At 72.3% G+C, this 55,982-nt stretch carries 58 protein-coding genes (2 of these 58 only partly in view); 34 read left to right on the top strand and 24 right to left on the bottom strand.

Annotated elements, in window-relative coordinates; translation table 11 throughout:
• The 10 genes from prcA to K329_RS30850 all read left to right on the top strand — a co-directional run.
• Window positions 1–582, top strand: the 3' portion of a protein-coding gene (gene prcA, locus K329_RS0111150; RefSeq protein WP_028473103.1) for a proteasome subunit alpha. It extends 312 nt beyond the left edge of the window; 582 of the gene's 894 nt are visible here — the last part of the coding sequence; its start codon lies off the left edge, out of view; it ends in the stop codon at window positions 580–582.
• A gap of 124 nt (window positions 583–706) precedes the next feature.
• On the top strand, window positions 707–2,068 hold the full coding sequence (pafA, locus tag K329_RS0111145; RefSeq protein ID WP_028473102.1) for a Pup--protein ligase: 1,362 nt from the start codon (window positions 707–709) through the stop codon (window positions 2,066–2,068).
• A 103-nt stretch (window positions 2,069–2,171) separates the two neighbouring features.
• Window positions 2,172–3,377, top strand: coding sequence for an FKBP-type peptidyl-prolyl cis-trans isomerase (locus tag K329_RS0111140; RefSeq protein WP_028473101.1), 1,206 nt, complete (start codon window positions 2,172–2,174; stop codon window positions 3,375–3,377).
• 18 nt (window positions 3,378–3,395) lie between these two features.
• On the top strand, window positions 3,396–4,385 hold the full coding sequence (locus K329_RS0111135; RefSeq protein ID WP_028473100.1) for a helix-turn-helix transcriptional regulator: 990 nt from the start codon (window positions 3,396–3,398) through the stop codon (window positions 4,383–4,385).
• Window positions 4,382–5,374, top strand: coding sequence for a helix-turn-helix transcriptional regulator (locus tag K329_RS0111130; RefSeq protein WP_043643024.1), 993 nt, complete (start codon window positions 4,382–4,384; stop codon window positions 5,372–5,374). Before K329_RS0111135 ends, K329_RS0111130 begins: the two co-directional genes overlap by 4 nt.
• 47 nt (window positions 5,375–5,421) lie before the next feature.
• Window positions 5,422–5,736, top strand: a complete 315-nt coding sequence (gene tatA, locus K329_RS29535) for a Sec-independent protein translocase subunit TatA (RefSeq protein ID WP_052336763.1) — start codon at window positions 5,422–5,424, stop codon at window positions 5,734–5,736.
• 19 nt (window positions 5,737–5,755) lie between these two features.
• A complete protein-coding gene (gene tatC, locus K329_RS0111120) occupies window positions 5,756–6,592 on the top strand; it encodes a twin-arginine translocase subunit TatC (protein WP_028473097.1) in 837 nt (278 codons plus the stop codon).
• A 25-nt stretch (window positions 6,593–6,617) separates the two neighbouring features.
• On the top strand, window positions 6,618–7,496 hold the full coding sequence (locus K329_RS0111115; protein WP_028473096.1) for a diacylglycerol/lipid kinase family protein: 879 nt from the start codon (window positions 6,618–6,620) through the stop codon (window positions 7,494–7,496).
• A complete protein-coding gene (locus tag K329_RS0111110) occupies window positions 7,493–10,339 on the top strand; it encodes a DEAD/DEAH box helicase (RefSeq protein ID WP_043643023.1) in 2,847 nt (948 codons plus the stop codon). Before K329_RS0111115 ends, K329_RS0111110 begins: the two co-directional genes overlap by 4 nt.
• Window positions 10,340–10,560: 221 nt before the next feature.
• Window positions 10,561–10,926, top strand: coding sequence for a GNAT family N-acetyltransferase (locus K329_RS30850; protein ID WP_157571680.1), 366 nt, complete (start codon window positions 10,561–10,563; stop codon window positions 10,924–10,926).
• A 39-nt stretch (window positions 10,927–10,965) separates the two neighbouring features.
• Here K329_RS30850 and K329_RS0111100 read toward each other — a convergent pair whose 3' ends face one another.
• Together K329_RS0111100 and K329_RS0111095 are read right to left on the bottom strand one after the other, a co-directional pair.
• Window positions 10,966–11,643, bottom strand: a complete 678-nt coding sequence (locus K329_RS0111100; RefSeq protein WP_028473094.1) for an SDR family oxidoreductase — start codon at window positions 11,641–11,643, stop codon at window positions 10,966–10,968.
• Window positions 11,644–11,740: 97 nt separating this feature from the next.
• A complete protein-coding gene (locus K329_RS0111095; protein WP_043643022.1) occupies window positions 11,741–12,676 on the bottom strand; it encodes a 5'-3' exonuclease in 936 nt (311 codons plus the stop codon).
• Between the two features lie 36 nt (window positions 12,677–12,712).
• On the opposite strand from K329_RS0111095, the gene K329_RS0111090 reads away from it, so the two are divergent.
• The gene (locus tag K329_RS0111090) at window positions 12,713–13,150 is read left to right on the top strand and encodes an Lrp/AsnC family transcriptional regulator (RefSeq protein WP_028473092.1); all 438 of its coding nucleotides are present in this window, start codon (window positions 12,713–12,715) and stop codon (window positions 13,148–13,150) included.
• A gap of 81 nt (window positions 13,151–13,231) precedes the next feature.
• Here K329_RS0111090 and K329_RS0111085 read toward each other — a convergent pair whose 3' ends face one another.
• A complete protein-coding gene (locus K329_RS0111085) occupies window positions 13,232–14,206 on the bottom strand; it encodes a type IV toxin-antitoxin system AbiEi family antitoxin domain-containing protein (protein WP_084541210.1) in 975 nt (324 codons plus the stop codon).
• A 217-nt stretch (window positions 14,207–14,423) separates the two neighbouring features.
• A complete protein-coding gene (locus K329_RS0111080) occupies window positions 14,424–15,887 on the bottom strand; it encodes a KamA family radical SAM protein (protein ID WP_043643020.1) in 1,464 nt (487 codons plus the stop codon).
• Between the two features lie 137 nt (window positions 15,888–16,024).
• Between K329_RS0111080 and kdd the strand changes: the two genes are divergently transcribed.
• The 7 genes from kdd to K329_RS0111045 all read left to right on the top strand — a co-directional run bounded on the left by kdd (window position 16,025) and on the right by K329_RS0111045 (window position 23,493).
• On the top strand, window positions 16,025–17,128 hold the full coding sequence (gene kdd, locus K329_RS26210) for an L-erythro-3,5-diaminohexanoate dehydrogenase (protein ID WP_052336761.1): 1,104 nt from the start codon (window positions 16,025–16,027) through the stop codon (window positions 17,126–17,128).
• On the top strand, window positions 17,125–18,708 hold the full coding sequence (gene kamD / locus K329_RS0111070; RefSeq protein ID WP_028473089.1) for a lysine 5,6-aminomutase subunit alpha: 1,584 nt from the start codon (window positions 17,125–17,127) through the stop codon (window positions 18,706–18,708). Before kdd ends, kamD begins: the two co-directional genes overlap by 4 nt.
• Window positions 18,705–19,505, top strand: coding sequence for a lysine 5,6-aminomutase subunit beta (gene kamE / locus K329_RS0111065; RefSeq protein ID WP_052336759.1), 801 nt, complete (start codon window positions 18,705–18,707; stop codon window positions 19,503–19,505). The genes kamD and kamE overlap by 4 nt, the downstream gene beginning before the upstream one ends.
• Complete coding sequence (gene kal, locus K329_RS0111060; protein ID WP_245596522.1) at window positions 19,502–19,939, top strand: 3-aminobutyryl-CoA ammonia lyase; 438 nt, start codon at window positions 19,502–19,504, stop codon at window positions 19,937–19,939. The genes kamE and kal overlap by 4 nt, the downstream gene beginning before the upstream one ends.
• Before the next feature lie 521 nt (window positions 19,940–20,460).
• Entirely contained in the window at window positions 20,461–22,053 is a 1,593-nt protein-coding gene (gene lnt / locus K329_RS26205; RefSeq protein ID WP_052336757.1) for an apolipoprotein N-acyltransferase, read from the top strand.
• A complete protein-coding gene (locus tag K329_RS0111050) occupies window positions 22,050–22,808 on the top strand; it encodes a polyprenol monophosphomannose synthase (protein ID WP_028473086.1) in 759 nt (252 codons plus the stop codon). The genes lnt and K329_RS0111050 overlap by 4 nt, the downstream gene beginning before the upstream one ends.
• Window positions 22,809–22,872: 64 nt before the next feature.
• On the top strand, window positions 22,873–23,493 hold the full coding sequence (locus tag K329_RS0111045; protein WP_052336755.1) for an FxsA family protein: 621 nt from the start codon (window positions 22,873–22,875) through the stop codon (window positions 23,491–23,493).
• Between the two features lie 75 nt (window positions 23,494–23,568).
• On the opposite strand, the gene K329_RS0111040 is transcribed toward K329_RS0111045, so the two are convergent.
• The 3 genes from K329_RS0111040 to K329_RS0111030 form a co-directional block, all read right to left on the bottom strand.
• Complete coding sequence (locus K329_RS0111040; protein ID WP_028473084.1) at window positions 23,569–23,937, bottom strand: RNA polymerase-binding protein RbpA; 369 nt, start codon at window positions 23,935–23,937, stop codon at window positions 23,569–23,571.
• Window positions 23,938–24,021: 84 nt separating this feature from the next.
• Window positions 24,022–25,410, bottom strand: coding sequence for an MFS transporter (locus tag K329_RS26200; RefSeq protein ID WP_043643017.1), 1,389 nt, complete (start codon window positions 25,408–25,410; stop codon window positions 24,022–24,024).
• Complete coding sequence (locus K329_RS0111030) at window positions 25,407–26,237, bottom strand: glycerophosphodiester phosphodiesterase family protein (protein ID WP_043643207.1); 831 nt, start codon at window positions 26,235–26,237, stop codon at window positions 25,407–25,409. The genes K329_RS26200 and K329_RS0111030 overlap by 4 nt, the downstream gene beginning before the upstream one ends.
• 98 nt (window positions 26,238–26,335) lie before the next feature.
• On the opposite strand from K329_RS0111030, the gene K329_RS0111025 reads away from it, so the two are divergent.
• Window positions 26,336–26,752: a hypothetical protein gene (locus tag K329_RS0111025; RefSeq protein WP_028473082.1), complete on the top strand. Its 417-nt coding sequence runs from the start codon at window positions 26,336–26,338 to the stop codon at window positions 26,750–26,752.
• Between the two features lie 61 nt (window positions 26,753–26,813).
• Here K329_RS0111025 and K329_RS0111020 read toward each other — a convergent pair whose 3' ends face one another.
• Window positions 26,814–28,352: a UDP-N-acetylglucosamine 1-carboxyvinyltransferase gene (locus K329_RS0111020; protein WP_043643011.1), complete on the bottom strand. Its 1,539-nt coding sequence runs from the start codon at window positions 28,350–28,352 to the stop codon at window positions 26,814–26,816.
• A 95-nt stretch (window positions 28,353–28,447) separates the two neighbouring features.
• Here K329_RS0111020 and K329_RS0111015 point away from each other — a divergent pair, with 95 nt between their 5' ends.
• On the top strand, window positions 28,448–29,464 hold the full coding sequence (locus K329_RS0111015; RefSeq protein WP_028473080.1) for a zinc-dependent alcohol dehydrogenase family protein: 1,017 nt from the start codon (window positions 28,448–28,450) through the stop codon (window positions 29,462–29,464).
• A complete protein-coding gene (locus tag K329_RS0111010; RefSeq protein ID WP_245596521.1) occupies window positions 29,461–31,266 on the top strand; it encodes an alkaline phosphatase D family protein in 1,806 nt (601 codons plus the stop codon). Before K329_RS0111015 ends, K329_RS0111010 begins: the two co-directional genes overlap by 4 nt.
• A 42-nt stretch (window positions 31,267–31,308) precedes the next feature.
• Here K329_RS0111010 and K329_RS0111005 read toward each other — a convergent pair whose 3' ends face one another.
• The 3 genes from K329_RS0111005 to K329_RS0110995 are packed head-to-tail and all read right to left on the bottom strand — an operon-like array spanning window position 31,309 to window position 33,964.
• The gene (locus K329_RS0111005) at window positions 31,309–31,995 is read right to left on the bottom strand and encodes a methionine ABC transporter permease (protein WP_043643009.1); all 687 of its coding nucleotides are present in this window, start codon (window positions 31,993–31,995) and stop codon (window positions 31,309–31,311) included.
• Window positions 31,995–33,023 (bottom strand): methionine ABC transporter ATP-binding protein, encoded by a 1,029-nt coding sequence (locus tag K329_RS0111000; protein WP_028473077.1) that lies wholly within the window; start codon window positions 33,021–33,023, stop codon window positions 31,995–31,997. Before K329_RS0111000 ends, K329_RS0111005 begins: the two co-directional genes overlap by 1 nt.
• Window positions 33,023–33,964: a MetQ/NlpA family ABC transporter substrate-binding protein gene (locus K329_RS0110995; RefSeq protein WP_052336753.1), complete on the bottom strand. Its 942-nt coding sequence runs from the start codon at window positions 33,962–33,964 to the stop codon at window positions 33,023–33,025. Before K329_RS0110995 ends, K329_RS0111000 begins: the two co-directional genes overlap by 1 nt.
• 186 nt (window positions 33,965–34,150) lie before the next feature.
• Here K329_RS0110995 and K329_RS0110990 point away from each other — a divergent pair, with 186 nt between their 5' ends.
• The gene (locus tag K329_RS0110990) at window positions 34,151–34,642 is read left to right on the top strand and encodes a phosphoribosyltransferase (RefSeq protein ID WP_028473075.1); all 492 of its coding nucleotides are present in this window, start codon (window positions 34,151–34,153) and stop codon (window positions 34,640–34,642) included.
• The gene (locus tag K329_RS0110985) at window positions 34,639–35,235 is read left to right on the top strand and encodes a DinB family protein (RefSeq protein WP_052336750.1); all 597 of its coding nucleotides are present in this window, start codon (window positions 34,639–34,641) and stop codon (window positions 35,233–35,235) included. Before K329_RS0110990 ends, K329_RS0110985 begins: the two co-directional genes overlap by 4 nt.
• A gap of 6 nt (window positions 35,236–35,241) precedes the next feature.
• On the opposite strand, the gene K329_RS0110980 is transcribed toward K329_RS0110985, so the two are convergent.
• The 8 genes from K329_RS0110980 to K329_RS0110945 all read right to left on the bottom strand — a co-directional run bounded on the left by K329_RS0110980 (window position 35,242) and on the right by K329_RS0110945 (window position 41,361).
• Window positions 35,242–35,676, bottom strand: a complete 435-nt coding sequence (locus K329_RS0110980) for a DoxX family protein (protein ID WP_028473073.1) — start codon at window positions 35,674–35,676, stop codon at window positions 35,242–35,244.
• A 40-nt stretch (window positions 35,677–35,716) separates the two neighbouring features.
• Window positions 35,717–36,724, bottom strand: a complete 1,008-nt coding sequence (locus K329_RS0110975) for a CNNM domain-containing protein (RefSeq protein ID WP_028473072.1) — start codon at window positions 36,722–36,724, stop codon at window positions 35,717–35,719.
• On the bottom strand, window positions 36,724–38,187 hold the full coding sequence (locus K329_RS26195) for a hemolysin family protein (RefSeq protein WP_052336748.1): 1,464 nt from the start codon (window positions 38,185–38,187) through the stop codon (window positions 36,724–36,726). Before K329_RS26195 ends, K329_RS0110975 begins: the two co-directional genes overlap by 1 nt.
• A gap of 234 nt (window positions 38,188–38,421) precedes the next feature.
• Window positions 38,422–39,066, bottom strand: a complete 645-nt coding sequence (locus K329_RS0110965) for a TetR/AcrR family transcriptional regulator (protein WP_028473071.1) — start codon at window positions 39,064–39,066, stop codon at window positions 38,422–38,424.
• Between the two features lie 181 nt (window positions 39,067–39,247).
• Complete coding sequence (locus tag K329_RS0110960; RefSeq protein WP_028473070.1) at window positions 39,248–39,529, bottom strand: hypothetical protein; 282 nt, start codon at window positions 39,527–39,529, stop codon at window positions 39,248–39,250.
• A gap of 1 nt (window position 39,530) precedes the next feature.
• Window positions 39,531–40,340, bottom strand: a complete 810-nt coding sequence (gene yidC / locus K329_RS0110955; RefSeq protein ID WP_028473069.1) for a membrane protein insertase YidC — start codon at window positions 40,338–40,340, stop codon at window positions 39,531–39,533.
• 54 nt (window positions 40,341–40,394) lie between these two features.
• Window positions 40,395–40,706 (bottom strand): hypothetical protein, encoded by a 312-nt coding sequence (locus K329_RS0110950; protein ID WP_028473068.1) that lies wholly within the window; start codon window positions 40,704–40,706, stop codon window positions 40,395–40,397.
• A 46-nt stretch (window positions 40,707–40,752) separates the two neighbouring features.
• On the bottom strand, window positions 40,753–41,361 hold the full coding sequence (locus K329_RS0110945) for a hypothetical protein (protein ID WP_028473067.1): 609 nt from the start codon (window positions 41,359–41,361) through the stop codon (window positions 40,753–40,755).
• A gap of 231 nt (window positions 41,362–41,592) precedes the next feature.
• Here K329_RS0110945 and K329_RS0110940 point away from each other — a divergent pair, with 231 nt between their 5' ends.
• From K329_RS0110940 to K329_RS30840, 6 genes are all read left to right on the top strand, one after another.
• A complete protein-coding gene (locus tag K329_RS0110940; protein ID WP_052336746.1) occupies window positions 41,593–42,204 on the top strand; it encodes a DUF3885 domain-containing protein in 612 nt (203 codons plus the stop codon).
• Between the two features lie 178 nt (window positions 42,205–42,382).
• On the top strand, window positions 42,383–42,832 hold the full coding sequence (locus tag K329_RS0110935; RefSeq protein ID WP_028473065.1) for a helix-turn-helix transcriptional regulator: 450 nt from the start codon (window positions 42,383–42,385) through the stop codon (window positions 42,830–42,832).
• A gap of 5 nt (window positions 42,833–42,837) precedes the next feature.
• The gene (locus K329_RS0110930) at window positions 42,838–43,248 is read left to right on the top strand and encodes a VOC family protein (protein WP_028473064.1); all 411 of its coding nucleotides are present in this window, start codon (window positions 42,838–42,840) and stop codon (window positions 43,246–43,248) included.
• 9 nt (window positions 43,249–43,257) lie between these two features.
• Entirely contained in the window at window positions 43,258–45,651 is a 2,394-nt protein-coding gene (locus tag K329_RS0110925; RefSeq protein ID WP_028473063.1) for an ATP-binding cassette domain-containing protein, read from the top strand.
• Window positions 45,648–46,304, top strand: coding sequence for a hypothetical protein (locus tag K329_RS30845; protein ID WP_028473062.1), 657 nt, complete (start codon window positions 45,648–45,650; stop codon window positions 46,302–46,304). The genes K329_RS0110925 and K329_RS30845 overlap by 4 nt, the downstream gene beginning before the upstream one ends.
• Window positions 46,301–46,861 carry a DUF4303 domain-containing protein gene (locus K329_RS30840; RefSeq protein ID WP_028473061.1) on the top strand — a complete coding sequence of 187 codons (561 nt, stop codon included), beginning with the start codon at window positions 46,301–46,303 and terminating at the stop codon, window positions 46,859–46,861. The genes K329_RS30845 and K329_RS30840 overlap by 4 nt, the downstream gene beginning before the upstream one ends.
• Before the next feature lie 27 nt (window positions 46,862–46,888).
• On the opposite strand, the gene K329_RS31250 is transcribed toward K329_RS30840, so the two are convergent.
• Both K329_RS31250 and K329_RS0110905 read right to left on the bottom strand, forming a co-directional pair.
• Window positions 46,889–47,314, bottom strand: a complete 426-nt coding sequence (locus K329_RS31250; RefSeq protein WP_028473060.1) for an SRPBCC family protein — start codon at window positions 47,312–47,314, stop codon at window positions 46,889–46,891.
• 23 nt (window positions 47,315–47,337) lie between these two features.
• Window positions 47,338–47,970 carry a TetR/AcrR family transcriptional regulator gene (locus K329_RS0110905; RefSeq protein WP_028473059.1) on the bottom strand — a complete coding sequence of 211 codons (633 nt, stop codon included), beginning with the start codon at window positions 47,968–47,970 and terminating at the stop codon, window positions 47,338–47,340.
• 56 nt (window positions 47,971–48,026) lie between these two features.
• Between K329_RS0110905 and K329_RS0110900 the strand changes: the two genes are divergently transcribed.
• The gene (locus K329_RS0110900; protein WP_028473058.1) at window positions 48,027–49,394 is read left to right on the top strand and encodes a cytochrome P450; all 1,368 of its coding nucleotides are present in this window, start codon (window positions 48,027–48,029) and stop codon (window positions 49,392–49,394) included.
• A gap of 17 nt (window positions 49,395–49,411) precedes the next feature.
• Here K329_RS0110900 and mraY read toward each other — a convergent pair whose 3' ends face one another.
• Window positions 49,412–50,497, bottom strand: coding sequence for a phospho-N-acetylmuramoyl-pentapeptide-transferase (mraY, locus tag K329_RS0110895; protein ID WP_028473057.1), 1,086 nt, complete (start codon window positions 50,495–50,497; stop codon window positions 49,412–49,414).
• 165 nt (window positions 50,498–50,662) lie between these two features.
• Here mraY and K329_RS0110890 point away from each other — a divergent pair, with 165 nt between their 5' ends.
• The 3 genes from K329_RS0110890 (at window position 50,663) to K329_RS0110880 (ending at window position 53,222) form a co-directional block, all read left to right on the top strand.
• On the top strand, window positions 50,663–51,007 hold the full coding sequence (locus K329_RS0110890) for a tautomerase family protein (RefSeq protein WP_028473056.1): 345 nt from the start codon (window positions 50,663–50,665) through the stop codon (window positions 51,005–51,007).
• A 67-nt stretch (window positions 51,008–51,074) separates the two neighbouring features.
• Complete coding sequence (locus K329_RS0110885; protein WP_028473055.1) at window positions 51,075–51,578, top strand: hypothetical protein; 504 nt, start codon at window positions 51,075–51,077, stop codon at window positions 51,576–51,578.
• A gap of 78 nt (window positions 51,579–51,656) precedes the next feature.
• Window positions 51,657–53,222, top strand: coding sequence for a peptide chain release factor 3 (locus tag K329_RS0110880; protein ID WP_028473054.1), 1,566 nt, complete (start codon window positions 51,657–51,659; stop codon window positions 53,220–53,222).
• A 343-nt stretch (window positions 53,223–53,565) separates the two neighbouring features.
• Here K329_RS0110880 and K329_RS30830 read toward each other — a convergent pair whose 3' ends face one another.
• Window positions 53,566–53,883 (bottom strand): hypothetical protein, encoded by a 318-nt coding sequence (locus tag K329_RS30830; protein WP_157571679.1) that lies wholly within the window; start codon window positions 53,881–53,883, stop codon window positions 53,566–53,568.
• A 546-nt stretch (window positions 53,884–54,429) separates the two neighbouring features.
• Here K329_RS30830 and K329_RS0110875 point away from each other — a divergent pair.
• A complete protein-coding gene (locus K329_RS0110875) occupies window positions 54,430–54,801 on the top strand; it encodes a DUF2256 domain-containing protein (RefSeq protein ID WP_028473053.1) in 372 nt (123 codons plus the stop codon).
• Window positions 54,802–55,493: 692 nt separating this feature from the next.
• Here K329_RS0110875 and K329_RS0110870 read toward each other — a convergent pair.
• A protein-coding gene (locus K329_RS0110870) for a PAS domain-containing sensor histidine kinase (protein ID WP_169721587.1) crosses the window boundary here: on the bottom strand, window positions 55,494–55,982 show its 3' end. The gene runs 744 nt beyond the window's last position; 489 of the gene's 1,233 nt are visible here — the last part of the coding sequence; its start codon lies beyond the right edge, outside the window — the gene reads right to left on this strand; the stop codon is at window positions 55,494–55,496.

The following is a 55,982-nucleotide window of genomic DNA, read 5'->3' as shown; positions in this document are numbered from 1 at the left end:
CAGACCCTCGGTGCGATCTTCTCCTCGGGCGGGGAGAAGCCGTACGAGGTCGAGATCTTCGTCGCGGAGATCGGGGAGACGTCGGCCGGCGACCAGATCTACCGGCTCACGTACGACGGCCAGGTCTTCGACGAGCAGAAGTACGCCGTCATGGGCGGCGCCGCCGACGTCGTCGGCTCCTACCTCGAGGAGCACTACGTCGCCGGGGCCGACCTGACGGGCGCCCTGCGGCTCGCGGTCGCCGCGCTGGGCCACACCAAGGACGAGCGGGGCGAGGAGGCCGACCGCAGCATCGGCGTCGAGCAGCTCGAGGTGGCCGTGCTCGACCGCTCCCGGGTGCAGCCGCGCAAGTTCCGCCGGCTGCGCGCGCCGCAGCTCGCCGAGCTGCTCGGCGCGCCCGAGCCCGCGGCCGACCCGGCGTCGCCGCCGGCTGCGGACGACAGCCCGGAGACGGCGGAGGTGCCGCCGTTCGAGCCCCCGGAGGCCGGCCCGGAGAACCCGCTGGCCGACCCGCCGACGGGCCCGACGCCTCCGGCGGACGGTCCTCCGGCCGGCGACCAGCGGCCACCGATCGCGCCCTGAGCGCGGGCCGGGAGACCGGCGCCCCACGAGCCCGACCACGAGTGAGCCCGGACCGCACGTTGCGGTTCGGGCTCACTTCGGTGTGTGCCCTCCCGCGTGCCCAGGTGAGACGTAGTGTGCGTTCATGGACCGGCGTATCTTCGGCATCGAGAACGAGTACGGCGTCACGTGCACGTTCCGCGGGCAGCGGCGGCTGAGCCCCGACGAGGTGGCGCGCTACCTCTTCCGCCGCGTGGTCTCCTGGGGCCGCAGCAGCAACGTCTTCCTCCGCAACGGGGCCCGCCTCTACCTCGACGTGGGGAGCCACCCGGAGTACGCGACGCCCGAGTGCGACGACATCGCCGAGCTCGTGGCCCACGACAAGGCGGGCGAGCGCGTCCTCGAGGGCCTGCTGATCGACGCCGAGCAGCGGCTCCACGACGAGGGCATCGCCGGCGACATCTACCTCTTCAAGAACAACACCGACTCGGCCGGCAACTCCTACGGCTGCCACGAGAACTACCTCGTGGGGCGGGCCGGCGAGTTCAGCCGCCTCGCCGACATCCTCATCCCCTTCCTGGTGACCCGGCAGATCGTCGTGGGCGCCGGCAAGATCACGCAGACGCCGCGGGGCGCGGCGTACTCGGTGAGCCAGCGGGCCGAGCACATCTGGGAGGGCGTCTCCAGCGCGACGACGCGCAGCCGACCCATCATCAACACCCGCGACGAGCCCCACGCCGACGCCGAGAAGTACCGGCGCCTCCACGTGATCGTCGGCGACTCGAACATGAGCGAGACCACGACGCTGCTGAAGGTGGCGAGCTGCGACCTCGTGCTGCGGATGATCGAGGAGGGCGTCGTGATGCGCGACCTCACGATGGAGAACCCGATCCGGGCGATCCGCGAGATCTCGCACGACGTGACCGGCCGTCGCAAGGTGCGCCTGGCCAACGGCCGCGAGGCCAGCGCCCTCGACATCCAGAACGAGTACCTCACGAAGGCCCGCGACTTCGTCGACCGCCGCCAGATCTCCACGCCCGTCATCGAGCAGGCGCTCGACCTCTGGGAGCGGGGCCTCAAGGCCGTCGAGTCCGACGACCTCGGGCTCGTCGACACCGAGATCGACTGGGTCATCAAGTGGAAGCTCATCGACGCCTACCGGGCGAAGCACGGCCTGTCGATGAGCCACCCGCGGGTCGCCCAGCTCGACCTGGCCTACCACGACATCCGCCGCGACCGCGGGCTCTTCTACCTGCTGCAGAAGCGCGGCCAGACGGCGCGCGTCACCACCGACCTCAAGACCTTCGAGGCCAAGTCGGTGCCGCCGCAGACCACCCGGGCCCGCCTGCGCGGCGAGTTCATCCGCAAGGCCCAGGAGCGCCGCCGCGACTTCACCGTCGACTGGGTGCACCTCAAGCTCAACGACCAGGCCCAGCGCACGGTGCTCTGCAAGGACCCGTTCCGGGCGTACGACGAGCGGGTGCAGCGCCTCATCGACGGCATGTGACCCGACCGGTCGGCACGTCGCCGGGGTGGCGACCGTGACGCGGGGACGCGCTCGGTAGGGTGACCGCGCCCCAGTCGTGGATCGTGGAAGTTGGTGTTCTGTCGTGCGCTCTGCTCCGCAGCGTCCGGGTCGACGCTCGTCGGCCCTCCTGCTCGCCGCCGTCCTGCCCCTCGCGGGCCTGGCCGCGTGCGGCTCCGACGACGACAGCGGTGCGGGTGCCGACTCGCTGACGGTCTCCGGGACGTTCGGCCAGGAGCCCGAGGTCGAGTTCGACGGCCAGATCGACCCCGACGGGTTCGACTCGACCGTCGCCATCGAGGGTGACGGCGCCGAGATCGAGGAGGACGACGTCGCCCTGATCAGCGTCTGGGTCGGCAACGGCTTCACCGAGTCGAAGGCGTACGACACGTTCGCGAGCGGCCCCGGCGTCTTCCGCATCACCACGGCGGCCCCGTCGCCGACGGAGGCGCAGGTCCTGCAGCAGGGCCCGTTCGCCGGCGTCGTCGACCCGCAGACCTTCGCCCTCCCCACCTCGATCGTCGAGAGCCTGGTCGGCAAGAAGGCCGGCTCCCGCGTCGTGGTGGCGAGCGACTCCGACGACGCGTTCGGCGCGCTCGGCCAGCCGGGCATCGGCATCGGCAACAAGGACGGCGTCGTCTTCGTCGTCGACGTGCTCGCCACGGCGCTGGACGGGCCCGAGGGCACCGACGTCGAGGCCCCCGCGGGCACCCCGGCCCTCATCGAGGAGGGCGCCGCCGTCACCGGCTTCGACTTCACCGACGCCACGCCGCCCACCGACGAGCTGCAGGTCATCCCGCTCGTGGAGGGTGACGGTCCGGTCGTCGAGGAGGGTGCCACCCTCATCGCGAACTACCTCGGTCAGGTCTTCGAGGGCGAGGCCCCGTTCGACGAGTCCTACTCCGGCGGCCTGCCCCGCTCGTTCGTGGTCGGCGGCCCGCTGGCCGGCGTCATCGAGGGCTGGAACCAGAGCCTCGTCGGTCTCAAGGCCGGCAGCCGCGTGGTGCTCGTGATCCCGCCGGAGCTGGGGTACGGCGCCGAGGGCAACGAGGGCGCGGGCATCACGGGCACCGACACCCTCTACTTCGTGGTCGACGTGCTCGGCTCCGTCGTCGTGCCCGAGCCGCTCCCGGTCGAGGAGCCCACCACCGAGCCCACCGACCCGACCGCCACCGACCCGGCCGCCACGGACCCGGCGGCGACCGAGCCGGCCGACCCGAGCGCCACGGATCCCGCCGCGACCGAGCCGGTCGACCCCTCGGCCGAGCCCTCCGTCGCGCCCACCGAGTGACGACGGACTGACCTCCCCGTGCCCCTGCCGAAGAGCGAGCGCCTGCTGAAGCTGCTCATCATGCTTCTCGTGCAGCGGCACTACGTCCCGAAGGAGCGCATCCGCGAGGTGCTCTACGCGGACTCCACCGACGAGGCGTTCGAGCGGATGTTCGAGCGCGACAAGGAGGAGCTCCGCAGCCTCGGCGTGCCGCTCGAGGTCGGCCAGCGCGACCCGCTGTTCGACGACGAGCCCGGCTACCGCGTGCAGCCCGGCGAGTTCGCGCTGCCCGACCTGGTGCTCGAGCCAGACGAGGCCGCCGTGCTCGGCGTCGCCACGAAGGTGTGGGAGAGCGCCCGCATGGCCGACGCGACCCGGGAGGGCCTCCGCAAGCTGGCCGCGGCCGGCGTGCCCGTCGACCTGCTCGGCGGCGACGAGGCCCTCGGCGGGGTCGCGCAGCCGCGCCTGGCGTCGGTGGAGCCGACGTTCGACCAGTTCTTCGCCGCGGTGCAGGAGCGGCGTGACGTGCGCTTCGACTACCGGGGCTCGAAGGACGCCACGCCGGTCCGACGCCACCTCCAGCCGTGGGGCATCGCCCGCTACGCCGGCCGCTGGTACGTCGTGGGGTTCGACCTCGACCGCGACGCCGAGCGGGTCTTCCGGCTCTCCCGGGTGGTCGGTGACGAGATCACCGCCGGGGAGCGGGACTCGTACGAGCCCCCGGAGGGCGTCGACATCGGCGAGGTGGCCCGCCGTCTCGCCCCGCCGCCGCCGGCGGGGGAGCAGGCCGTCCTGCTCGTACGGCGCGGGTCGGGCTTCGCGCTGCGGCGCGACGCCGCGGAGGTCGAGATCGGCGTCGACGGCCCGGACGACGCGTCCGACTGGGACCGCGTCGTGCTCGACCGCTCCGACACGACCGTCGCCGAGCTGGTGCTGAGCCACGGCCCCGACGTCGTCGTCCTCTCCCCGTCGTCCCTGCGCGACACCGTGGTCGCGCGGCTGCGCCGTCTCGTCGAGGTCGGCGCATGAGCCCCGCCCCCCACGTGCCGCACGCCCAGCTGCAGGTGGCCCGCCTGCTGGCGCTGGTGCCGTACCTGCACTCGCGCGGCGCCGTGCACCTCGAGGAGGCCGCCCGCGACCTCGGCGTGCCGCCGGCGCAGATCGTGAAGGACCTGCGGGTGCTGCTCATGTGCGGCCTGCCGGGCGGCTACCCCGACGACCTCATCGACGTCGACCTCGACGCCCTGCTCGACGCCGACGGCGACCGGGTGATCCGGGTGTCGAACGCCGACTACCTCGACCGCCCGCTGCGGCTCACGCCGACGGAGGCGTCCGCGCTCGTCGTCGCGCTCCGCTCCGTGCGCTCCGGGTCGGGCGAGGAGACCCGGGCGGTCGTCGACCGGACGCTCGCGAAGCTCGAGGGCGTGCTGGGGCGGGGGGCGGCGGTCGTCGAGCCGGGCCTCGACGCCCCGGAGGAGGACGCGGCCGACCCCACGGTGCTGACGATCCTCGAGCGGGGCGTCGCCGAGGGCCGCCAGGTGCGGCTCACCTACCACGTGCACGCTCGCGACGAGGTCTCCGCACGCACCGTCGACCCGCGGGGCGTCGCCGAGGAGGGCGGACGGCTCTACCTCGACGCCTGGTGCCACGCGGCCGAGGCGCCGCGGCTGTTCCGGGTCGACCGCATCCACGACGCCGAGCTGCTCGAGACGCCGGTCGTGACGGCGCCCGAGCCGGTCCGCGACCTCTCGACCGAGCTCTTCGTGCCGCCGCCCTCGAGCGTGCTGGTGACGTTGCGCCTGGGCGCCGAGGCACGCTGGTTCCCGGAGTACTACCCGGTGGAGGAGACGCGGACGGCGGCCGACGGGTCGCTCGAGGTGGACCTGCACGTGGCCGACCGGCGCTGGCTCGAGCGGCTGCTGCTCCGTCTGGCGCCCGCGGCGCACGTCGTACGACCACGGGAGTTCACCGAGGCGTTGACAGCACGTGCACAGGCGACCCTCAGCCTCTACGAGTGAGGACGCGTACGATGGACGAGACCGCGACCGAGGAGATGTGAGGAACCATGACTGAAGCTCTCGTGGCAATGCCCGGTGGCTGGGAGCTCGTGCTGATCGTGCTCGTGATCATCCTGCTGTTCGGGGCGCGCAAGCTGCCCGAGCTGGCGCGGGGCACCGGTCAGGCGCTCCGGATCTTCAAGTCCGAGACCAAGGGCCTGACGGACGACGACGACGACAAGGCGGCCGGCACCACCGGCACCAACGCCGCCGGTACGACGGGCGACACGGCCGGCACGACCGCGCGCCCGAGCCTCGAGGCCCGTCAGGTCGAGGACGGTGCTGCGCTCCGCGACGAGCGGCGCGACACCACCAACGGCTGAGCGGCGCGACCGAAGCCCCGTGAGCGTCAAGGGACTACTCCGCCTCTTCTCCACCCAGCCCCAGCACGCCGTCGGTGCCGACGGACGGATGGCGCTGTCCGACCACCTGCGTGAGCTGCGCGCCCGCGTGCTGCGCATCATCGTCATCTGGATCGTGGCGCTGATCGTGGCGCTCTTCTTCTTCGACGAGATCTTCGACCTCGTCCTGATGCCCTACACCGACGCCCAGGAGAAGCTGGGCGCGGACGTCACGCAGGCGACCATCGCCGGCGCCGGTGGTCCGCTGATCCTCTACCTCAAGGTGTGCGGGCTCGCGGCCCTGGTGCTGACCAGCCCGTTGTGGCTGAGCCAGATCTGGGGCTTCATCGTGCCCGGCCTGCACTCGCACGAGCGCAAGTGGAGCCGCGTGTTCGCGGCTGTCGCCGGCCCGCTCTTCCTCAGCGGCGTCGCAGTGGGCTACCTGACCCTGCCGAAGGGTCTCGAGATCCTCATCGGGTTCACCCCGGCCGACCTCACCAACCTCGTCGAGTTCGGCGACTACCTGACGTTCCTCGTGCGCACGCTGCTGGTCTTCGGCGTCGCCTTCGAGATCCCGGTGTTCCTGATCCTGCTCAACCTCGCGGGCGTGCTGCCGGGCAAGATCATCGGGCAGTACCGACCGTGGTTCATCATCGGCATCTTCCTCTTCGCCGCCATCGCCACGCCCTCGACCGACCCGTTCACGATGCTCTTTCTGGCCGTCCCGATGTGCATCCTCGTCGCGATCTCCGAGGTGATCACCCGCTTCCTCGACCGCCGCAAGGCGGCCGCGTCGCCGTACGCGGGGCTCTCGGACGACGAGCCCTCGCCGATCTGAGGCCCGCCCCGGCTACCGTGGGCCCGTGCCCGACGCCCCGCGCCCGATCGCGCTGCTGACGCATCCCGGTGCGGGTCGGGGCCGCGGTGCGCGCGCCCGTGCGGTGGCCCTGCCCCGGCTCCGCGACGCGGGTCTCGAGGTGCTCGACCTCGTCGGCGGGACGGCGGAGGAGGCCGCCGGGCTCGCCCGTGAGGCGGTCGCGGCCGGGGTGCGCTCCCTGGTCGCCTGCGGCGGCGACGGTACCGTGCACCTCGCCCTGCAGCAGGTGGCCGGCACCGGCGTGGCCCTGGGCGTGGTGCCCGCGGGCACCGGCAACGACCTGGCCCGCGAGCTGGGTCTGCCGACGGACCCGGCCGGTGCCGCCGACCGGATCGTGGCCGACCGCCGCCGTACCCTCGACCTCGGTCGGGTGGGCGACGTGTGGTTCGCGACCGTCCTGGCGTGCGGGTTCGACGCCCTCGTCGCAGAGCGCGCGGACCGGATGACCTGGCCGCGCGGCGCCGCCCGGTACGTCGTCGCGACCGCGGTGGAGCTGCGCCGGCTGACCCCCCGTCACTACACGCTTGCGTTGGACGGCAGGGTGGAGCACGTGGAAGCCGTGCTCGCCGCCGTCGGCAACACCTCGTCGTTCGGCGGGGGACTGCGCATCACCGAGGGGGCCGTGCCCGACGACGGCCTGCTCGACGTCGTGGTGGTGAGGACGCTGTCGCGCACCGGCCTGGTGCGCGCGTTCCCCGGTCTCTACCGGGGCACCCACACGCAGCACCCGCAGTACGAGCACCACCGCGTGCGATCGGTGACGGTCGCGGCGGCGGGGATCACGGCGTACGCGGACGGCGAGCCGATCGGCCCGCTGCCGCTGACGGTCACGGCGGCGCCCGGTGCGCTGACGGTCGTCGCATGAGCGAGACGGAGAGGTACGACGTGGAGGAGCAGGGCTCGCCCGCTTCGCGGTACGCCGCCTTCAGGGCGGCGCAGCAGCACCCGGTGTTCCACGAGTTCACAGGGCACTACGAGTTCGGGCTCGACGACTTCCAGGTGCGCGCCTGCCACGAGCTCGAGGACGGCCGTGGCGTGCTCGTGGCCGCCCCGACGGGCTCGGGCAAGACGATCGTCGGCGAGTTCGCCGTTCACCTGGCGCTGAGCCAGGGCCGCAAGTGCTTCTACACGACCCCCATCAAGGCGCTGTCGAACCAGAAGTTCCACGACCTCGTGGAGCGCTACGGCGCCGACCAGGTCGGGCTGCTCACCGGTGACAACGCGGTCAACGGCGACGCCCCGATCGTCGTGATGACGACCGAGGTCCTGCGCAACATGCTGTACGCCGGCTCGCGCACCCTCGTCGACCTCGGCTACGTGGTGATGGACGAGGTGCACTACCTCGCCGACCGCATGCGGGGCGCGGTGTGGGAGGAGGTGATCATCCACCTGCCCGAGTCGGTGGCCATCGCCTCGCTCTCCGCGACCGTCTCGAACGCGGAGGAGTTCGGCGAGTGGCTCGCCACCGTGCGGGGCGACACGACGACCATCGTGGAGGAGCGTCGGCCGGTGCCGCTGTTCCAGCACGTGATGGTCGGCCGCACGCTGCACGACCTGTTCGCGGACTCGGAGGTCGACGCGGCCGCCGGCTTCGTCACCGAGGGCGCGAAGGTCAACCCCCACCTCCTGCGCATCGCCCGCGACGACTGGGCCAGCTCGCGCATGCGTGACCGTCGTACGCCGAAGGGGCAGCGCCGCGGTGGGCCCGGCGGTGGGCCGGGCGGCGGCCGCAACGTCGGCAACGGTCGCCGGATGTGGCTGCCGAGCCGGGTCGACGTGCTCGACCGGCTCGAGCGGGAGGGCCTCCTGCCGGCCATCACCTTCATCTTCAGCCGGGCCGGGTGCGACGCGGCGGTCCAGCAGTGCCTCGACGCCGACCTGCGCCTGACGACGGGCGAGGAGCGGGACGAGATCCGGGAGTTCGTCGAGGAGCGCTGCGGCCACCTGCCCGCCGAGGACCGGCACGTGCTCGGCTACCACGACTTCCTCGAGGGCCTCACGCGCGGCGTCGCGGCCCACCACGCCGGCATGCTGCCGACGTTCAAGGAGTGCGTCGAGGAGCTGTTCCAGCGGGGCCTGTGCCGCGCGGTGTTCGCCACCGAGACGCTCGCGCTCGGCATCAACATGCCGGCGCGCACGGTGGTGCTTGAGAAGCTCACGAAGTGGAACGGCGAGACCCACGCCGACATCACCCCGGGCGAGTACACCCAGCTCACCGGTCGCGCCGGGCGCCGGGGGCTCGACGTCGAGGGCCACGCGGTGGTGCTCTGGCAGCAGGGCACCAACCCGACCGACCTGGCCGGGCTCGCCTCGACGCGCACCTATCCGCTCCGCTCGTCGTTCCGGCCGTCGTACAACATGGCCGTCAACCTCGTGCACCAGTTCGGCCGCGAGCGCTCGCGCCAGCTGCTGGAGAGCTCGTTCGCCCAGTTCCAGGCCGACAAGGCCGTGGTCGGGCTCGCCCGCCAGCTGCGCAAGAGCGACGACGCCCTGGCCGGCTACGCGGAGGCGGCGACCTGCCACCTCGGGGACTTCATGGAGTACTCCGCGCTGCGCCGTCGCATCTCCGAGGTCGAGAAGGAGGCGGCCCGCTCCCGCCGCCACGACCGGCGCGCCGAGGTGATCGGTGCCCTGGCCCGGCTCAAGGTCGGCGACGTGATCATGGTGCCGGCGGGCAAGTTCGCCGGGTACGCCGTGGTGGTGGACCCGGGTCTCGACCGCGACGAGCCGCGTCCGTACGTCGTCACCGCCGACCGGCAGGCGCGTCGCCTCGGGCTGCTCGACTTCCCCGAGCCGGTGGCCGCGCTCAGCCGGGTGCGGGTGCCGAAGTCGTTCGACGGCCGCAACCCGCAGGCCCGCCGCGACCTGGCCTCGACGCTGCGCAACCAGACCCACGGCTTCGCGCCGCCGCCGCCCGGACGTCGCGGCGAGGGCGGACGCGGTGGCGGGGACGCCGGGGCCGTCGACGGACCGGGCGGCGAGGTCGCCCGCCTCCGCGCCAAGATGAAGAGCCACCCGTGCCACCGGTGTCCCGACCGGGAGGACCACGCGCGGTGGGCCGACCGCTGGCACAAGCTGGACCGCGACGCGGCGACGCTGCGCAAGCGGATCGAGTCGCGCACCAACACGATCGCCCGCCAGTTCGACCGGGTGAGCGAGGTGCTGGTGCGGCTCGACTACCTCGACGGCGAGGAGGTCACCGCACGCGGGCGCCGGCTCATGCGCCTCTACTCCGACCTCGACCTCGTGGCCGCGGAGGCCCTGCGCCACGGCACGTGGAGCGGCCTCGACGCCGCCGAGCTCGCCTCGGCGCTCTCGGTGCTGGTCTTCGAGGCCCGCCGGGCCGAGGACGGACGCAGCCCCCGGCTGCCGCTGGGCCCGGTGCGCGACGCGATCGCCGAGACCCACCGGCTGTGGGCGGAGCTCTCCGAGCTCGAGAAGGAGCACCGGCTCGACCAGCTGCGCGAGCCCGACGCGGGCTTCTCGTGGTCGGCCTACCGGTGGGCGAAGGGCGAGGAGCTCGACGACGTGCTGCGCGACACCGGCATGTCGGCCGGCGACTTCGTCCGGTGCGTCAAGCAGCTGCTCGACGTCACCGACCAGGTGGCCGACGCCTGCGACGACCCGGTGCTGCGTCGTACGGCGCGCGAGGCCGCCGGCCTCATGCGTCGCGGGATCGTGGCCTACAGCTCGGTCGGCGGGGTGTGAGGCGCGTCCGATGAGCGGGCCGGAGGTGGTGCTGCGTCCGTGGACGCTGGCCGACGCGCCGGCCGTGCTGGCGATGTTCGCGGCCTCCGACGACCTGGGCACGCAGTACCCGTGGCCGGTGCGCGACCTCGCCGACGCGGCGGCCTGCGTCGAGCGGATGCTCGTCTGGCAGCCCGACCCGGCGGCGGGGGAGCGCTACCACCTGGCGATCACCGTCGACGGTGGGGGAGCCGGTCGGGAACGTCGGCCTGAGCGGGGTCTCGCGCACGCACGACACGGCGTGGGTGTCCTACCTGGTCTCGGGCTCGGCGCGGGGCCGCGGGCTCGTACGACGCTCGCTCGCCGCCGCCGTGACCTGGGCGTTCGACGACCTGGGGCTGTTCCGGCTCGAGCTCGGCCACCGGCTCAACAACCCGGCGTCGGGGGCGGTCGCGGAGGCCGTCGGCTTCGTGCCCGAGGGCGTCGAGCGGCAGAAGCTGCGCTACGGCAACGAGCGGTACGACGTGCGCACGATGGCCCTGCTCGCGACGGACCCCCGGCCGGTGCTCCGGCCGGGGGAGTCGCGCGCGGTGGTGCGGGCCGGCTGAGAGCCGGTCACCGGGGCCCGGGTGGGGGGCGGCGTGGGGTCAGAGAGCGGGACGACCCGCGGCGACCGCGTTCGCGATGGCCTCCGCCGTCGGCGTGCTCCCGCCGACGAGCTCCCACTGGTGGCCGATGGTGCCGGCGTCGTCGAGCGACGCCGCGACCACGGTGGCGACGTCGGCGCGGCTGACCTCACCGCGCTCGACCTGGGGCGCGAGGGTGACGCGGCCGGTGGCCGGGTCGTCGGTGAGGGCGCCCGGACGGATGATCGTCCAGTCGAGGCCCGAGGAGCGGACGGCCTTGTCGGCGTCGCGCTTCGCCGCGACGTACGCCTTCCAGACCGGCTCGGCGTCGTCGGGCACGGGCTCGTCGACCCCGATGGCCGAGATCTGCACGAAGCGGCGGATGCCGGCCTCGCGCGCGCCCGCGATGGAGCCGAGCGAGCCGCCGAGGTCGACGGTGCGCTTGCGCTCGATCTTGCCGTCCGGGCCGCCGCCGGCCGCGAAGACGACGGCGTCCGCGCCGGCGAACGCCTCGGCGTAGTGGGCGGTCGTGCTGTTCTCGATGTCGAGGATCCGGACCTCGGCGCCCAGCGCCTCCAGGTCGGGTGCGTAGGACTGCGTGCGCACCAGGGCGACCGGCGTGTGCCCGGCTGCGACGAGCAGCGGGTGGAGCGCGCGGGCGATCTGACCATTTCCTCCGACGACTGCGATACGTGACATGACGACCACGCTACTCACGGCTCCTGAGGCGGCGGGGCGGGCGCCGTGCCAGCCCGGGGCCGGCCGGCGTGGCGGGCGTCGTACCCGCTCCGGAGGCTCAGCGGAGGGCGGCGAGCACGTCCGTGAGGCGCTGCGCGCTCGTGCCGAGGTCCCAGCGCTCGTCGAGCGCGGCCAGGGCGTCGGGGTCGGCGGGAGCCGCGGGAAGGGTCAGGTCGACGTCGCGCACGGGCAGGTCGCGCACCACCGCCACGACGGTGGGCGCCACGGCCAGGTAGTCCGCCGACGCCTTGATCTTCGCGCGCACGCCGGGCGCCATGTCGGCTGACGGGTCCTGCGCGGCCGCCTGGATGCCGGCGAGGTCGCCGAACCGGCCGAGCAGGGTGACGGCGGTCTTCTCGCCGACGCCCTTGACCCCCGGCAGCCCGTCGGACGAGTCGCCCCGCAGCGTCGCGAAGTCGGCGTACTGGTCGGCGCGCACGCCGTACTTCTCGAGCACCTCCGCCTCCGTGAGGCGTTCGTGCCGGCCGACGCCCCGCGCGGTGTAGAGCACGCGCACCTGCGCCGCGTCGTCGACGAGCTGGAAGAGGTCGCGGTCGCCGGTGACGACGTCCACGGGCATCCCGGCGTCGGTGGCGAGGGTGCCGATGACGTCGTCGGCCTCGTGCTCGGGCGCGCCGACGACGGCGAGCCCGTAGGCGGCGAGCACCTCGCGGATGACGGGCACCTGGAGGCCGAGAGGGTCCGGGACCTCCTCGACGTCGGGGTCGGCCTCGCGCTCCTCCACCACCCGGTGCGCCTTGTAGGTGGGGATGAGGTCGACGCGCCACTGCGGACGCCAGTCGTCGTCCCAGCAGCACGCCAGATGCGTCGGCTCGTACTCCGTGACGAGGCGGGTGATGAAGTCCATGAGACCCCGCACCGCGTTGACGGGCGTGCCGTCCGGGGCCCGCACCGTGTCGGGCACCCCGAAGAACGCACGGAAGTAGAGGGAGGCGGTGTCCAGGAGAAGCAGGCGCTCGGTTCGGAGGGGCACGGGGCGATCCTGCCACGAGCCGATAGCCTCTCCTGCGTGGAAGAGACCGATCGCAAGATCCTCGCCCTGCTCGCCCAGGACGGCCGGATGTCCTTCACCGACCTCGGACGCGGCACGGGGCTCTCCACCTCCGCCGTGCACCAGCGGGTGAAGCGGCTCGAGCAGCGCGGCCTCATCAAGGGGTACGGCGCCACGCTCGACCACGAGCAGATGGGGATGCCGCTCACCGCCTTCATCTCGATCCGCCCGTTCGACCCCTCGGCGCCCGACGACTGCCCGGACCGCGTGAAGGACATCCCCGAGATCGAGTCGTGCTGGTCGGTCGCGGGGGAGGAGTCCTACATCCTCAAGGTCCGCGTCGAGACCCCGTCGCTCCTCGAGGGCCTGCTCGCGCGCATCCGCGCCGCCGCCAACGTCTCCACCCGCACGACCATCGTGCTCAATACGTTCTACGAGAACCGCCCGGTGATGTGAGGTTTCCCCGGTCGGCCGGGGAAACCGGGACTGGGAGGGCATTGCTTTGACCCCCCAGTCCTGGCTTCGGCCGCCCAGTCCTCAGCCGGCCCGACGGGCGGCGGCTGCCAGGACCGTACGGATGCGCTCCGCGATGCGCTCGGGGTGAGCCAGGTCGGCCCAGGTGATCCGGATGACTCGCCAGCCGGTGGCCTCGATGATGCGTTCCTCGCGGCGCTTCTCCGCGAGGACCACCGAGGTGACATCGGTCCCGTCGACCAGGGCTCCCTGGTACTTGATCTTGCCGTCGAACTCGAGGAACACCCCGAGGTCCGGCCAGGCGAAGTCGACCCTGGCGAACACGAGGCCCGTGTGGTCGGTGATGGCGACCTGGGGGACGGGAAGGGGGATGCGCTCGATGTGACAGAGGTAGAGCGTCCGGGACTCCCCGACGGTCTCCACCCGTCCGTCGGCCAGCGCCAGCAGACGGGGGATCGACAACGTGTAAGGCCAGTGAGCGGCCTCGTCGGCCGCCTGAGCCAGCTTCTCGACCGTGGTCACACCACGGTGCAGAAGTGAGTTGACGACAACCAGTCCGTGCTCCAGATCGATTGTCGGCATGCTCGCCACCTCGAGAGCCGCGCGGGTGCCGGAGGTGTGGGTCAAGCCGTTCGTCGTGACGACGTCCTCGTCGCCCAGCGCTCCGCGATGCTGCACCACCCCCGCTTCTCGACGGCCGGTCCGCTGATCGCGCCGGGTGAGGTGAACCTCGTCCGTCGTGACGTTCCAGGTGTCGGCGCCGTGAGCGAGCGCGCTCGTCACATGCGAGGCGACGACCTCGACGGCGGCGCTCCGCACGGCAGCGCGCGCGGTCGTCAGGTGTCGATGTCGTGCATCCAGGGCGGCCCACACCGCGCCGTCGACATAAGCCCCGTGGCGCACCCGGTGCCACGTCCCCCGCCGTACGAGTGCTGCGATCTGACCGTCGTCGTAACCGGCAGCGACTGCTTCCTTGCGCAGGAACACGCCGTGCCGGGCGGCGGCCTCCGCCAATCGAGGATCGAGTGTGTGGCTCATGCTTGAGAGGTGTCCACGGTCCCGGTCGGCCGAAACGACGACTTCCGCGCGCTGTGGACAACTCGTTCCCAGGGCGTGGTCGGACGCTGGTTGCCGGGGACTGGGCGGCCATCTCCGGGACTGGGCGGTCAAAGCATGAGCCCCCCAGTCCCGGTTTCCCCGGCCGACCGGGGAAACCGGGGCTGGCAGCGCCCGACGACCGATCGGCGGGCTCGGCTCAGTACGCCTGCAGCGCCGCGGTGCGGCGGGAGGCCTCGGCGACCTGGGCGGCGCTGAGGGAGGCGGCGGCGAGGCCGGCCTCGCCGAACTGCTCGCGCCACCACGCCTGGCCCGACTCGGGGAGGGAGTGGATGGGGTCGTAGTAGTGGTACTCGCGCACCAGGGCCTCGGGGTCCGCGGCCTCGATGGAGGTGCGGTAGTTCTTCGTCCAGCCCGAGATGCCGCGCTCCTCGTCGTACGACGCGAGCTGGTGCACCCACCGCTTGCCGACGAAGGGCACGTCGCACACGATGCGCGGCGTCGCGAAGCCCGGGAGGTAGCCCATGATCGCGGTCTGGAGGCGCTGGGCGTCCGCGACGGAGACCCGCCAGTGCTCGGCGAACGGGATCATGTCGCACATGTAGAAGTAGTACGGCGTGATGCCGGCGCCGTCGAGCAGCCGGAAGCAGAGGTCGAGCAGCGCGTGCGGGTCGGCGTTGACGCCGTCGAGGAGCACGCCCTGGTTGCGGACGTCGCGCAGGCCGGCCTCGAGCATCGCCCGCGACGCCTCCGCGACGATCGGCGTGATCGAGTTCGCGTGGTTGGCGTGGGTGTGCATGGCCAGCGAGACGCCCCGGGCGCGGGCCTTGGTGGCGACGCGGCCGACGCCCTCGCGGACCTTGTCGTCGAGCCAGTGCTGCGGCAGGCCGATGAGCGCCTTGGTCGCGAGCCGGATGTCGCGCACGTTCTCGATCTCGAGCAGGTCGTCGAGGAACGCCTCGAGGCGCGGCCACGGCATGTTGGCGACGTCGCCGCCGGAGACCACCACGTCGCGCACGCCCGGCGTGCGGCGCAGGTAGTCCAGCATGTCGCCGATCCGGTCGTTCGGCTTGCCGACGAACTTCAGCTTGTCGATCACCGCGGTCGACGTGCCGACGAGGTCCATGCGCGTGCAGTGCCCGCAGTACTGCGGGCACGTCGGCAGCAGCTCGGCGAGCACCTTCGTCGGGTAGCGGTGGGTGAGGCCCTCGGTGGCCCACATGTCGTGCTCGTGCAGCGAGTCGCGCGCCGAGTGCGGGTGCGAGGCCCAGTCGGTGCGGCGATCGCTGAAGACCGGCAGCATGTAGTGGCGGACCGGGTCGGCGTACCAGGCCTCGGTGAGCGAGCCCGCGCCCGCCGGCTCGACGTGCGGCGCGATGGTGTTGAGCATCTGCGGCGGCATGAGCATCGACATCGTGGCGCGCTCGGCCTGGTCGCGCTCGAGGTCGGCGTAGAAGGTGTCGTCGACGAGGTCGCCCAGCAGCTCGCGCAGCTGCTTCACGTTCTTCACGCAGTGCGAGCGCTGCCACTGGACCGAGCGCCAGTCGGCGTCGGTGACGTCGCGCCACCCCGGGAAGCGCCGCCAGTCGGGCTCGACCAGCGTCGTGCGCTCGTAGGGGTACGGCTGCCCGCTCACCAGACCGATCGAGGTCTCGATGCTCATTCCACTTCCTCCCGCCCGCACCGGTTCGCGGCGCGTCGATTGCTCGTGTCCGGAGACTCTGCCACAGTAAGCGGAGATTCTCCGGCATGTCGACGCCTGGGCCGGAAATCCTCCGTCTCCAAGGATGTGATCGAGCAATGCGTACGACGACCAGCCCGAGCGACCCCGTCGGCCTCCACCGGGTGCTCGACCGTCCCCGGGTGCTGCCGCAGGCCGCGCAGCGCCTCGACCCCGGAGCCGAGCTCTGGCCCGACGAGGTGCGCCTGCGCGTCGAGCGGCTGAACCTCGACGCCGCGTCCTACCGCCAGCTCGAGCGCGCCCACACCACGGACGGCGTGCTCGATGCCGACGCCCTGCGGGCGGAGGTGCTCGCGATCGTGACGGCCCGCGGCAAGATGCAGAACCCCGTCACGGGGTCCGGCGGCATGCTGCTCGGCACGGTCGAGGAGGTCGGCCCGGAGTCGCCGCTCGGCCTGCAGGTCGGCGACCGGGTCGCCACCCTCGTCTCCCTCAGCCTCACGCCGCTCGTGCTCACCGACGGGCTCGCGCGCTGGGACGGCCGCGGTGAGCAGGTGCCCGCCGACGGCCACGCCGTGCTCTTCGGCCGCTCGATCGCCGCCGTCGTGCCCGACGACCTCGCGCCGGGCCTCGCGCTCGCCGTGATGGACGTCTGCGGGGCGCCGGCGCTGACGCGGCGGGTGGTGCGGGGGTACGACGCTCCCGTGGTCGCCGTCGTGGGCGCGGCCGGCAAGTCGGGCTCGCTGAGCCTGGCCGCGGCCCGCGAGGCCGGGGCCCGTCGCACGATCGGGGTGGTGCCGCACGCCGGGGAGGCGGCGACCCTCGAGGCGGCGGGCCTCGCCGACGCCGTGGTGGTCGCGGACGCCCGGGACCCGCTGGCCCTGCGCGACGCCGTGACCGCGGCGGGCGGTCCGGCCGACGTCACCGTCGTGTGCGTCGACGTGCCCGGCTGCGAGGGCGGGGCGATCCTCGCCACCGCGGCGGGCGGCACCGTCGTCTTCTTCTCGATGGCCACGTCGTTCGCGGCGGCCGCGCTCGGGGCCGAGGGCGTCGCCGCCGACGTCACGATGCTGGTCGGCAACGGCTACGTGCCGGGCCACGCGGCGTACGCCCTCGAGCTGCTCCGCAGCACCCCCGGGGTGCGCACGCTGTTCGAGGCGCGCACCGGGCCGGCCCCGGTGGAGGCCGGCTCCGCGACCGACCTGACGGCGGTGACCGCATGAGCACCCGGGAGGCCAAGCTGGGCCTGGATCCCGCGACCGTACGACGTGCCCGCACCCTGGCCGCCCGGGTCGGCGAGCCGATCGTCGCCCTCGCCAAGGCCCACACGACCGTCGCCGTCGAGCGCGCCACCCTGCGGCTCGCCGGCCTCTCCGGCGCCGACCCCGACGGCATCCCGTGGGTCAACCGCCTGATGGACGTCGCCCGGGCCGACCTCGGCGAGGACGCGCTGGCGTACGGCGTGGCCCTCCCCGTCTGGGACGCGCTGGTGCGCGGCGACGCCGACGACCTGACCACGCTGGCCCAGAAGGCGGCGGCCGGGTCGGTGCGGCTGCGGCTGCCGTCGGGCTCCGACGCCGACCGCGCCCGGGCCGCCGCCCGCAGCGCCGTGGCGACCGGTATCGGCACGGTGGACGCGCGCCGTACCGAGCGGGAGCGCCTCGTCGCCGACATCGGCGACGCCCCGTCGAAGCCGTGGATCTACCTCATCGTCGCCACCGGCGACATCTACGAGGACATCCCGCAGGCGCAGGCGGCCGCCCGGGAGGGGGCCGACGTCATCGCGGTCATCCGCTCGACCGGCCAGAGCCTGCTCGACTACGTGCCGGAGGGCGCCACGCGGGAGGGCTTCGCCGGCACCTACGCCACCCAGGAGAACTTCCGGCTCATGCGGGCCGCGCTCGACGAGACCAGCCGCGAGCTCGGCCGCTACGTGCGGCTCACCAACTACGCCAGCGGGCTCTGCATGCCGGAGATCGCTGCCCTCGCGGGCCTCGAGCGGCTCGACATGATGCTCAACGACTCGATGTACGGGATCCTCTTCCGCGACATCAACCCCGTGCGCACCTTCGTCGACCAGCGCTTCAGCCGCCAGGTGCACGCGCGCGCCGGGATCATCATCAACACCGGCGAGGACAACTACCTCACCACCGCCGACGCGGTCGAGGCCGCCCACACGGTGACGACGAGCCAGCTGCTCAACGAGTTCTTCGCCAAGGAGGCGGGGCTCGAGGACTGGCAGCTCGGTCTCGGCCACGCCTTCGAGATCGACCCGGCGGTGCCGGAGTCGTTCCGCCTCGAGCTGGCCCACGCCCTGCTCGCCCGCGAGCTCTTCCCCGACGCCCCGCTCAAGTGGATGCCGCCGACGCGCCACATGACCGGCGACGTCTTCAAGGGCTTCCTGCTCGACGGGTTCTTCAACCTCGCCGGGGCGCTGACGGGCCAGGGCATCCTGCTGGTCGGGATGATGACCGAGGCCGTCGTGACGCCGTGGATCTCCGATCGCGACCTCGCGCTGCAGAACGTGCGCTACGTGCTGGAGGCGGCCGGCGGGATGCACGAGGACTTCCACCCGGCCCCCGACGGCCTCGTCGTACGCCGTGCCCACCAGGTGCTGGGGGAGTCCCTCGACCTGATGGAGCGCATCTGCGACCACGAGAACGGGCTGCTCGACGCGATCGCCGACGGCACCTTCGGCCTGATGAAGAGGCCCGCCGCGGGCGGTCGCGGGCTCGACGGCGTCGCGGCGACGGCCCCCGACTACTACAACCCGGCCACGGAGATCCTGGAGGAGGACGCATGACGGTCACGGAACCGGCCGCCCAGCCGCAGGAAGGGGCGCAGCCGCAGCGCGAGGGCCGCATCGTGCGGCCGTACGGCGACACCACCGGCGACGGCATGGTGCAGATGTCGTTCACGCTGCCCCTGCCCCACGACAAGGTCGCCGAGGGTGCGGCGGCCCAGCTCGCGAACAAGATGGGCATGGACCCTGCGCTCGTCGTGCACGCCAAGCCCATGGGCGACGGCTACACCTTCTTCGTCGTCTACGGCCGGGTGCACCACCTCGTCGACACCAGCACGGTCGAGGTCGTCGAGCGCGACTACCCGCTGCTGACGCCGAAGGAGGTCAACCTCGTCATCCGCGAGCGCCTGCGCCGACGCCTCGTCGTCGTTGGCGGCTGCATCGGCACCGACGCCCACACCGTCGGCATCGACGCCATCCTCAACATCAAGGGGTTCGCGGGGGAGAAGGGGCTCGAGTACTACCGGGAGGTCAAGGTCGTGAACCTCGGCGCCCAGGTCTCCGTGCCCGACCTCGTCGAGCGCGCCCAGGCCGAGGGTGCCGACGCGGTCCTGGTCTCCCAGGTCGTCACCCAGCGCGACGCCCACCTGCTCAACACCCGTGAGATGTCGGCGGCCTTCCGCGAGGCCTACCCGGCCGAGCGGCGCCCCCTGCTGGTCGTCGGCGGACCCCGCTTCGACGAGACCATGGCCGGCGAGCTGGGCGTCGACCGGGTCTTCTCCCGGGGGACGACGCCGGGCGAGGTCGCCAGCTACCTGGTCCACCGGATGGCCGCCCGGCACGCGGCGGCGTCGTGAGCGCCCCGGAGGCGGCGGGCGGTGTCGATGGTGGCGCCGACGGCGCTGCCGACCCGCGCCTGGGCCTCGTGGTCACCCACCGCCGCTACGTGCCCTACAGCCACGCCCACTACGCCGGCAACCTCGTGGACGGCGCCTACAGCCTCGGGCTGTTCGGCGACGTGGCCACCGAGCTCTGCATCCGCACGGACGGCGACGAGGGGCTCTTCGCGTCGTACGACGACGTGCAGTTCCGTGCCCCCGTGCGCGCGGGGGACGTGCTCGAGGTGCGGGCCGAGCTGGTGCGCCTCGGGCGGCGCTCCCGGCGCATCGCGTTCACCGTCCTGGTCGTCGCCCGCGGCGCGGCCACCGACGAGCGCCCCGGTGCCGCCGAGCTCCTGGAGCAGCCCGTGGTCGCCACCACGGCGACCGGGACGGTCGTCGTCCCGGGCTGACGCGACCGGACGGTGGGACCGCGCGCGAGCGCTACACCGGGCCGTCGGCGTGTCGTCGGACGACACGCCGGGACACGCTGGCTCGGACGGGATTTGTTCCTGGGAGCAGACCCGCGCTGACCTGCACAGACGCAGCATCTGCGCAGGTCACGGGCGGATTGACAGCGACCGCCCGTCACCGGAAGTCTGTGTCCAGTTCACCAGTGCAGCACGCGCGTAGCGGACCGACGTCCGAGTGGTCGTGTCGACGGGTCGGTCACCACTTCCCGGCCGACATGACGCACGGAGGTCGGTACCGCACCCGCGGTGGTGGACGCGGAGGGGATCCCGGGGTCCTTAGACAACTTCACCCACGTGGCAGCCGGCGACGTTGGTGTTGGTCCGAAGACCACGGGAGCCCCTCCGCCCTGCTGGGACCCCTGCCCGGAACCCGTCGGGCACCCCGACGTTCATCCCGGGGATGACTGGTCGATCCGCTCCGGATCCCACGAGGTCACCCGGTCTCGGATACCTTTCCCCGCATGTCCGCGTCGATCCGTGTCCGTGCGCTCGGAGCCGCCGTCGCCGGCCTCACGGGCTCGCTGGCGTTCGAGCCGGTGGGCCTGGTGCTCCTCGGGCCGGTCGCGGTCGCGGGCTTCTGCCTGAGCCTGTACGGCGCTCGCGTGCGCGCCGGCGTCGGCATCGGCCTGGTCTTCGGCGCGGCCTTCTCCTTCTCGATCCTGTGGTGGATGCGCGCGGTCGGCACCGACGCCTGGATCGCCCTCTCCCTGATCGAGACCGCCTATTTCCTGGCGCTCGGCCCCGTCGTCGTGCTCCTGCAGCGCCTGCGGCTGTGGCCGGTGTGGACCGCCGCTGCCTGGGTGGCGTACGAGGAGCTGCGCAGCGGCTGGCCCTTCGGCGGGTTCCCGTGGGGCCGCCTGTCGTTCGGCACGATCGACACGCCCTTCGCCGCCCTGCTGCCGTGGCTCGGCACGCCCGGGGTCGGGTTCGTCCTCGCCCTGCTCGGCACGCTGCTGGCCGCGGCCGTGCTGACGCTGACGGCGACGCGCCGTACCGACCGTGCCCTCGACGCCCGCGCGGCCGGCCGTCTCGCGCTGCCCTTCGTCGGCATCGCGGCGCTCGTCGGGCTGGCGGTCGTGCGCCCGTACGACGTGCCCACCGACGGGCGCACCGTGCAGGTCTCCGCGGTGCAGGGCGACGTGCCGGGGGCGGGCGACGACGTCGTCGCGGTCTTCCGCGACGTCACCCGCAACCACGTCGAGTCGACGATCCAGCTCGCCGACGACGTCGACGCCGGTGACGTGCCCCGGCCCGACTTCGTGCTGTGGCCGGAGAACTCCACGGCCGTCGACCCGTTCACCGACACCGAGACCTACGAGGGCATCACCGAGGCCGTGGACGCCGTCGGCGTGCCCGTCGTCGTCGGCGGCATGGTGGATGCGCCCGACGACGGTCAGGTGCTCAACCAGGGCATCGTCTGGGACCCGGAGTCCGGACCCGGCGACCGCTACAGCAAGCGCCACCCCGTGCCCTTCGGTGAGTTCATCCCCTTCCGCAACAGCACCCTCACGTCGGCCGTCAGCCAGTTCGACCTGATCCCGCGCGACATGCTGGCCGGCACGCGTGAGACCCCGCTCGCCATCGGCGACGTGCTCGTGGGCAACGCGATCTGCTTCGACGTCGCGTACGACGACGGCTTCCGCGCGCAGGTCGGCGCGGGCGCGCAGATGCTCACCGTCCAGACCAGCAACGCGATGTTCATCCGCACCCACCAGATCGACCAGCAGCTCGAGATCACCCGGCTGCGAGCGGTCGAGACCGGCAAGTACCTCGTGGTCGCGGCCATCAACGGACGGACGGCGATCGTGGCGCCCGACGGCTCCGTCGTGGCCGACATCGACCCGCAGACGCAGGGCGTCGTGTCGGGGGAGGTCGTGCTCAACGACGTCGTCACCCCCGCGATGTGGCTGGGACCCTGGCTGGCGCGGGCAGCGACCGCCGCCACGCTCGTGGGGCTCGTGCTCGTCCTCCTGCTGCGCCGCCGTGAGCGCCCGGGAGCCGCCGCCGCCCCGTCCGCCCCCACCACGCCGACCGAGAGGGAGACCGTGGGATGACCCACCCCGAGCTGGGCCGCGTGATCGTCGTGGTCCCGACCTACAACGAGGCCCTGAACGTCCGCGACATCGTCGGCCGGGTACGGCGGGCTCAGCCCGGCGTCGACGTGCTCGTCGTGGACGACGGCTCGCCCGACGGCACGGGGGCGATCGCGGACGAGCTCGCCGCCGCCGACCCGAGCGTCACCGTGCTCCACCGCACGGCCAAGGCGGGCCTCGGCGCGGCATACCTGCACGGCTTCGCCGTGGCCCTCGACCGCGGCTACGACGTGGTCGGCGAGATGGACGCCGACGGATCCCACCAGCCCGAGCAGCTCGGCCGCCTGCTCGACGGCCTGCTGACCGCCGACCTCGTCATCGGCTCCCGGTGGGTGCCGGGCGGCTCGGTCGTGAACTGGCCCTGGTCGCGGATGACGCTCTCGCGCGGGGGCAACCTGTACGTCCGCCTCCTCCTCGGCATGCGGGTCAAGGACGCGACCGCCGGCTTCCGGCTGTTCCGCCGCACGACGCTCGAGAAGATCGACCTGTCGTCGGTCCAGTCGACGGGCTACGTGTTCCAGACCGACCTGACGTGGCGCACGGTGCAGGCCGGCCTCCACGTCAGCGAGGTGCCGATCGAGTTCGTCGAGCGCGTGCGCGGCGACTCGAAGATGACCGGCTCGGTGGCCACCGAGTCGTTGAGGCGCATCACCCGCTGGGGCCTGCGCGAGCGCCGGCGCCAGTTCCGCCGGTGGCGCGAGGAGCGCGGGGCCTGAGCGACGGCTCCCGAGGCCGTCGAGCGCCCTGGGATCGCTCCCGACCACGCGGTAGGTTCGAAGCATGTCTGGTTCCGCGGCGACCCCCACCCAGCCCGGCCGACCCGGCCCGTCCGGACCCACCGGCCCGCCGCCGGGAGCCGTCCGCTCCGCCCGGCTCCGCGCGCTGAGGTTCACGCTCCCGCTCGTGCTCGGCGTGGCGATCGAGGTGGTGGCCGTCGTGGCCGTCGCGGGGTGGATCGGGCTCGGGTGGACGCTGCTCCTGCTGCTCGCCTCGACCGTCGCCGGCTTCTTCTTCCTCGGACGCGAGGGCCGCAAGGCCTGGAGCGCGTCGGTGGAGGCGGCCCGCGCCGGCCGCCCGCCCGGCGACGAGGTCGTGGGCGGCGTGCTCGTCTTCGTCGGCGCGGTGCTGATGATCCTGCCGGGCCTCGTCAACGGCGTCGTGGGCCTCGCGGTCATCCTCGGCCGGCCCCTGCTGCGCCGACCGATCTCTGCGCTGCTGACACGCCGCGCACGCCGGTACGGCGTCACCGCCGACGCGTTCGCACCCGGAGCTTTCACGGGCGCCGGGTTCCCGGGCGGTGCGTTCCCCGGCGGCGGCTTCCCTGGGGGCGGCGCCCGCCGTACGACGCAGTCCGGCGACGTGGTCGAGGGCGAGGTCGTCGACCCGCCCCGCGACGTCTGAGCGGGCTGTCCCGACACACGACGAGGCCCGGCTCCCCTCAGGGGAGCCGGGCCTCGGTACGTCGTACGGGTGCGGTCAGCGCTTGCTGGCGCGGTGCAGGTGCGCCGGGCCGATCTCGCCGCCGCGGAGGAGCTCGAGACGCTCCGTGAGGATCTCCTCGAGCTCGGTCTCCGACCGGCGCTCCAGCAGCATGTCCCAGTGCGTGCGAGCCGGCTTCTCGACCTTCTCCTCGCGCTGGATGCCGGCGATGCTCAGAGCCTCGGACCCGCAGCGCGGGCACTCCCACACAGCGGGGATGTCGGCCTCGACCGACATGGTGATCTCGAACTCGTGGTTCTGCTGGCATCGGTAGCCGACCTGCTGACGAGCAGCGAACTCGATGCCACGCTCATCTTCGAAGCTCTGGCCACCCAGCCGTGCTCCTCGTAGTGTGCGCTCTGCCATCGCGGCACCTCCACCTACTCGTCGTTGCGATTGCGCTAAGTACTCAACGGTACTGGCACGGCTGCAATTCCCGAAACGAGCGGTTCAGGCCGGGGGCGCGTTCGTCAGCGCGGTGTCGCGCCGCAGGCCGACCTTGACCGGCAGGAGCAGCAGCAGCCCGACGAGCAGGACCAGGATGATGCCGAGGATGCCGAAGTACTGCGAGTCGTCGCCGCTGCTGCCGGTCACGCTCGCACCGATGGTGAGGGCGAGGGCCCACCCGAGCGGGGCGAGGAAGCTGGCGGCCCTGCCCGTGGTCGCGTAGAGCCCGAACACCTGCCCCTCCTGGCCCTCCGGGATGAGCCGGGCGAGGAGCGACCGCGAGGCCGACTGTGCCGGGCCGACGAAGATGCAGAGCACGAGGCCGAAGATCCAGAAGATCGTGCTGCCGCCGTCGTGGAGGAAGAACAGCGCCGTGCCTGCGATGCACATGCTGGTCAGCGAGACCACGATGACGCGCTTGGGTCCGAACACGTCGTCGATGCGGCCGGCCGCGATGGTGGCGATGCCGGCCACGACGTTCGCGGCGACGCCGAAGATGATCACCCCGCCGCTGCTGAAGCCGAACGTGCCGGCCGCGAGCACGGCGCCGAAGGTGAACACGCCGGCCAGGCCGTCGCGGAAGACGGCCGAGGCCCCGAGGAAGTAGACGGTGTTGCGGTCGGTGCGCCAGAGACCGGCGACGGTCGCGAACAGCTGCTTGTAGGAGCCGACGATCCCGAGGCGCGCTGCCTTCGTCGCGTCGGTCGCCCGCGGGGCGTCGCGGATCGTGAGGATCACGGGGATCGAGAAGACGAGCGTCCAGATCGCGCAGACCAGCATCGTCACGCGCACGTCGAGCCCGTTGTCGCCGGTGACCCCGAAGAGGCCGACGTCGGGGTTGATGAAGCCGAAGTAGACGAACAGCAGGAGCACGATGCCGCCGAGGTAGCCGAGGCCCCAGCCGAGACCGGAGATCCGACCGACGGTGGCCGGCGTGGCGATCTCGTTGAGCATCGCGTTGTAGTTGACCGACGCCAGCTCGAAGAAGATGTTGCCGGCGGCGAGCAGCAGCAGGCCCAGCCAGAGCAGCGAGGCGTCGGGCGTCACGAAGAACATCAGCGCCGACATCACGACGACGGCGCCGGTGTTGGCGGCCAGCCAGAACGTACGTCGCCCCGAGCGGTCGGCCCGCTGGCCGATGAGGGGCGCCAGGAGGGCGATCAGCACGCCCGCGGCCGCCAGCGCCCACCCGAGCTTGGCGTCGACGCCCTCGCCGAAGAGCGGCTCGCCCGCGTCGTTCTCCGCCGTGAGGTAGACGGTGAAGACGAAGGTGGTGATGACCGCGTTGAAGGCGGCCGACCCCCAGTCCCACAGCCCCCATGCCCACACGGGCCACCCGACGGCCCGTCCGGGCGCACCGTCCCCGGTGCGGTCGACCACGGACTCGCTCATGCTGCTCCCCCTCGGGCTCGCCACACGCCGCGCTCCTCCAGGACGGAGCGGAGCACGTCGGTGCGGTCGGTCATCAGGCCGTCGACCCCGAGATCGAGCAGGCGGTGCATCTCGTCGGCGGCGTCGATCGTCCACACGTGGACGTGCTTGCCGGCCCGGTGGGCGCGGCGCACGAAGCGCTCCGTGGTGACGGTGACGCCGGCGCGACGCACGGGCACCTGCAGGGCGGCCACGCGCCCGCGGGTGACGCGGTCGGCCCAGCGCGCGGGCAGCAGGAGGAACGCCACGATCTCGCCCCGGTGCGCGGCCGTGGGCACGCGCCCGCCGGTGAGCCGGCGGAAGTGCTGCAGCCGGCGCGAGGAGAAGGAGCCGACGAGCACGCGGTCCCACAGGTCGCGCTCCGCGATGAAGGCGGCGAGGGCCTCGCCGGCGCCGTCGGACTTGATGTCGATGTTGAACCGGGCCCCGGGCAGGGCGTCGACCAGCTCGGCGAGCGTCGGGACCGCCGAGGTGCCGCCCACCTTGAGCGCGCGCACCTCGGCCAGCGTCAGGTCGCGGACGGAGCCGCTGGTGCCCGTCATGCGGTCGAGCACCGCGTCGTGGAACGCCACGAGGACCCCGTCGGAGGTCAGCTGCACGTCGGTCTCGAGGTGCACGAAGCCGGCGGCGGCCGCGTGCCGGAAGGCCACGAGCGTGTTCTCCAGGCCGAGGATCTCGGGGTGGTTGCCACCGCCGCGGTGCGCGAACGGGATCGGTGCACCGCCGTGGGCGTCGTCGCCGTCGAGGTAGGCGAACCCCGTCCTCGGGGTGCTGGTGGCGCGAGTCACGCGGGTCACCCTAGACGTCGCCGACGTCCACCGGGTGACCTCCGAGGGACCGCGCGTCGACTCCGGCGTCGACCGCGGCGCCGTGCTAGACCGGGGGAGTGACCAGGGAGCAGCAGGACGCCGTGCGCACGACCCGCCTCGCGCTCGCCTCGACCCTCGTCGTGATGGTCGTCGTGGCGCTCGGTGCGAGCATCGGCGCGGCCGTCGTGGGCGGGTTCACGGGTCTCTACGCCCTGGCCCTGCTGCCGCTGGGCGGGGTGGCGCTGGTGGCCCTCGCGCTGTGGCTGGTCGCCCGGAGGTCGGCGCGCCTCGCCGGCCCGGCCGGGTGGGTCGCGGGCCTGGGGTGCGGCGCGCTCGCGGTCGGCGCGCTGCTGGCCCTGGTGCCGCACCTGACCCGCTCCGGCGGGCTCACCGACGACGAGCTGGTGGCGGCCGTGGGGTTCGCGGTGACGGCGGTGCTGTACGCCGTACCGGCCGGGCTGCACCTGCGCGACGTGGTGGCGCGCCGGTCCTGAACGCGCCACCGCCGCACGACCTCCCAGGAAGGCCTACGGCGGTGGCGGGTGGAGCAGGTGCTCAGATGTCGCGGAACGGCTCGATGTTCGCGCCCAGCAGGTTGAGGCGCTCGGCGAGGTCCTCGTAGCCGCGGTGGATCACGTAGGTCGAGCGCAGCACCGAGGTGCCCTTGGAGGCCAGCATGGCCAGCAGGATCACGACGGCGGGCCGCAGCGCGGGCGGGCAGACGATCTCGGTGCCGGAGAAGTGCGTCGGCCCCTCGATCATCACGCGGTGCGGGTCGAGCAGCTTCACGTTGCCGCCCAGCTTGTTGAGCTCGACGAGGTAGATCGCCCGGTTCTCGTAGACCCAGTCGTGCAGGAGGGTCTGGCCGTTGGCCACCGCGGCGATGACGGCGAAGAACGGCAGGTTGTCGATGTTGAGGCCGGGGAACGGCATCGGGTGGATCTTGTCGAGCGGCGCCTTCAGCTCCGAGGGGTACGTCGTGAGGTCGACGAGGCGCGTGCGGCCGTTGAGCGCGACGTACTCGCTCGTGCGCTCGTAGCGCAGACCCATCTCCTCCAGCGTCGCGAGCTCGACCTCGAGGAACTCGATCGGCACGCGGCGGATGGTGATCTCGGAGCCGGTGACGATCGCGGCCGAGAGCAGCGACATGGCCTCGATCGGGTCCTCGCTCGGCGCGTAGTCGACGTCGACGTCGATCTCCGCCTTGCCGGTGACCGAGAGCGTGGTCGTGCCGACGCCCTCGATGACAACGCCGAGCTTCTGCAGGTAGAAGCAGAGGTCCTGGACCATGTAGTTCGACGACGCGTTGCGGATGACGGTCGTGCCGGGGTGCAGCGCCGCCGCCATGAGGGCGTTCTCGGTGACGGTGTCGCCGCGCTCGGTGAGCACGATCGGGCGCCGCGGCTCGACGCCGCGGTCGACCTGCGCGTGGTAGAGACCGTCGGTGGCCTTGACCTCGAGCCCGAAGTGGCGCAGCGCCGACATGTGCGGCTCGACCGTGCGGGTGCCGAGGTTGCAGCCGCCGGCGTAGGGCAGGTTGAAGGCGTCGACCCGGTGCAGCAGCGGGCCGAGGAACATGATGATCGAGCGCGTACGGCGCGCTGCCGCGGCGTCGATGTCGGAGAGGTCGAACTGGGCCGGCGGCACGATCTCGAGGTCGTTGTCGTCGTTGAGCCACCGGGTGCGGACCCCCAGGCTCTCCAGCACCTCGAGGAGGCGGTTGACCTCCTCGATGCGGGCGACCTTGCGGAGCGTCGTGCGCCCGCGGTTGAGCAGCGAGGCGCAGAGCAGCGCCACGCCGGCGTTCTTGGAGGTCTTCACGTCGATGCTGCCCGACAGCGTGGTCGGGCCGGTGACGCGGAGGTGGGTGGGTCCGGCGCCGAGCGCCACGATCTCGGAGTCGAGGGCGGCGCCGATGCGCGCCACCATCTCCAGCGAGAGGTTCTGGTGGCCACGCTCGATGCGGTTGATCGCACTCTGCGACGTCGAGAGGAGCTCGGCGAGCTGCGCCTGGGTGAGGCCCCGGTGGATGCGGGCGTCACGGATCAGCTTGCCGATGCGGCCCTTGTAGTCAGCCTGGTTGTCGACAGTCATGCCGACCAAGGTATCTCAGATATGAGATAAGGCAACGCAGGTCCGACGACGGTGCGTCGCGCCCGGGCTGGGCACCCGGTGGCAGGATGCGAGACATGCGAGCCACCACCATCCACGGTCCCCGCGACATCCGCGTGGAGGACGTCCCGGACCCCCGGATCAAGCGCCCCACCGACGCCATCGTCAAGGTCAAGGCGGGCTGCGTCTGCGGCTCCGACCTCTGGCCCTACCGCGACGAGAGCACCTCGGGCGGCCACACCATCGGCCACGAGGCGATCGGCGAGATCGTCGAGGTCGGCGGCGAGGTCCGCGACTTCCGGGTCGGCGACTTCGTCGTCGTGCCGTTCTGCCAGAGCGACAACACCTGCGCCGCGTGCGCGACCGGCGGCTACGGCGGCTGCGAGAACCTCGGCATGACCCAGTCGGGCCAGGCGGAGTACACCCGGGTGCACCAGGCCGACGGCTCGTTGGTCGCCGTCCCCGACGGCGAGCCCGACGCCGCCCTGCTGCCGTCGTTGCTCACGCTCAGCGACGTGATGGCCACCGGCTGGCACGCCGCCGTCAGCGCGGGCGTCACCCCCGGCTCCACGGCGGTCGTCGTCGGCGACGGGGCGGTCGGCCTCTGCGGGGTGCTGGCCGCGCGCGAGCTCGGGGCCGAGCGCATCATCGCGCTGTCGCGCCACGAGCCCCGGCAGGAGCTGGCGAAGAAGTTCGGCGCCACCCACATCGTCCCGCAGCGCGGCAAGGAGGCGACGGCGGCGGTCATGGAGATCACCGGCGGCGTCGGCTCCGACGCCACCCTCGAGTGCGTGGGCATGGACGACGCGATGCGCACCGCCTTCGCGGTGGCCCGTCCGGGCACCACGGTCGGCTTCGTCGGCGTGCCCCAGGACGTGCAGCTGCCGATCGGCAAGATGTTCTCGAAGAACATCGGCCTCGCCGGGGGCATGGCGCCGGTGCGCAAGTACCTGCCCGACCTGCTCGACCGCGTGCTCACCGGCGCGATCGACCCGGGCCAGGTCTTCGACCTGACGCTGCCGCTCGAGCAGGCCCCCGAGGCCTACCGGGCGATGGACGAGCGCCGCGCGATCAAGGTCCTGCTCCAGCCGTGAGCGACCCCGTCGGCGACACCACGGGCGAGGGCACCGGCCAGGTGCTCGAGGGCAACGAGCAGCTCGGCGGCCCCATCCGTCTCGGCCCCCTCATGCGGTACGTCGACACCGACGTCGCCACCGTCTGGGTCGAGACCGAGGAGCCGGGCCTCGTCGAGGTCGTCACCGAGCACGGCCGCTGGGGCGCCCGCACGTTCGGGGTCCGCGGCCACCACTACGCCCTCGTCGACGTCACCGGGCTCGCGCCCGGGGACCACACGCCGTACCGCGTGGAGGTGGACGGCGAGGAGGCCTGGCCGCCGCCCGGCGGCAGCCTCGACGGCGACGACCGGCTGCCCCCGCCGATGATCGTCACGCTCGACCAGGACAAGCCGCTCCGGATGCTGTTCGGCTCCTGCCGCACCAGCGTGACGCACGACGAGGTCGGCAACCGCACCCACGGCGTGGACGCCCTGCGGGCCTACGCCCTGCGCATGTCGGGCCTCACCGCGGCCGGACCGGACGACCCGGACGGCGAGGCCAGCCCGCCGTGGCCCGACCTCATGGTGTTCCTGGGCGACCAGGTCTACGCCGACGAGACCACGGCCGAGATGCAGGAGTTCATCGAGTCGCGCCGCGACATCGAGCAGGCGCCGTGGAAGGAGCTGGCCGACTTCGAGGAGTACGCGCACCTCTACCGGCTGGCCTGGTCGGACCCGGTCAACCGCTGGCTGCTCTCCACCGTGCCGAGCGCGATGATCTTCGACGACCACGACATCCGCGACGACTGGAACACGTCGCAGGCGTGGAAGGAGCAGATGGAGACCACGGACTGGTGGCACGGGCGCGTGGTGGCCGGGCTCGCGTCGTACTGGGTCTACCAGCACCTCGGCAACCTCAGCCCCGACGAGCGGTCGCAGGACCCGGTCTGGGCGCGGGTGCTGCAGCACCAGGTGGCCGGCCACGAGCACGAGATCGACGTCAGCGAGCCGCTCGAGGAGCTGGCCGACCTCGCCGACCAGCAGCCCGAGAGCTACCGCTGGAGCTACTCCCGGCAGTTCGGCACGCAGGCGCGGCTCGTGGTCGTCGACTCCCGGGCGGCCCGCGTGCTCGACCCCGAGGCCCGCTCGATCCTCGACCAGCGCGAGCTGGCGTGGCTCGACGAGCAGATGCGCGGGGACGTCGACCACCTGCTGGTCGGGACGTCGCTGCCCTTCCTGCTCGGCACGGGCCTGCACTACGTGGAGGCGTTCAGCGAGGCCCTCGCCGGCGGGGCGTGGGGCCGGCAGCCGGCGCGCCTGGGGGAGTGGCTGCGCCAGACCGTGGACCTCGAGCACTGGGCGGCGTTCCAGAACGGGTTCCGCGACGTCGCCGCGATGGCCCTCGAGGTGGCGGCCGGGCGCCGGGGCGAGGCGCCGCGCACCGTCACCTTCCTCTCCGGGGACGTCCACCACAGCTACGTCGCCGAGGCGTGGCCGCGCGAGCCCACGCCGGCCGGGCCCCGGCCGAGCCGGATCATCCAGGCGGTGTGCTCGCCGATCCGCAACCCGCTGCCGCGGCGCATGCGCTTCGCCACGGCCGCGCTCTCGTACGGCGTGGCCGGCCCCATCGGGCACGTCGTCGCGCGCTCCGCCAAGGTCGCCGAGGCGCCGCTGACCTGGAAGAACCTGCGGGGCCCGTGGTTCGACAACAACATCGCGTCGCTCGAGGTCACCGACGACGGGCTGCGGATGTGGTGGGCGCGGGGCAAGGTCGACGGTAGCGACCACGCGCGGCCGGTGCTGACCGCGGTGGCCGACGTCGACCTGCGCACCCGCGCCTGAGACGCGCCCGACGCCGGCGCGGCGCACCTGAGGGGCCGACCCTCAGGTGCGCAGCACCTTGCGGGCCAGCAGGTTGCCGGCCAGCTGGGCGAGCTGCACGATCGCGACGAGCAGGAGCACCGCGGTCCAGGTGACGACCCAGTCGAACTGGCGGTAGCCGTACTGCTGGGCGAACGTGCCGAGGCCGCCGCCGGCGATCACGCCGGCGATGGCCGACGCGTCGACGATGGCCACGAACGCGAACGTGAAGCCGAGCACCAGGGGGCCGAGGGCCTCCGGCACCAGCACCGTGCAGGTGACCCGCAGCCGGCTCGCCCCCATCGCGCGCGCCGCCTCGATGACGCCGGGGCTGACGCTCACGAGGTTCTGCTCCACGATGCGCGCGATCATGAACATCGCCGCCAGCGTGAGGGCGAAGACGACCGCCTTGGTGCCGATCCCGATGCCGACGACCAGCCGGGCGGCCGGCTGCACCGCCGCGATGAAGATGACGAACGGGATGGGCCGGAAGAAGTTCACCAGCGTGTTGAGCAGGACGTAGGCCGGCGTGTTCGCGTAGAGGCCGCCGCGCTTCGTCAGGTGCAGGGCGAGCCCGAGCAGGAGTCCGAGCGCGCCGCCCAGCACGAGCGTGATCGAGACCATGGTGAGGGTCTGCCCGAGGGCCTCCCACACCTGCGGCCAGAGCTCCGGCAGCCGGGTGTCGACGGCCAGCGTGGTGACGGCGTCCATCACTCGACCTCCTCGAGGCGCACGAGGCCGGCGACCTCGTCGATCGCCGCCTGGACGGCGTCGGGCTCGCCGTCGAGGGCGAGCGTCAGGTTGGCGAACGTGCGCTCGCCGACGGCCTCGATCCCGCCGTACACGAGCTCGAAGCCGACGCCGTGGCGGCCCAGCGCGTCGTACACCTGGGACTGGCGCACGTCGGCGTCGCGGAAGGCGAGGCGGACGAACCGCCCGGAGTGGCGCCCGCGCAGGACGGCGAGGAGCTCGTCGTCGGGCCGGTCGTCGACGACCGTGCCGACGAACCGCCGGGTGACGGCGTGGGCCGGGTCGGCGAAGACGTCGGCGACGACGCCGCGCTCGACCACCTTGCCGTGCTCCATCACCGAGACGGTGTGGGCGAGCTGGCGCACGACCTCCATCTCGTGGGTGATGAGCACGATGGTGACGCCGAGGTCGCGGTTGACCCGGCGGAGCAGGTCGAGCACGTCCCGCGTCGTCTCCGGGTCGAGGGCGCTGGTGGCCTCGTCGGCCAGCAGCACCTTCGGGTCGGTCGCGAGGGCGCGGGCGATGCCCACGCGCTGCTTCTGCCCGCCCGAGAGCTGGTCCGGGTAGGCGTGCGCCTTGTCGGCGAGACCGACGAAGTGCAGCAGCTGCGAGATCCGCTTCTGGTGCTGGTCCTTCGGCACCCCCGCCACCGTGAGCGGGTAGGCGAGGTTGCCGTAGACCGTGCGCGAGCCGAACAGGTTGAACTGCTGGAAGATCATGCCGATGTCCCGGCGGACCTGCCGCAGCTGCTTCTCGGGGAGCCCGACGAGCTCGGTCCCGTTCACGACGACGCTGCCGGAGGTCGCCTCCTCGAGCGCGTTGACGAGCCGCACGAGGGTCGACTTCCCGGCCCCGGAGTAGCCGACGATGGCGTGGATCTCGCCACGCTCGACGGTCAGGGAGACCCCGTCCACGGCACGCACCGCGCTGGCGCGGCGGCCGCGGCCGGGGAACTCCTTGACGACGTCGGTGAGCTGGACGACGGACATCAGCCCTCGTTCGCCTCGACCGTCTGCTCCTCGAGGTCGGCGAGGATGGCCTGCAGCTCCTCGGCGGGGATCTTCACGAGCTCCGCGGTGCCGCCCGAGGCGTCGAGCACGCCCTCCTGGACCTCCTCGTTGTTCTGGTAGACGTCGACGAGGGTCGCGTAGGTGTCGTCGTCGGCGTCCTCGGACCGCACGACGAAGACGTTCACGTACGGCTGGGCGGACGCGTCGGCCGGGTCGTCCTTCGCGATGGCGTCGTCGAACGTGAGGCCGGTGTTCTCGACGAAGTCGTTGTTGATGACGGCCGCGGCCACGTCGGGCAGCGAGGCACCGGTCAGGTCGGCCTGGACGGCCCGGACCTCGACGCGCGAGGAGTCCTCGACGTCGGCGACGGTCGAGTAGGCGGAGCCGCCGTCCGCCAGCTCGATGAGGCCGGCCTCCTGCAGGATCAGCAGCGCGCGCGCCTGGTTGGTGTCGTCGTCCGGGACCACGACGGTCTCGCCGTCCGGGATGTCCTCGGGCGAGTCGTAGTCGTTCGAGTAGAGGCCGAGCGGGTAGATCGCGGTCGAGCCGACCGGGGTCAGGTCGTCGTCGTTGGCGACGTTGTAGCTCGCCAGGTAGAGCAGGTGCTGGAACTGGTTGACGGCGATCGCGCCCTCGGAGAGCGACGGGTTCGGCTGCAGGTAGTCCGTGAAGTTCTGGATGTCGAGCTTGATGCCCTCGTCCTCCAGCGCGTCGGCGTAGGTGTCCCAGTAGGCCTCGCTGGCGTCGGCGACGCCGATCCTGACCTCGGTGAGGGGCTGGCCGTCGGCGCCGACCTCGTCGTCGCCGCGGTTGAGGGCGAAGACGACGACGGCGGCCACGATCAGCAGCACGACCACGACGGCGGCGATGATCGGGAGCCGTGACTTCGGCTTCTCGACGAGGGGAATGTTCTCGGACATCGGGTGTTCCTGTTCTGCGGCTCGTGACCGCCTCGACCTGGTGCGGCGGGTAGCCGCGACCAGGAGACGGTAGAGCGTCGTAACCCCAGTGACATACGGGTCTTACATGGTGGTGACGTGACGATCGTCTCGTGACGGCGCCGGTGGCGGCGGTCCCCGAGCCGCTCCGCGCCGTACGATCGGCGGGTGAGCGAGCGCGAGACCCTGACCTGGGAGACGTACGGTGTGGCGGCGAGGCAGCTGGCGCAGCAGGTGGCCGACTCGGGCTTCGTGCCCGACGTGGTGCTCGGCATCGCGCGGGGCGGCCTGATCCCCGCCGGCTCCATCGCCTACGCGCTCGACTGCAAGAACCTCTTCACGATGAACGTGGAGTTCTACACGGGCGTGGGCACCACGCTGGACGTGCCGACGATGCTCCCGCCGTACCTCGACGCCGGCGAGCTCGACGACCTGCGCGTGCTGATCGTCGACGACGTCGCCGACTCCGGCAAGACGCTCGAGATGGTCTTCGACTTCTGCCGCGACCACGTGGCCGAGGCGCGCACGGCGGTCATCTACGAGAAGCCGCGCTCCTCGATCAAGGGCGACTACGTGTGGAAGCACACGGACCTCTGGATCAACTTCCCGTGGTCGTCGGAACCGGCGATCACCGACCGCTCCGGGGTCAGGGACGCATGAGTCCGGTCCACCCCCTCAACCCCGTCGGGCAGCCCGCCGTGCTGCAGCGCTACCTGCAGCGCTCGCGCGACGCGGTCGTCGCGGCGGTCGAGGGCGTGGGGGAGCACGACGCCCGGCGGTCGCTGACCCCGACGGGCACGAACCTGCTCGGCCTGGTCAAGCACCTCGCCGGCGTCGAGCTGGGCTACCTCGGCGACTGCGTCGGTCGGCCGTCCGGGATCGTCCTGCCCTTCGAGGAGGACGGGTCGATCGACGAGAACGGCGACCTGTGGATGCGCCCCGACGAGACCCGGGAGTGGGTGCTCGACCTCTACCGGGCCGCGTGGGCCCACTCCGACGCGACCTTGCGCGAGCTGCCGCTCGACGCGCCGGCCACCGTGCCGTGGTGGGGCGAGCGGGGCGCCACCACGCTGGGGCACCTCGCGGTGCACGTGCTGCTCGACAGCGCCCAGCACGCGGGGCACGCGGAGGTCCTGCGGGAGGGTCTCGACGGGTCGACGGGCACGCCCCGCGACGCGATGGGTGACGACGACTGGTGGACGGCGTACGTCGCCCGCGTCGACGACGCTGCCGCGCCGTACCGCGGTCGCTGACCCGCGTCAGCCGCGCCGGTCGGCCCGGTCGTGCCGGTCCCTCCGGCGGAACGGGAGGGCGTCGCAGGCGGCCAGCGCCCAGAGCACGAGGAGCGGCTGGAAGAAGAGCCGCGTGAGCCGGGCGCCGTCGGTGTCGAGCCCGAAGGCGGAGGTGCCCTCGACGTACTGCGCGACGTTGCCCGGGAAGACGGCCACGAAGAACGCGGCGACGACCCAGCCGAGGCGCCGTACGGTCGCGACGTGACGCCCCGGTACGGCGACCAGGGCCACCCCCAACACGATCTCGACGACGCCGGAGAGGGCCACGACCAGGCCGGTGTCGACCGGGAACCAGTCGGGCACCTGGGCCGCGAAGGTGTCGGCGGCCGCGAAGTGCAGCATGCCGGCTGCCGAGAGGAAGACTCCCAGCAGCCGGCGCGCGATGCCGCGGACGACGCTCATGCTCCTAGCTCCGTGCCGCGTGGTCCCACGTCGTGCCGACTCAGGCCGCGGTCTGCTCGGGGAACAGGCCCCGCAGCATGTCGGCGAAGGACACGACGCCCATGAACCCGTCGCGGCCGCGGACGACGGCGAGCTGGGCCCGCGCCTCCCGCATGTCGGCCATCGCGGAGAGCACGGTGGCGTCCGGCTCGAGCTCGTGGCACGGGCGCACCAGCGCGGTGACCGGGTCGCCCGGCGCCTCGCTCAGCGTGTCGCGCACGTGCACGAGGCCGACGGGGGAGCCGGGCTCGCCCACGAGGATCCGCAGGTGGCCCGAGGCGCGGCTCGCGCCCTGGACGTCGGCGATCGTGGCGTCCGCCGGCACCGCCGTGGGCGGGCTCGGCTTCACCAGGTCGCGGACCTGGAGACGACCGAGGTCCAGCGCCCCCGACAGCTGCGCCGAGTAGCTGGCGTCGAGCGCCCCGACCGCCACCGAGTGCTGTACGAGCTGGCGCAGCGACTCGGGGTTCTGAGCGGCGGTGAGCTCGTCCACGGCCTCGACACCGACCCGGTGCAGGCACCAGTTGGCGGCGTTGTTGAGCACGTGGAGCAGCGGGCGGGTGACGAACATGAACCCGCGCATCGGGATCGCCAGCATGGTCGCCGACTTCTCCGGGTGGGCGATCGCCCACGACTTCGGCGCCATCTCGCCCACCACGAGGTGGAGGAACGTGACGATGAGCAGCGCCAGCACGAAGCCGGCCACGTCCGCGAGCCACAGGGCGATGCCCCACGTCTCGAAGAGCGGGGTCAGCCAGTGGTGCACGGCCGGCTTGGTGATGGCGCCGAGCGCGAGCGTGCAGACCGTGATGCCGAGCTGCGAGCCGGCGAGCAGCACCGACAGCTCGGAGGCGCTCCGCAGGGCGGCGCGGCCCGAACGGCTCTTGGTCGCGGCGTCCTCGAGGCGGTGCTTCTTCGCCGCGATCAGGGCGAACTCGACCGCGACGAAGAACGCGCTGAGCCCGATGATCAGGACGGTGGCGGTCAGTACGACCCAGGGGTTCTCCATCACGCCTTCACCTCCTCGTCCGGCGTCGCCGGGTGGTCGTCGGGCTCACCGGTGTCCTTGTCGGCGGTCTGGTCGCCGGTCTCGTCGGCGGGATCCACCAGGCGCAGGTGCAGGAGGCTGGGCACGTACTGCTCCACCTCGAGCACCTCCACGTCGAGGAACCACACGGCGGGCTCGTCGGCCACGGCCAGGTCGGCGAGGTCGTCGGGCAGGCGCACCCGCAGGTGGGTGCCCGGGTCGGGCAGCGCGCCGTGCTCGGCGATGACGAGACCGGCGACGGTCTCGAAGTCGCCCTCGGGCAGGTCGCGCTCGATGATCCGCTCGACCTCGTCGATCGGGATGTCGCCGCGCATCTCCCAGCCGCCGCGCACGGCGTCGACCCGGAAGACCGGCTCCTCGGGCTCGTCGTGCTCGTCGCGGATCTCGCCGACGATCTCCTCGACGAGGTCCTCGAGCGTCACGATGCCCGACAGGCCGCCGTACTCGTCGACGACGCAGGCCATCTGCTCCTTCGCCTCCCCGATGGTGCGCAGGGCGTCGGGCATCGGCATGAGCTCGGGCACGACCACCGGCGGACGCACGACGCTCGCGACCGGGCGGGTCCACGGGTCGTCGCCCTCGGCCAGCGGCAGGGCGCCGAGGTCGAGGAGGTCGACCATGTGGACAATGCCGACGATCGCGTCGTCGTCGTCCAGCACGGGGTAGCGGGAGTGACCGGTGCGCATCAGCTCGCGCACCTCCGCCAGCGTCGTGTCGGAGTCGACGGTGTCGACGCGGCTGCGCGGCACCATGGCGTGCTCCACGTCCTGCTTCGGGAAGTCCAGCACCCGGTCGAGCAGCACAGACATCTCGTCGGTCAGCTCGCCCGAGGCGCGCGACTCGGCCACGATGTGCTCGAGGTCGCGCGGCGTGGCCGAGCTCTCGACGTCGTGGACGGGCTCGATCTTGAGCGCCCTCAGCAGGAGGTTCGACGACTGGTCGAAGACCCAGATCAGCCAGCCCGTCACGGCGAGGTAGCCGAGCGTCGAGCGGGCCAGCCACCGGGCGACCGGCTCGGGCCGGGCGATCGCTAGGTTCTTCGGGAACAGCTCGCCGAAGAGCATCTGGATGATCGTGGAGAAGCCGAGCGCCAGCACGGTGCCGATCGCCACGCCCGTGGCGGTGGGCACGCCGGCACCCCCGAGCAGGTCGCCGAAGGCGGACCCGATGAGGGGCTCCGCGACGTACCCCACGAGGAGGCCGGTCACGGTGATGCCGAGCTGGGCGCCGGACAGCATGAAGGAGGTGCGGCTGGTGACGGAGAGTGCGCGCTTGGCGCTCGCGTCGCCGGCTTCGGCCTGCGCTCGCAGGCTCGACCGGTCGACCGCCATGTAGGCGAACTCCTGGGCGACGAAGTAGCCGGTGGCGACGGTGATCAGGAAGACCACGACGACGCCGAGCAGGAGCGAGAGGATGATGCTCACCGGGCGACCGCCTGGAGGGTCGCGCTCGCGGGAGCGGGTGGTGCGTGGGGATCGGGAGCGGTGCTCGATCGCGGAGCGGTGCTCGGTCTAGGTGGGTCGGACGACGGCCCGTTCAATTCCATTCCTCGGATCGGTGGCCCACGCCGGGAGCGGCGCAGGTCTCGGAGAGGTCAACGTACGAGGTCGGGCCGTCGTTCCCCGCATCCGGCACGATTCCGATCGGGTCGCACGCCCTCAGGCGGCGTGGCCGGCCTCGAGCAGCCGCACCTGGGCCCGGGCCACCTCGAGCAGGCGCTGCGAGAGCGCCGGGTCCTCCTGGGCGACGTCGCGGGCCAGGGTGAGGGCGCCGACGAGGCTCGCCAGGGCGGCGAGGGAGTGGTCGCCGAGCGACTCCGCCGACGAGGCCCGCACCGCGTCCGGGCAGGGCACCGCCTCGGGCACCTCGTCGGACGCCTCCTTCACGAAGGTGTCGAGCAGGGTGGCGAGCTTGAGCAGGCCCTGCGCGTACGACGCCCGCGGCGCCTCCGACTGGCGTGCGGTGTCGGAGGCGAACGCCGCGGCGGGGCACCCCGTCCCACGGGAGTCGCGGTGGCCGACGCTGAGGTAGGCGTCCGCGATCGCGGTGAGCGGCCGCTCCGGGTGGGCCTCGCCGATGGCGCGCATGAGCGCGACGTTGGTGTCGAACGCGGCCGAGATCGCCTCGGCGAGCAGGTCGTCGCGGGACCCGAAGTGGTTGTAGAACGTGGCCCGGGTGACGCCGGCGGCGCCCATGAGGTCGCCGACGCTCGGGGCGTCCGGCCCGCGCTCGCGGAACACGGTGCTGGCCGTCTGGACCACGCGGTCACGGTTCTCGGCGAGCTCGGTCGGACGACGCGACATGAGGCTGCTCCTCGGTCGGTGATCACTGCAGCCGGGTGGTGGCCGGCCTGCGCGACGACCCGTTCCCCCGGGTGGCGACACGGTATCCAGGCTAGGTGTCTTGACACCCGGCTCGGCAAGAATCCTGGACAGTTGACTAGACCAGAGGGCGGGGCGGGACCGACCTCTGGACCTCCTGAGCTCAGCCCGCGTGGGTCGCGAGGAGCACGAGCGCGACGACGAAGCCGGCGGCCACCCCCAGCGCCATCCCGGCGTACGCCTCGCCGCGGTTCGTCGCGAGACCGCTGTCGGCGCGCTGGGCCCCGACCAGGCCCAGCACGACGGCGAGGGCGCAGGCCGGGAGCGCCACGAACTCGCCGACGAACGGCACGAACGCGAACACGAGGGCCACGACGCCGGTCAGCAGGGCGGCCCGGCCGACGCCGTTGCGCGCCGGGGGCGTCACCGGCCGGTACTCACCCACGTCAGGGAGCCGCCGTGCGCACGGCGGCCCGCGCCGCGGCGGGGGAGCCGGGCGTGGGGAACCAGCGCCACACGACGGCCGACTGGGCGAGGGTCCAGAGGTTGTTGCAGACCCAGTAGACGAGCAGCGCCACCGGGACGACCCCGCCGGCGAGGAGCAGGCCGCCGGCGGACAGCGCCGGCATGATCCGCTGCGCGTTGGCGACCGCCTCCGGGAGGTCGGCCACGCTCATGTTGGTGCGCACGAGGTAGTGCTGGGTGACGAAGGAGAGCAGCGCCGCGGTGGCGGCCAGCCCGGCGACCACGGCGAGGTGGGCGGCGCCGCCGCCGACGTACCCCCGACCGGCGAGCGGGACCCCGGCCAGCGTCGCGGCGCCGAGCGAGGCCACCAGGTCGCTCCCCATGGCGCCGACCGGGTGACCGGCGGCGACGTCGGAGACCAGGTGGTAGAGCGCGAACCAGATGGGCAGCTGCACGAGCACGGGAAGGCAGCCCCAGCGGGAGACACCGTGCTCGGCGGAGATGCGGCGGCGCTCCTCGGTGAGGGCGCGGAGGCTCTCGGTGTCCCTGCGGCCCTTGTACTTCTTCGTGAGCTCCTGCAGCTGGGGGCGGGCGCGGGCGGACGCGTGGGCGGTGCGGACGCCGTGGACGGCGAGGGGCAGCACCGCGAGCCGGACGGTGACGACGACCGCGGCGATGCTGAGGACCCAGGTCGTGCTCGACGACGCGTCGGTGCCGAGCGAGGTGAGGGCGGTGTGGGCGGTGGCGACGACGCCGGCGAGGGCGTGCGAGAGGGGATCGAGGACGGACACGGGTGCTCCTGGGGGCGGTGCGGACGGGTGGCGGAGGCTCGCGCGGGGCGAGGGTCAGCCGAGTCCGGGGGCACGGGGGAGGAGCGGGTGGTGCACGGTGTCGGTGACGCGACCCCGCAGGGTCGGGCGGGCCGCGTACGTCGTGGGCGGGACCCCGTGACCGGCGGTGGCGAGGAGCACGGCGCGGCTCAGCGCGGGCCGTGCGAGCGCGGTGAGCGCGAGGGTGACGACGGCGACCGCGAGCGCGTCGGTGGTGCCGGACGGGCCGAGCAGGGCCGCCGGGGCGACGAGGGCCAGGACGGTGGTGACGAGGGCGACGAGCGCGAGGCGGACCGGCGTGGTCACGCTGTGCAGGCCCCGGGTCATGGGCGGAACTGTAACCGGTGGAGCGCGGTCGCGGCCGGGCCCGTCGTCAGGCCGAGCTCACCGGCCCCGCGGCGTCGGCCCCGGTCTCGGGCGGGGCGCCGTACCGCGTGGCCGCCCAACCGTCGCGGCGCACGAGGGGGAGCGGGACCGGGCCGGCGGCGGTGCGAGCGACCACCGAGACGAGGAGGACGTGCGCCGGCACGTCGGCGTAGGTGGTGACCACGACGTCGCCGCGGCGGAACCACGCGGGCCGCGGAGGGAACCGGGCCGGGTCGTCACGGGAGTACGTCGCGTGGAGCGCGGCGGCGGCGTCCGGTCCGCCGGGGTGGCGACGGCGGCGACGGACCAGGACCGCGTCGGTCTCGCGGCGGCGCCACCGCGCCGTACGCGTGCGGAGGCCCGTCACCGCGTACGCGAGCAGCCAGGTCGGGAGGAGCACCACGCCGACGGCGACGGCGACGGCCACCGCGGGCGGTTCGGTGGAGGCGACGTCGCGGCGGAGGTCGGTGAAGGAGGCCACCGCCACCACGAGCAGGGCGGAGGCGGTGAGGGCGAGGACAGCGAAGACAGCGGTGAGGGCGCGACGCGTCTCCCGGTGGAAGGCGTCGGGGGTCGCCGCGAGCACCGGGTCGTCGCGCTCGGCCGGAGTCGTCACGCGATCGCTCGTGGCGGTCGGTCAGGTCCGTCGTCGGCGAGGCGGTCCGCCCCGGTCTCGTCGTCCATCAGGTCCCTCGTCTCTCGTCCCCGCCCGGTCGCCGGGGGCGGCGGTCGGGCCGGCGAGGGTCTTCCCGCGCGACGGTGCGGGGAAACGGGGAAGGGGTCGGACGGTCAGCGTCCCCGGATCGTGGTCCTGGGAGGATCTCGACGAACACGTGGAGGAGACACGATGAGGCTTCCCGGCTGGCGCGAGATCGCGCCCGACGACCGGTGGGAGTGGCTGACGTCGGCGTGGGCCGATCGGTACCCGGGGGGCCGACCGGTCGGCTACGAGCTGCGTGACCGTCTTCGATCGCGGTGGGTGCGGTTCCACAGCCTGCCGGAGTCGAAGCGCTACCCGGAGTCGGCAGCCGAACGAGCCGAGGTGGTCCGGCGGCACCGTGACGTGCTCGCCGATCTACACGCAGCCGACGGTGAGCTCGTGGTGGTCCTCGGCTCATGGAGTCCGCGACCACGCCCGCGCGTCCGGGAGCGCCCGGCCTTCGCTCTGGAGCCGACCTCCTGGCGTTCCTTCGTGCACGACCGGGACGCCGGAGGGCGCGACTGGTGGACGCACCTGTTCGTCGCACTGGCCCCGGCCGCCGGTGCCGCGATCGACGACCTGCTCCTGCTCGTCGCTGACGAGCTGGACGCGGACGTGATCCTCACCGACTCGACTCTGGCCTGGCTCTACCACCCGTACGACGGAGGCGCGGACGTCATCGCGGCGTCCGTCGAGGAACGTGCCGCGCTCGCCGATCGCCACGCCTCCTGGGTGGCGCCCCGTGTCGATGGACTGTGACGCCGGATGACGGTCGACCTGGCCGCACCGTCCTGAACCTCCACCGTCACTGCCGGCCGCGCAGGGCCGCGCGGCCGACTGACGCACACGGGCGGCCGGCACGATGGGCACCCCCCGTGCCTCTCGCCGGTCCGTCGAATGACGTGACGGCGGCGTCGCCTGCTGGCACGATCGGGGCGTGACCAGCAGCCCGTCGGACGAGCAGCGTCTGCGCGACCTGGCCCTGCTGCGCCGTGTGCGCGACCGCATGGACCGTGACTACGCCCAGCCCCTCGACGTCGAGGCGCTGGCGCGGGGCGTCCACCTCTCGGCCGGCCACCTGAGCCGGGAGTTCCGGCGGGCGTACGGCGAGTCGCCGTACTCCTACCTGATGACCCGGCGCATCGAGCGCGCCATGGCGCTCCTGCGGCGGGGCGACCTGAGCGTGACCGAGGTCTGCTTCGCGGTGGGGTGCTCGTCGCTGGGCACGTTCAGCACGCGCTTCACGGAGCTGGTCGGCGTGCCGCCGAGCGTCTACCGCGCCCGGGAGTCGGAGGCGACCACGGGCCTGCCCGCGTGCGTCGCCAAGCAGGTGACGCGACCGGTCAGGAATCGAGAAGCCCGACGGCCCGAGCGGCACCTAGCGTGAGCGCCATGGACCTCACCATTCACTCGACGTTCCTCCCGCACAGCGACCCGGAGGCCTCGCTCGCCTTCTACCGCGACACGCTCGGGTTCGAGGTGCGCCTCGACGTCGGGTACGAGGGCATGCGCTGGATCACCGTCGGCCCGGTCGGCCAGCCCGACACCTCGATCGTCCTGCACCCACCGGCCGCCACCCCGGGACTCACGGACGACGAGCGCCGCACGATCGCGGAGATGATGGCGAAGGGCACCTACGCCTCCCTGCTGCTCGCCACCGCCGACCTCGACGCCACCTTCGAGAGCGTGCAGGCCAGCGGGGCGGAGGTCGTCCAGGAGCCGATCGAGCAGCCGTACGGCGTGCGCGACTGCGCCTTCCGCGATCCCGCGGGGGCCATGGTCCGGATCCAGGAGAGGCGCTGAGCGAGGAGCATGAGCACGGAGAGCCAGTCGCCGGCGGGGGAGCCGGTGCACGTCGCCGACACCCACGACCTGATCCGGGTGCACGGCGCGCGGGTGAACAACCTCAAGGACGTCAGCGTCGAGATCCCCAAGCGTCGACTGACCGTCTTCACCGGGCTGTCCGGTTCGGGCAAGAGCTCGCTGGTGTTCGGCACGATCGCGGCCGAGTCGCAGCGCATGATCAACGAGACCTACAGCGCGTTCGTGCAGGGCTTCATGCCGACCCTGGCCCGCCCGGACGTCGACCTGCTCGACGGCCTCACCACCGCGATCATCGTCGGCCAGGAGCGGATCGGGTCGGACCCGCGCTCCACGGTCGGCACCGCCACCGACGCCAACGCGATGCTGCGCATCCTGTTCAGCCGGCTCGGCGACCCGTCCATCGGATCGCCGCAGGCCTACTCCTTCAACGTGCCCTCCGTGTCGGGCGCCGGCGCGATCACGGTCGAGCGCGGCGGCCGGCAGACCAAGGAGCGCCGCACCTTCAGCGTCACGGGCGGCATGTGCCCGCGCTGCGAGGGTCGTGGCGTCGTCAACGACATCGACCTCACCGCCCTGTACGACGAGGACCTCTCGCTCAACGAGGGTGCGCTCACCGTGCCGGGCTACAGCATGGAGGGCTGGTACGGCCGCATCTACCGCGGCTGCGGCTTCCTCGACCCCGACAAGCCGATCAAGAAGTACACCGAGCGGGAGCTCGACGACTTCCTCCACAAGGAGCCCACGAAGCTCAAGATCGAGGGCGTCAACCTCACGTACGTCGGGCTGATCCCCCAGATCCAGAAGTCCTACCTCTCGAAGGACGTGGAGGCGATGCAGCCCCACGTCCGGGCCTTCGTCGAGCGTGCGGTCACCTTCGCGACCTGCCCCGACTGCGACGGCACCCGGCTGAACGAGGGCGCACGGTCGTCGAAGATCGCCGGCCGCAGCATCGCCGACCTGTGCTCCCTGCAGATCAGCGACCTCGCCACCTGGGTGGCCGAGCTCGACGAGCCGTCGGTCGCGCCGCTCCTGGGCGCGCTGCGGCACTCGCTCGACTCCTTCGTCGACATCGGCCTGGGCTACCTCTCGCTCGACCGGCCGGCCGGCACGCTCTCGGGCGGCGAGGCACAGCGCACCAAGATGATCCGGCACCTCGGCTCCTCGCTCACCGACGTCACCTACGTCTTCGACGAGCCGACCATCGGCCTGCACCCCCACGACATCCAGCGCATGAACGACCTGCTGCTCCAGCTGCGCGACAAGGGCAACACGGTCCTGGTGGTCGAGCACAAGCCCGAGACCATCGCGATCGCCGACCACGTCGTCGACCTCGGCCCAGGGGCCGGCACGGCCGGGGGCGAGATCGTCTTCCAGGGGTCCCTCGACGGACTGAGGGCCAGCGACACCGTCACTGGCCGCCACCTCGACGACCGGGCCTTGCTCAAGCCCTCGGTGCGTACGTCGACCGCCGCGCTCGAGGTGCGCGCGGCGTCGTCGCACAACCTGAAGGACGTCGACGTCGACATCCCGCTCGGCGTGCTGGTGGTGGTGACCGGGGTGGCGGGCTCGGGGAAGAGCTCGCTCGTCCACGGGTCGGTGGCGGGCCGCGACGGGGTCGTGGCGATGGACCAGGCGCCGATCAAGGGGTCCCGGCGCAGCAACCCCGCGACGTACACGGGTCTGCTCGAGCCGATCCGCAAGGCCTTCGCCAAGGCGAACGGGGTGAAGCCCGCGCTCTTCAGCGCGAACTCCGAGGGCGCCTGCCCGAACTGCAACGGGGCGGGCGTCGTCTTCACCGACCTCGGGATGATGGCGGGCGTCGCGGCGCCCTGCGAGGTCTGCGAGGGCAAGCGGTTCCAGGCCGAGGTGCTCGACTACACGTTCGGCGGGCGCGACATCAGCGAGGTGCTCGCGATGCCGGTCTCCGAAGCGGTCGAGTTCTTCGCCGCGGGCGACGCGAGGCTGCCCGCGGCCCACAAGATCCTGGAGCGGCTGGACGACGTCGGCCTCGGCTACGTGAGCCTCGGACAACCGCTGACCACGCTGTCGGGCGGCGAGCGCCAGCGGCTCAAGCTCGCGTCCCACCTGGGGGAGAAGGGCGGGGTCTACGTGCTCGACGAGCCGACCACCGGTCTCCACCTCGCCGACGTCGAGCAGCTGCTCGGCCTGCTCGACCGGCTCGTCGACGGTGGCAAGTCCGTCATCGTGATCGAGCACCACCAGGCGGTGATGGCGCACGCCGACTGGATCATCGACCTCGGTCCGGGGGCCGGCCACGACGGTGGCACGGTCGTCTACGAGGGCACGCCGGCGGACCTCGTCGCGGCGCGGTCGACGCTGACGGGTGAGCACCTCGCGGCGTACGTCGGGGGAAGTGCGTGAACGACTCGGGGGTCCTGCTCGTCCTGGTCGCGGTGGTGGTCGCGGTCGGGGCCCTGGTCGCGGTCGCGGTCCGAAGGAGGGCGCCGTCGTTCCCGGAGCCGCAGGGCCTGCTGCGACCGGGCGCCGTCCGCGGACGGAGGTTCTCGACGGCGGAGCCGCCCGCCACGGTGACGTCGGTGGACGGATCGACGGTCGACGACGCGGTCGCCGCCTTCGCCGACACCGCTGGCTGGGTGCTGACGTCGGAGGGCGCGCGGGCCGACCCGCGCCTCGTCCGTGCCGAGCTGCCCTCGCTCGACCTGATGTCCGCCGGCATGGTGCGGGTGATCGAGCCCGGCGCCGAGGCGGTCGTCGACTTCACGCCGGGCGCCTACACGACGTACGGGCACTCGGGCGATGCTGCCGCCCCGGCCATGGTCATGCTCGACGCGCTCGTCGTCGTCACCGTCGACGGGAGCTCGCGCTGGCTGAAGATCGGGGGCGTCATGGTGCGCACGACGGCCGGGTGGACGCCGAGCACCATGCAGTCCACCGAGCTGCCGCAGCCCGACGACCTCTCGACGCCCCTCGTGAAGATGGCGCCGGCGCAGGCCCAGCGGGTCATGGGCGACACGTCGCTCGGTTGGAAGTCGTTCGCGGCGGCGGGCCGATGAGCATGCACCCGCTCGTCGCCGACCTGCTGCCCGAGGTGGTGGAGGGTGCGCGTCGGTCCTTCGCCTTGCTGGTGGACGACGTGCCGGCGTCGGAGGTGATCGGGTTCGCCCTCTACTCGGACGCCGACGGCGGGACCGTCGTGGCCGCGGCCGGCACGCGCGCGACGTACGACGCCCTGGTCGCGCAGCACCCCGGCGCCGTGGACCACCTCCGGTGGTCGGCGCAGGAGTGGGGCAGGGACTTCATGACCCTGCGCGAGCGCGGCCTGGCCGACCCCCTCGGCCCCCTGCAGCAGCGGCTCGATGCGCTCCAGGACCAGGCTGACGACGGAGAGGGGCTCACGTTCCGCCAGCTCCGGTCCAGCGTGTGGGAGCTGTGCGCGGAGGCGATGACGCAGATCCACACGTCGGGGTGGTTCGACGCCTACCCGCACGCGGTCCGGGTGGTGGAGGTCTCGGACCACGAGCTCGGTGCCGAGCAGCAGGTGGGCTGGATCGAACGCTGCAACCCTCCGGCCGTCGCGGCCGAGTTCGCGGCGTACGTGGGGGCGCGGTGAACGGGCTGGGTCGGAGCCCCCACCACGTCAGCGAGAGCGACGCGTCGCCGCGGCGAAGCGGCTGAGCAGCAGGCGGGTCACGCCGGCCAGGGCGAGCCGCTCGAGGACCGGCACGCGGGGGCGGGCACTGAGCGTCCACGTCACCTCGGTCTCGGCCGCGCCCCGAGCGCGCAGGTCCACGACACCGCGGTAGTCACGGAAGGGCAGGCCGCCGAGCGCCTCGTACGCCAGGCGCCGGCCGGGCTCGAACGCGGTGATCCGCTCCACGACGGTGGGCCCGACCCGTGCCGCGATGCGCCGTACGGCGCCCACGCCGCCCGGGACGGTCGCCGCGCTGTCGTCGACGGTGACCCGGAGCCCGGGAGCCCATCGGGAGATCCCGCGGTGGTCGGCGAGGGCCTCCCACACGTCGGTGACGGGACGCGCGATGACGGTGGTGCTGCTGGTCTGCACGGGTGCTCCTCGGGAGGTCGGGGTCAGGGGGTCCGGGGTCGGGAGAACGACGTGGCCAGCTCGGCCAGCAGGCGCCCGGTCAGGCCGTCGGGCACGTCGTCGGCGGCGACCAGGCGCTCGAGCGCCATCCCGTTGGCGAGCGCCATGATCGCCACGGCGAGGTGCTCGGCCGGGAGGACGAGGTCGGCTCCGGACGCCTCGGCGTGCTCGCGCACGGCGGTGGCGATGGCGTCGCGCATCGCCGTACGGCGCTCGCGGAACCCGTCGGCCGACGGGTCCTCCCGTACGGCGCGCTGCCACAGCTCGACGAAGAGGAGGTGCCAGTCGCGCTCCTCCTCGGTGGCGGCGTCGAGCCGGTCGCCCAGCGCCTGGGCCCTCGACGCCAGGGCGCCGTCCGCCGAGGCCGCCGCGGCGAGGCCGAGCGCGAGGTAGGCGGCGGTGTGGTCCTCGACGAGGGCCGCGACGAGGCCGTCCTTGTTCTCGAAGTTCGAGTAGACGGCGCCCTTCGTGTAGCCGGCAGCCGTGGCGACGTCGTCGACGCTCGCCGCGTCGATGCCGCGTCGGGCGAACACGCGGGTGGCGGCGGAGAGGATGGTGGCCCGCACCTCGTCGCGTCGCGGTCGTCGGGTCGGGAGCTGCCCGGAGGAGGTTGACACGACGGGCACGATACCGGAACGTATCCGATACCAATCGGTATCGAACGGAGCTCCCCGTGACCAGCACCCCGACACAGGTCCAGCAGGCGCGACCCCAGGCGCGCCTCGACGCCCGGCGAGCCGCGCAGTCCGGCACGCGGTGGGGCCTCGGGCACGCGGTTCCCTGGGCCGCCCTGCGGGTGAGCGCCCGTGGCGGCGACCTGCACGCCCGGGCTCTGATGGAGGCCAACCGCGCCGGAGCGATGCCCGTCGAGGTGTTCGACGAGATCCGGGCCGCCGGGCAGCTCTACCGTTCGCGCCTCTCCTACGTCACGGCCCACCTCGACACCGTGAAGGAGGTGCTCGGCAGCCCCGACGTGCGCGCCGGCATCGACCGCGTCGGCGGCGGGGTGCTCGGCCGGCTGGGGGAGTGGGCCCAGGCCTCGGCGCCGATCGGGCCGCTCCAGCCGCCCTCCCTCCTGGCGATCGAGCCCCCCGACCACACGCGGCTGCGCCGACTGGTGACGCGGGTGTTCTCGGCCAAGGCCGTGCGGCAGCTCGAGGAGCGCACCGAGCAGATCGCCGACCGCTTGCTCGACGACCTGGTCGAGGCCTCGGGCCGGGGCGAGGTGGTCGACGTGGTCGAGCTGTACTGCGCGCGGCTGCCGGTCCAGGTCATCTGCGAGATCCTGGGCGTCCCGCTCGAGGAGAGCGACCTCGTCCGGGCGTTCGGCGCCGGCGCCGCCCCCAGCCTCGACATGGGCCTGGGCCTGCCGACCTTCCTCGGGGTCGACCGGTCGCTGCGGCGCTTCGACGAGTGGCTCGACCGGCACGTGGAACGCGTGCGCCGGGAGCCGGGTGACGACCTGCTGAGCCAGCTGGTGGCCGCGCGGGACGACGACGGGACGGCCCTCACGGACGTCGAGCTGAAGAACACCGCCGGCCTCGTCCTCGCGGCCGGGTTCGAGACGACCGTCAACCTGATCGGCAACGGGATCGCGCTGCTGGCCGAGCACCCAGACCAGCGTGCCGCTGCCGTCGCCGACGACCAGATGTGGGCCAACGTCGTGGAGGAGGTGCTCCGCTACGACCCTCCGGTGCTGCTCACGGGACGCACGGTCGAGCGCGACACCACGATCGCCGGCACCCCGGTGCGCGCGGGATCGCTCGTCACCACGCTGCTCGCCGGCGCCAACCGCGACCCCAGTGTGTTCACCGACCCGCACGCCTTCGACGTCACCCGCCCCGAGGCGAAGGAGCACGTCTCGTTCTCGTCGGGGCGGCACTACTGCCTCGGCGCGTCGCTCGCCCGGATGGAGGGACGCGTGGCCCTGCAGCGCCTGCACGAGCGGTTCCTGGACCTGCAGGTGCGGCCCGGTGCTCGTCGGCGCTCGACCCGCATCCTGCGCGGCTACCTGACGCTGCCGGTGGCGCTGGGGGCGTAGGGGAGAGGGCGGGTCGTTCAGCCCAGCCAGGCGGCGTAGAAGATCCCCAGGCCGGCCGCCACGCAGATCCCGGCGACGATCCAGAACCGCATCACCACCGTGACCTCCTCCCACCCCAGGTGCTCGAAGTGGTGGTGGATCGGGGCGATGCGGAAGAGCCGACGCCCCGTGCCGGTGAAGCGCCGGGTCAGCTTGAAGTAGGTCATCTGCAGCAGCACCGACATCGTCTCCAGAACGAACAGCCCGGCGATGACGGCCATGAGCAGCTCGGTGCGCGACATGATCGCCAGGCCGGCCACCGCGCCACCGATGGCGAGGGAGCCGACGTCGCCCATGATGATGCGGGCGGGCTTGGCGTTCCACCACAGGAACCCGACGCACGCGGCGGCGATGGCGGCCGCGAAGACGGCGAGGTCGAGCGGGTCCCGGACCTCGTAGCACCTCGACGCGACCATGTCCGGGCGCGCGGAGCCGCACTGCTGGTTGCTCTGCCAGACGTTGACGATCACGTAGGCCCCGACGATCAACGCGGCTGCGCCGGCCAGCAGGCCGTCGGCACCGTCGGTGAGGTTGGCACCGTTCGACGTCGCGGCGACGATGAACCAGATGAGCAGCAGCACCACGACGAGCGGCAGCTTGACGCCCCAGTCCTGGGTCGTGGACAGGTGCTGCGAGGCGGGCGCGACACCCCGCTCGTCGGCGAAGAACCGGGTGGCGAGGATGCCGAACACGAGGGCCACCACCGTCTGCCCGGCCATCTTCCGGCGGCTGCTGAGCCCCTGGTTGTCCTTCGTGGAGACCTTGATGAAGTCGTCGAGGAACCCGACGGCCCCGCAGCCGAGGAAGAGGAGCATCAGGAGCCAGGCGCTGGCGCTCGGGGTCCTGCCGGTCGCGAGCGTGGCGACGAGGTACGCCGCCACGGCGCTCAGCACGATGGCGATGCCGCCCATGGTGGGGGTGCCGCGCTTGACGTGGTGCGTCGTCGGTCCGTCGTCCCTGATGGGTTGGCCGAACCCGTGCCGGACGAACCACCCGATGGCGACCCGGGTCCCGAAGAGGGAGAGGACCGCCGCCAGTCCGCCGCTCAACAGAAGTGCCCGCACGACCCCGTCCTCCCCCGAGTGCTGGTCGGGTCCCGTCGACCCCGAGGCGGGCCCGAGCCGCCGTGGTCATTGTGGCGCGGCGCCGCGTCCGGTCGTCGGGGGCGCACCGTGGGGGCAGTCGCGAGCTCGCGACCGCAGGGGAGGGGAGCGGGGGATACTTCACCCGTGCCCCAGCTGGAGATCGAGTACACCGCGAACCTGACCGACCTCGACGCCCGGGAGGTGCTCGACGCGGCCGTCGCGGCGCTGGCCGGGCTGGGGGAGTTCGACATGGCGTCCACCAAGGCGAGGATCCGTCGGCTCGACGACTTCTCCGTCGACCACCCCGATTCCGGCGGCGCGTTCGTCGCGGTGTTGCTGGGCGTCCTGCCCGGGCGGTCGACCGAGCTGCACGAGCGGATCTCGAGGACGCTGACCGACGCGGTCGCGGCCGCCGTACCGGCCCGTGGCGGGACCCAGGTGACGACCGAGCTGCGCGAGCTGACGGGCTACACCAAGACCGTTCTCTGAGCCCACCGGCGCCGGTCGGCGGGTCGGCGGGTCGGCGGGTCGGAACAACGTTGCTAGCATCCCGGCCGTGGGTTCTCGGTACGACGTCAACGTCTTCCGCGACACGACGTTGTCGCAGTTCCTCCTGGCCTTCGACGGCGAGGACGTCGTCGGGGCCCCGGTGCCCGCGCCCTGGACCGGCCCGTCCGGTGTCACGATCGCCGAGGTCGACACTGCGGCAGGACGCCACGTGGTCGTGGTGGCCGGCCCCATGAAGTCCCCGTACGGCGTCGACACCCGTCTGGCGAAGCGTCTCGGGACCGAGGCGTTGTTCACGACCGTGTGGGACTCGGTGTCGGTCTACAGCCTGCAGGTCGTGGGCGACGGGACGGACCGGTACGTCGCTGCCGACCCCGAGGACGGTGGCCAGCGCGAGCGGGGCATGCGACTGCCCGAGGAGCCGTCGTGGCCCGACCTGGACGAGGCGTACGTCCAGACGGTCTTCAAGGGCCGCTGCGGTTTCGACCCCGGCGCCACCCAGGACTACCGGGCCACCTGGTTCTCGTTCGGACCGCCGACGGCACCTGCCTGAGGTGCGCGGAGCGAGGACGGAGAGGCCCGAGGCGACCGCGAAACGTCGGTCGGGGTGTGTCACCGGTAGATTGGCTCGGTGCCAGACACCCGCCCTCGCCGCACCTTCGCCGTCATCAGCCACCCTGACGCGGGCAAGTCGACCCTGACGGAGGCGCTCGCGTTGCACGCGCGGGCGATCACGGAGGCGGGCGCTGTCCATGGCAAGGGTGAGCGCCGGGCCACGGTGTCGGACTGGATGGCGATGGAGAAGGCGCGCGGTATCTCGATCACCTCGGCCGCGCTGCAGTTCGTCTACCGCGACCACGTGATCAACCTGGTCGACACCCCCGGGCACAGCGACTTCTCGGAGGACACCTACCGAGTCCTGTCCGCGGTCGACTCGGCCGTGATGCTCGTCGACGCGGGCAAGGGGCTGGAGCCGCAGACCCTCAAGCTCTTCAAGGTCTGCGCGCTACGGGGGATCCCGGTGATCACGGTCATCAACAAGTGGGACCGCCCGGGCCTCTCGGCGCTGGGGCTGATGGACCTGATCGAGCAGAAGATCAAGCTCCGTCCGACTCCTCTGACCTGGCCGGTGGGGGAGGCCGGCGACTTCCGCGGCGTGCTGGACCGTCGGACGGGCGAGTTCGTGAAGTACACGCGGATGGCCGGCGGGGCCACCCGGGCGCCGGAGAAGCGGATGGCGTCCGGCGAGGTCGACGAGGACGATGCGCAGGTGTGGTCGGCCGCGGTCGAGGAGCACGAGCTGCTGGCCCTGGACGACGCCGACCACGATCAGGAGCTCTTCCTCGCCGGGACGACGACGCCCGTCATGTTCGCATCGGCCCTGCAGAACTTCGGAGTCGCCCAGCTCCTCGACCTGCTGCTCGACATCGCGCCCGCGCCCCGCGAGACGCCCGGTGTCGACGGCTCGGTCCGGGAGGTCGACGACGAGTTCAGTGCCTTCGTGTTCAAGGTGCAGTCCGGGATGAACGCCAACCATCGCGACCGCCTCGCCTATGCACGCGTGGTCTCGGGCACGTTCGAGCGCGGGATGATCGTCACCCACGCCGACACCGGTCGGCCCTTCGCGACCAAGTTCGCCCAGGCCGTCTTCGGTCGCGAGACGACCTCGGTCGAGACCGCTGAGGCCGGCGACATCATCGGCCTGGTCAACGCCAACGCCCTCCGCGTCGGGGACACCGTCTACGTCGGCGACTCGATCGAGTACCCGCCCGTCCCGTCGTTCGCCCCCGAGCACTTCGTGACGGCCAGCGCTGGTGACATCGGTCGCTACAAGCAGTTCCGCAAGGGCATCGAGCAGCTCGACCAGGAGGGCGTGGTGCAGGTGCTGCGCTCCGACCTGCGTGGCGACCAGAACCCCGTGCTCGCGGCGGTCGGCCCGATGCAGTTCGAGGTGGTCGAGGACCGGATGACCAACGAGTTCAACTCCCCGATCCGCTTCTCCAGGCTCGACTACACGGTCGCCCGGCGCACCGACGCGGCCGGCGCCGAGGCGTTGAAGGGCATCAGGGGCGTCGAGGTCCTGGCACGCAGCGACGGCACGCGACTGGCGCTCTTCGTCGACGAGTGGCGAGCCAAGACGACGACCCGTGACCATCCCGACGTGCTCCTCGAAGCACTGCCTGCTGGCGGGAACTGACTCTCAGCGCGCCACTCGGCCACACTGCCCGGCTCGACGGGGCGTACCGGGCGAGCGGATGCTCGTGGCGCACCGCACAGTTGGACCAGTCCACGAGGACCGTCGCCATCGGGTTGCCACCGCTTCGACGAACGGCCTGTCGGCCACTCACGACATTGTCGTCGTCACCGAAACCCTGCCCGCCCGTCGTGAGGTCACGTTCTCCGGATGGTGCCCGCGTTCATGGATCCAGCGGCGTTTGCGGATTGCTGCTGACCGAACTCATCGCAGGCGAGGATGATCAGAAGAGAATAACGAGAACCGAGTACAGGCGCTCTGTTCTTGCGAAAATCGAAAGCGATCATCATGAGGTGGCAAAACACACCTCTGCTTGCGCGTCTGTTCTTCTCTCACTGGGGGGCTGGTGACGGTACATACCGTTGCCGTCCTTACGGGCGTCGTCGCGGAAGTGGGGCGCGTGGCCATCGCCTCGGGCGTGGAGGTATTCGACACCCAGGCTGACCCCGATCCGGTTTTCATAGTCTTCTTCGCTGGCTTCGTTCTCGCTGTGGGTTTGAGCGTTCTCCCGTTGCAGCAGTTGCTCGTGAATAAACGGAATGCAGTCGCACTGCACATGACGACCGTTCCCGCCGGGTTGCTGCAAGGATGGGTGATCGCTCAACCAGCGACGCTTGACCCGTGGTTGGAGAGTCCATCGGTCTCAATGGATCTGTTTGTATTGGTGAGTCTGCCTGCCGTGTGTCTCATCCTTCCCGCTCAATGCGGACTCCTCATCTGGGCTCTCCGGCCGCGGCGCTCGCGAGAAGGGTGACCCGACGCACCGCTCCGCACGCGAACGTCTCCGCGCCAGGGGAATGCCTTCACGGCCCGTTCGGGAATGGGCTCTGTCTGGAGTGGCGGACGGCTGCGCCGACCTGACGGTTTATGTCAACTGAACAATAATTGACTAGTTGGCCACTGCAGGAGACGATCGTCTCGCCCCCCGCCTCGACAGCGGAATGTGGGGGATTCCCTGGTAGTCGTCTTTCCGCGCTGACCACTCGGACCGGCTCACATGTAGTGCCCATAATGCCTGTGCGAGGCCGTTATGCAGATCGACCGGCACGCTCGAGATCCCATATCTGGCGTGAGCCCGCCGTTACCCGTAGCGCGACCCCACCAGCCGGAGCGGTCCCCGCCGGCTTGGGGACGGCGCGACACTGGTGTCATGCCGCCGGAGCCGAAGACCTGCCGTTCCTGCGGACGCAGGATCGAGTGGCGCAAGAAGTGGGAGCGGGACTGGGAGCAGGTGCAGTACTGCTCCACCGCGTGCCGCCGCCGTGGCGTCGCCGAGGTCGATGTGCGGCTCGAGGCGGTGCTGCTCGAGCGCATCTCCCGGGGGCGCACGGCGGCCGATCCCGCTGACGTCGCGCTCGCCGTGGCCGACGGCGATGCAGCAGCGGCCGGAAAGCTCGCCGAGCCCGCCCGTCGCGCCGCACGACGGTTGGTCGCTCGAGGCGAAGCCGAGATCGTGCAGCGCGGGAAGGTCGTCGACCCGTCGATGGTGAAGGGTGCGTTCGAGGTGCGGCGCCGGCGATGACCGTTCAGTAGTCCGACGGGCCAAGATCCCGCATCCGCCAGGGCGACGGCGACACCTCGCATCTCGCCGATAACCTAGATTGCGTCAGTTGAGGGAAGTCCAGGAAGGTCTGACACCTCTGCGAGCAGCCCCTCGGACCTAGTCCTGCTCAACCCGACTCGACTCGGAATCACGAACGCCCGCCAAGCGAGCTGGCCGACGCCTGGGTCAAGGCCGAACCCTGGCGCGAGACCGACGACGTCGCCGCTCGCGTCCACCAGCTCGTCGGTGAGGGGCGGCAACTGGACTGGCCCGGTCTCGCCAGACGATTCGCCCACCACGTCGACGACGGACTCACCTCGGCAGAGGCGATGCGCTGCGCCGCCCGCTCCTTCATTGACGAGCACGCCGCCGCTCCCGGCCCACCATCGAAGGGTCCTCTGCAGGAGGCGACGACGCCCTACGGCAGGCGGGAATCGTCGAGGAGAAGCACGCGGCACGACACCTCGGCGGCCACAGCGGCGAGCGACGTCTCGCTAGGCACCGTCCCGACAGAGCGCCGCCCAGACCGCCAGGCTTACGCCCCCGCCCTGGTTGCGACCGCACGGACGAGGCTGACACGGTTAACGCGATCGGTGAGCTGAGCCAGACCCGACAGCTTGTGCCTTATGAGGAAGACAGCGAGCACTGCCCCAAGGATGCCTCCCGCATGTTCAGTTGTCACTGGACGTAGGGGCAGTGGTGGGTAGGTCGAGGTGCACGGTGGTTCCGACACCGATCTCGCTTGTGATCGAGATTCTTCCGTACTGGCGCTCCATGAGCTGACGCACGCTGTTGAGGCCGATGCCGTGTCCGCCGTCGGCCCGCGCAAGGCGCCCTCGCTCGCCTGGCTCGAAGATGGTGTCTATGTCGTCGGGGTGGATCCCTCGACCGTGGTCGGTGACGGCGATCCTGACCCACGGACCGAGCAGGGTGGTCTCAATAGTGACGTCATCGTCGGAGTACTTCAGTGCGTTGCCGATGACGTTCGACAGGCTTCGCTCCACGGCATCCCGGTTGGCGTACGCCACATCGGTCTCGGGCGCGATGCGCAGTTGCAGCCGATCGGCCGCGCCGGACTCCAACGTCGTGCGCACGGTGCTCGCCACTACCTGCGCCAGGCGCAGCCGCTCCGGACAATCTACTTGGCCGAGCTGGCCGCT

The sequence above is a fragment of the Nocardioides alkalitolerans DSM 16699 genome, from assembly GCF_000426525.1.
GTDB classification, from domain to species: Bacteria; Actinomycetota; Actinomycetes; order Propionibacteriales; family Nocardioidaceae; genus Nocardioides; species Nocardioides alkalitolerans.
Note: the sequence above shows the minus strand (reverse complement) of the source record. Positions and strands in the feature narration are given on the sequence as shown.

What these genes read in the sequence shown, in the direction of transcription:
- K329_RS0110940 (WP_052336746.1), top strand. Translation starts at nt 41,593, where the DNA reads ATGAGGCTTCCCGGCTGGCGCGAGATCGCGCCCGACGACCGGTGGGAG.
- K329_RS30840 (WP_028473061.1), top strand. Translation starts at nt 46,301, where the DNA reads ATGAGCATGCACCCGCTCGTCGCCGACCTGCTGCCCGAGGTGGTGGAG.
- K329_RS0111085 (WP_084541210.1), bottom strand. Translation starts at nt 14,206, where the DNA reads ATGAGCCACACACTCGATCCTCGATTGGCGGAGGCCGCCGCCCGGCAC.
- K329_RS0110875 (WP_028473053.1), top strand. Translation starts at nt 54,430, where the DNA reads ATGCCGCCGGAGCCGAAGACCTGCCGTTCCTGCGGACGCAGGATCGAG.
- K329_RS0110995 (WP_052336753.1), bottom strand. Translation starts at nt 33,964, where the DNA reads ATGTCCGAGAACATTCCCCTCGTCGAGAAGCCGAAGTCACGGCTCCCG.
- K329_RS0111045 (WP_052336755.1), top strand. Translation starts at nt 22,873, where the DNA reads ATGTCTGGTTCCGCGGCGACCCCCACCCAGCCCGGCCGACCCGGCCCG.
- kamD (WP_028473089.1), top strand. Translation starts at nt 17,125, where the DNA reads ATGAGCACCCGGGAGGCCAAGCTGGGCCTGGATCCCGCGACCGTACGA.
- K329_RS0111080 (WP_043643020.1), bottom strand. Translation starts at nt 15,887, where the DNA reads ATGAGCATCGAGACCTCGATCGGTCTGGTGAGCGGGCAGCCGTACCCC.
- K329_RS0110930 (WP_028473064.1), top strand. Translation starts at nt 42,838, where the DNA reads ATGGACCTCACCATTCACTCGACGTTCCTCCCGCACAGCGACCCGGAG.
- K329_RS0110965 (WP_028473071.1), bottom strand. Translation starts at nt 39,066, where the DNA reads ATGTCGCGTCGTCCGACCGAGCTCGCCGAGAACCGTGACCGCGTGGTC.
- K329_RS0111130 (WP_043643024.1), top strand. Translation starts at nt 4,382, where the DNA reads ATGAGCCCCGCCCCCCACGTGCCGCACGCCCAGCTGCAGGTGGCCCGC.
- K329_RS0111015 (WP_028473080.1), top strand. Translation starts at nt 28,448, where the DNA reads ATGCGAGCCACCACCATCCACGGTCCCCGCGACATCCGCGTGGAGGAC.
- K329_RS0111005 (WP_043643009.1), bottom strand. Translation starts at nt 31,995, where the DNA reads ATGGACGCCGTCACCACGCTGGCCGTCGACACCCGGCTGCCGGAGCTC.
- K329_RS0111050 (WP_028473086.1), top strand. Translation starts at nt 22,050, where the DNA reads ATGACCCACCCCGAGCTGGGCCGCGTGATCGTCGTGGTCCCGACCTAC.
- K329_RS0111110 (WP_043643023.1), top strand. Translation starts at nt 7,493, where the DNA reads ATGAGCGAGACGGAGAGGTACGACGTGGAGGAGCAGGGCTCGCCCGCT.
- K329_RS0111020 (WP_043643011.1), bottom strand. Translation starts at nt 28,352, where the DNA reads ATGACTGTCGACAACCAGGCTGACTACAAGGGCCGCATCGGCAAGCTG.
- K329_RS26200 (WP_043643017.1), bottom strand. Translation starts at nt 25,410, where the DNA reads ATGAGCGAGTCCGTGGTCGACCGCACCGGGGACGGTGCGCCCGGACGG.
- lnt (WP_052336757.1), top strand. Translation starts at nt 20,461, where the DNA reads ATGTCCGCGTCGATCCGTGTCCGTGCGCTCGGAGCCGCCGTCGCCGGC.
- K329_RS0110985 (WP_052336750.1), top strand. Translation starts at nt 34,639, where the DNA reads ATGAGTCCGGTCCACCCCCTCAACCCCGTCGGGCAGCCCGCCGTGCTG.
- K329_RS0111040 (WP_028473084.1), bottom strand. Translation starts at nt 23,937, where the DNA reads ATGGCAGAGCGCACACTACGAGGAGCACGGCTGGGTGGCCAGAGCTTC.
- pafA (WP_028473102.1), top strand. Translation starts at nt 707, where the DNA reads ATGGACCGGCGTATCTTCGGCATCGAGAACGAGTACGGCGTCACGTGC.
- K329_RS0110925 (WP_028473063.1), top strand. Translation starts at nt 43,258, where the DNA reads ATGAGCACGGAGAGCCAGTCGCCGGCGGGGGAGCCGGTGCACGTCGCC.
- kamE (WP_052336759.1), top strand. Translation starts at nt 18,705, where the DNA reads ATGACGGTCACGGAACCGGCCGCCCAGCCGCAGGAAGGGGCGCAGCCG.
- K329_RS0110975 (WP_028473072.1), bottom strand. Translation starts at nt 36,724, where the DNA reads ATGGAGAACCCCTGGGTCGTACTGACCGCCACCGTCCTGATCATCGGG.
- tatA (WP_052336763.1), top strand. Translation starts at nt 5,422, where the DNA reads ATGACTGAAGCTCTCGTGGCAATGCCCGGTGGCTGGGAGCTCGTGCTG.
- K329_RS0111100 (WP_028473094.1), bottom strand. Translation starts at nt 11,643, where the DNA reads ATGTCACGTATCGCAGTCGTCGGAGGAAATGGTCAGATCGCCCGCGCG.
- K329_RS0110950 (WP_028473068.1), bottom strand. Translation starts at nt 40,706, where the DNA reads ATGACCCGGGGCCTGCACAGCGTGACCACGCCGGTCCGCCTCGCGCTC.
- K329_RS0110980 (WP_028473073.1), bottom strand. Translation starts at nt 35,676, where the DNA reads ATGAGCGTCGTCCGCGGCATCGCGCGCCGGCTGCTGGGAGTCTTCCTC.
- kdd (WP_052336761.1), top strand. Translation starts at nt 16,025, where the DNA reads ATGCGTACGACGACCAGCCCGAGCGACCCCGTCGGCCTCCACCGGGTG.
- K329_RS0111000 (WP_028473077.1), bottom strand. Translation starts at nt 33,023, where the DNA reads ATGTCCGTCGTCCAGCTCACCGACGTCGTCAAGGAGTTCCCCGGCCGC.